At 47.8% G+C, this 57671-nt stretch carries 51 protein-coding genes and 1 tRNA gene (1 of these 52 running past the window's edge); 27 read left to right on the top strand and 25 right to left on the bottom strand.

Translation table 11 applies throughout. The features are described from left to right. A tRNA-Ile gene (locus H3H32_RS23900) sits at nt 1-74 on the bottom strand. Between the two features lie 143 nt (nt 75-217). Here H3H32_RS23900 and H3H32_RS23895 point away from each other — a divergent pair. The 5 genes from H3H32_RS23895 to H3H32_RS23875 all read left to right on the top strand — a co-directional run bounded on the left by H3H32_RS23895 (nt 218) and on the right by H3H32_RS23875 (nt 5803). Next, a complete protein-coding gene (locus H3H32_RS23895; RefSeq protein ID WP_182458115.1) occupies nt 218-1477 on the top strand; it encodes an HD domain-containing protein in 1260 nt (419 codons plus the stop codon). Nucleotides 1478-1649: 172 nt separating this feature from the next. Beyond that, nucleotides 1650-2678, top strand: coding sequence for a UDP-3-O-(3-hydroxymyristoyl)glucosamine N-acyltransferase (lpxD, locus tag H3H32_RS23890; RefSeq protein WP_182458114.1), 1029 nt, complete (start codon nt 1650-1652; stop codon nt 2676-2678). Nucleotides 2679-2778: 100 nt separating this feature from the next. Further along, the gene (locus tag H3H32_RS23885; protein ID WP_182458113.1) at nt 2779-4173 is read left to right on the top strand and encodes a bifunctional UDP-3-O-[3-hydroxymyristoyl] N-acetylglucosamine deacetylase/3-hydroxyacyl-ACP dehydratase; all 1395 of its coding nucleotides are present in this window, start codon (nt 2779-2781) and stop codon (nt 4171-4173) included. 92 nt (nt 4174-4265) lie between these two features. After that, entirely contained in the window at nt 4266-5063 is a 798-nt protein-coding gene (lpxA, locus tag H3H32_RS23880; protein ID WP_182458112.1) for an acyl-ACP--UDP-N-acetylglucosamine O-acyltransferase, read from the top strand. A gap of 107 nt (nt 5064-5170) precedes the next feature. Further along, entirely contained in the window at nt 5171-5803 is a 633-nt protein-coding gene (locus H3H32_RS23875; protein ID WP_182458111.1) for an ABC transporter ATP-binding protein, read from the top strand. Nucleotides 5804-5829: 26 nt separating this feature from the next. Here the strand turns inward: H3H32_RS23875 and H3H32_RS23870 are convergent, their stop codons facing one another. After that, nucleotides 5830-6948: a hybrid sensor histidine kinase/response regulator gene (locus tag H3H32_RS23870; RefSeq protein ID WP_182458110.1), complete on the bottom strand. Its 1119-nt coding sequence runs from the start codon at nt 6946-6948 to the stop codon at nt 5830-5832. A 403-nt stretch (nt 6949-7351) separates the two neighbouring features. Between H3H32_RS23870 and H3H32_RS23865 the strand changes: the two genes are divergently transcribed. After that, nucleotides 7352-8233: a helix-turn-helix domain-containing protein gene (locus tag H3H32_RS23865; RefSeq protein ID WP_182458109.1), complete on the top strand. Its 882-nt coding sequence runs from the start codon at nt 7352-7354 to the stop codon at nt 8231-8233. A 62-nt stretch (nt 8234-8295) separates the two neighbouring features. Further along, on the top strand, nt 8296-9018 hold the full coding sequence (locus H3H32_RS23860) for a siderophore-interacting protein (RefSeq protein WP_182458108.1): 723 nt from the start codon (nt 8296-8298) through the stop codon (nt 9016-9018). 101 nt (nt 9019-9119) lie between these two features. Here the strand turns inward: H3H32_RS23860 and H3H32_RS23855 are convergent, their stop codons facing one another. Beyond that, nucleotides 9120-10121, bottom strand: coding sequence for a type I glyceraldehyde-3-phosphate dehydrogenase (locus tag H3H32_RS23855; RefSeq protein WP_182458107.1), 1002 nt, complete (start codon nt 10119-10121; stop codon nt 9120-9122). A 326-nt stretch (nt 10122-10447) separates the two neighbouring features. Here H3H32_RS23855 and H3H32_RS23850 point away from each other — a divergent pair, with 326 nt between their 5' ends. The 5 genes from H3H32_RS23850 to H3H32_RS23830 all read left to right on the top strand — a co-directional run bounded on the left by H3H32_RS23850 (nt 10448) and on the right by H3H32_RS23830 (nt 14072). Then, the gene (locus tag H3H32_RS23850; RefSeq protein ID WP_182458106.1) at nt 10448-10780 is read left to right on the top strand and encodes a hypothetical protein; all 333 of its coding nucleotides are present in this window, start codon (nt 10448-10450) and stop codon (nt 10778-10780) included. Between the two features lie 19 nt (nt 10781-10799). Further along, on the top strand, nt 10800-11591 hold the full coding sequence (locus tag H3H32_RS23845; RefSeq protein ID WP_182458105.1) for a polysaccharide deacetylase family protein: 792 nt from the start codon (nt 10800-10802) through the stop codon (nt 11589-11591). Nucleotides 11592-11849: 258 nt separating this feature from the next. After that, nucleotides 11850-12098 carry a hypothetical protein gene (locus tag H3H32_RS23840; RefSeq protein ID WP_182458104.1) on the top strand — a complete coding sequence of 83 codons (249 nt, stop codon included), beginning with the start codon at nt 11850-11852 and terminating at the stop codon, nt 12096-12098. A gap of 57 nt (nt 12099-12155) precedes the next feature. Next, on the top strand, nt 12156-12746 hold the full coding sequence (locus tag H3H32_RS23835) for a Crp/Fnr family transcriptional regulator (RefSeq protein ID WP_182458103.1): 591 nt from the start codon (nt 12156-12158) through the stop codon (nt 12744-12746). 357 nt (nt 12747-13103) lie between these two features. Next, on the top strand, nt 13104-14072 hold the full coding sequence (locus tag H3H32_RS23830) for a zinc-binding alcohol dehydrogenase family protein (RefSeq protein ID WP_182458102.1): 969 nt from the start codon (nt 13104-13106) through the stop codon (nt 14070-14072). Nucleotides 14073-14375: 303 nt separating this feature from the next. Here H3H32_RS23830 and H3H32_RS23825 read toward each other — a convergent pair whose 3' ends face one another. Next, the gene (locus H3H32_RS23825; protein ID WP_182458101.1) at nt 14376-15116 is read right to left on the bottom strand and encodes a LytR/AlgR family response regulator transcription factor; all 741 of its coding nucleotides are present in this window, start codon (nt 15114-15116) and stop codon (nt 14376-14378) included. Nucleotides 15117-15394: 278 nt separating this feature from the next. Between H3H32_RS23825 and H3H32_RS23820 the strand changes: the two genes are divergently transcribed. The 4 genes from H3H32_RS23820 to H3H32_RS23805 all read left to right on the top strand — a co-directional run bounded on the left by H3H32_RS23820 (nt 15395) and on the right by H3H32_RS23805 (nt 20915). Continuing rightward, entirely contained in the window at nt 15395-15841 is a 447-nt protein-coding gene (locus H3H32_RS23820) for a T9SS type A sorting domain-containing protein (protein ID WP_182458100.1), read from the top strand. 388 nt (nt 15842-16229) lie between these two features. Next, complete coding sequence (locus H3H32_RS23815) at nt 16230-18338, top strand: tetratricopeptide repeat-containing sensor histidine kinase (RefSeq protein WP_182458099.1); 2109 nt, start codon at nt 16230-16232, stop codon at nt 18336-18338. Nucleotides 18339-18372: 34 nt separating this feature from the next. Then, nucleotides 18373-18846 carry a T9SS type A sorting domain-containing protein gene (locus H3H32_RS23810; RefSeq protein ID WP_182458098.1) on the top strand — a complete coding sequence of 158 codons (474 nt, stop codon included), beginning with the start codon at nt 18373-18375 and terminating at the stop codon, nt 18844-18846. Nucleotides 18847-18863: 17 nt separating this feature from the next. Beyond that, nucleotides 18864-20915, top strand: a complete 2052-nt coding sequence (locus H3H32_RS23805; RefSeq protein WP_182458097.1) for a DUF8740 domain-containing protein — start codon at nt 18864-18866, stop codon at nt 20913-20915. Between the two features lie 35 nt (nt 20916-20950). On the opposite strand, the gene H3H32_RS23800 is transcribed toward H3H32_RS23805, so the two are convergent. Both H3H32_RS23800 and H3H32_RS23795 read right to left on the bottom strand, forming a co-directional pair. Continuing rightward, nucleotides 20951-22591 (bottom strand): tail fiber domain-containing protein, encoded by a 1641-nt coding sequence (locus H3H32_RS23800; protein WP_182458096.1) that lies wholly within the window; start codon nt 22589-22591, stop codon nt 20951-20953. Nucleotides 22592-22663: 72 nt separating this feature from the next. Then, complete coding sequence (locus H3H32_RS23795; protein WP_182458095.1) at nt 22664-23446, bottom strand: class I SAM-dependent methyltransferase; 783 nt, start codon at nt 23444-23446, stop codon at nt 22664-22666. Between the two features lie 237 nt (nt 23447-23683). Here H3H32_RS23795 and H3H32_RS23790 point away from each other — a divergent pair, with 237 nt between their 5' ends. The 3 genes from H3H32_RS23790 to H3H32_RS23780 all read left to right on the top strand — a co-directional run bounded on the left by H3H32_RS23790 (nt 23684) and on the right by H3H32_RS23780 (nt 26762). Beyond that, nucleotides 23684-25090, top strand: a complete 1407-nt coding sequence (locus H3H32_RS23790; RefSeq protein WP_182458094.1) for a beta strand repeat-containing protein — start codon at nt 23684-23686, stop codon at nt 25088-25090. A 126-nt stretch (nt 25091-25216) separates the two neighbouring features. Continuing rightward, nucleotides 25217-25372, top strand: a complete 156-nt coding sequence (locus H3H32_RS23785) for a hypothetical protein (RefSeq protein WP_182458093.1) — start codon at nt 25217-25219, stop codon at nt 25370-25372. 97 nt (nt 25373-25469) lie between these two features. Further along, nucleotides 25470-26762 carry a hypothetical protein gene (locus H3H32_RS23780; RefSeq protein WP_182458092.1) on the top strand — a complete coding sequence of 431 codons (1293 nt, stop codon included), beginning with the start codon at nt 25470-25472 and terminating at the stop codon, nt 26760-26762. 110 nt (nt 26763-26872) lie between these two features. On the opposite strand, the gene H3H32_RS23775 is transcribed toward H3H32_RS23780, so the two are convergent. From H3H32_RS23775 to H3H32_RS23765, 3 genes are all read right to left on the bottom strand, one after another. After that, nucleotides 26873-27919, bottom strand: coding sequence for an SDR family NAD(P)-dependent oxidoreductase (locus H3H32_RS23775; protein WP_182458091.1), 1047 nt, complete (start codon nt 27917-27919; stop codon nt 26873-26875). A 26-nt stretch (nt 27920-27945) separates the two neighbouring features. Beyond that, entirely contained in the window at nt 27946-29103 is a 1158-nt protein-coding gene (locus H3H32_RS23770) for a zinc-dependent alcohol dehydrogenase (RefSeq protein WP_182458090.1), read from the bottom strand. A 127-nt stretch (nt 29104-29230) separates the two neighbouring features. Next, entirely contained in the window at nt 29231-30256 is a 1026-nt protein-coding gene (locus H3H32_RS23765) for an SDR family NAD(P)-dependent oxidoreductase (protein ID WP_182458089.1), read from the bottom strand. A 245-nt stretch (nt 30257-30501) separates the two neighbouring features. On the opposite strand from H3H32_RS23765, the gene H3H32_RS23760 reads away from it, so the two are divergent. After that, the gene (locus H3H32_RS23760) at nt 30502-31509 is read left to right on the top strand and encodes an SDR family oxidoreductase (RefSeq protein ID WP_182458088.1); all 1008 of its coding nucleotides are present in this window, start codon (nt 30502-30504) and stop codon (nt 31507-31509) included. 144 nt (nt 31510-31653) lie between these two features. Here H3H32_RS23760 and H3H32_RS23755 read toward each other — a convergent pair whose 3' ends face one another. Then, nucleotides 31654-32070, bottom strand: a complete 417-nt coding sequence (locus tag H3H32_RS23755; protein WP_182458087.1) for a response regulator — start codon at nt 32068-32070, stop codon at nt 31654-31656. A gap of 236 nt (nt 32071-32306) precedes the next feature. Further along, on the bottom strand, nt 32307-34595 hold the full coding sequence (locus tag H3H32_RS23750) for a mechanosensitive ion channel family protein (protein ID WP_240543475.1): 2289 nt from the start codon (nt 34593-34595) through the stop codon (nt 32307-32309). A 188-nt stretch (nt 34596-34783) separates the two neighbouring features. Between H3H32_RS23750 and H3H32_RS23745 the strand changes: the two genes are divergently transcribed. From H3H32_RS23745 to H3H32_RS23735, 3 genes are all read left to right on the top strand, one after another. Continuing rightward, on the top strand, nt 34784-35065 hold the full coding sequence (locus H3H32_RS23745; protein ID WP_182458085.1) for a hypothetical protein: 282 nt from the start codon (nt 34784-34786) through the stop codon (nt 35063-35065). 372 nt (nt 35066-35437) lie between these two features. Continuing rightward, nucleotides 35438-36244, top strand: coding sequence for an alpha/beta fold hydrolase (locus H3H32_RS23740; RefSeq protein WP_182458084.1), 807 nt, complete (start codon nt 35438-35440; stop codon nt 36242-36244). Nucleotides 36245-36249: 5 nt separating this feature from the next. After that, nucleotides 36250-37428: an ATP-binding protein gene (locus tag H3H32_RS23735; protein WP_182458083.1), complete on the top strand. Its 1179-nt coding sequence runs from the start codon at nt 36250-36252 to the stop codon at nt 37426-37428. Between the two features lie 218 nt (nt 37429-37646). On the opposite strand, the gene H3H32_RS23730 is transcribed toward H3H32_RS23735, so the two are convergent. The 12 genes from H3H32_RS23730 to H3H32_RS23675 all read right to left on the bottom strand — a co-directional run bounded on the left by H3H32_RS23730 (nt 37647) and on the right by H3H32_RS23675 (nt 50050). Beyond that, nucleotides 37647-38489: a hypothetical protein gene (locus H3H32_RS23730; protein WP_182458082.1), complete on the bottom strand. Its 843-nt coding sequence runs from the start codon at nt 38487-38489 to the stop codon at nt 37647-37649. 201 nt (nt 38490-38690) lie between these two features. After that, nucleotides 38691-39587, bottom strand: a complete 897-nt coding sequence (locus H3H32_RS23725) for a family 43 glycosylhydrolase (RefSeq protein WP_240543474.1) — start codon at nt 39585-39587, stop codon at nt 38691-38693. 10 nt (nt 39588-39597) lie between these two features. Beyond that, nucleotides 39598-40992, bottom strand: coding sequence for a glucuronyl esterase domain-containing protein (locus H3H32_RS23720; RefSeq protein WP_182458081.1), 1395 nt, complete (start codon nt 40990-40992; stop codon nt 39598-39600). 46 nt (nt 40993-41038) lie between these two features. Continuing rightward, complete coding sequence (locus tag H3H32_RS23715) at nt 41039-42997, bottom strand: sialate O-acetylesterase (RefSeq protein WP_182458080.1); 1959 nt, start codon at nt 42995-42997, stop codon at nt 41039-41041. 15 nt (nt 42998-43012) lie between these two features. After that, nucleotides 43013-44041 carry a LacI family DNA-binding transcriptional regulator gene (locus tag H3H32_RS23710; RefSeq protein WP_182458079.1) on the bottom strand — a complete coding sequence of 343 codons (1029 nt, stop codon included), beginning with the start codon at nt 44039-44041 and terminating at the stop codon, nt 43013-43015. 473 nt (nt 44042-44514) lie between these two features. Next, nucleotides 44515-45849: an argininosuccinate lyase gene (gene argH, locus H3H32_RS23705; protein ID WP_182458078.1), complete on the bottom strand. Its 1335-nt coding sequence runs from the start codon at nt 45847-45849 to the stop codon at nt 44515-44517. Nucleotides 45850-45972: 123 nt separating this feature from the next. Beyond that, nucleotides 45973-46305: a low molecular weight protein tyrosine phosphatase family protein gene (locus H3H32_RS23700; protein WP_182458077.1), complete on the bottom strand. Its 333-nt coding sequence runs from the start codon at nt 46303-46305 to the stop codon at nt 45973-45975. Between the two features lie 87 nt (nt 46306-46392). Then, nucleotides 46393-46803, bottom strand: a complete 411-nt coding sequence (gene yiaA, locus H3H32_RS23695; protein ID WP_182458076.1) for an inner membrane protein YiaA — start codon at nt 46801-46803, stop codon at nt 46393-46395. Nucleotides 46804-46806: 3 nt separating this feature from the next. Then, on the bottom strand, nt 46807-47502 hold the full coding sequence (locus tag H3H32_RS23690) for a TIGR02117 family protein (protein ID WP_182458075.1): 696 nt from the start codon (nt 47500-47502) through the stop codon (nt 46807-46809). A gap of 130 nt (nt 47503-47632) precedes the next feature. Continuing rightward, complete coding sequence (locus H3H32_RS23685) at nt 47633-48874, bottom strand: MDR family MFS transporter (protein WP_182464462.1); 1242 nt, start codon at nt 48872-48874, stop codon at nt 47633-47635. A 43-nt stretch (nt 48875-48917) separates the two neighbouring features. After that, nucleotides 48918-49529 (bottom strand): hypothetical protein, encoded by a 612-nt coding sequence (locus H3H32_RS23680; RefSeq protein WP_182458074.1) that lies wholly within the window; start codon nt 49527-49529, stop codon nt 48918-48920. Nucleotides 49530-49606: 77 nt separating this feature from the next. Next, a complete protein-coding gene (locus H3H32_RS23675; protein WP_182458073.1) occupies nt 49607-50050 on the bottom strand; it encodes a DMT family transporter in 444 nt (147 codons plus the stop codon). 132 nt (nt 50051-50182) lie between these two features. On the opposite strand from H3H32_RS23675, the gene H3H32_RS23670 reads away from it, so the two are divergent. The 4 genes from H3H32_RS23670 (at nt 50183) to H3H32_RS23655 (ending at nt 56119) form a co-directional block, all read left to right on the top strand. Beyond that, nucleotides 50183-51175, top strand: a complete 993-nt coding sequence (locus tag H3H32_RS23670) for a GRP family sugar transporter (protein WP_182458072.1) — start codon at nt 50183-50185, stop codon at nt 51173-51175. 547 nt (nt 51176-51722) lie between these two features. Further along, nucleotides 51723-53585, top strand: coding sequence for an outer membrane protein assembly factor BamB family protein (locus H3H32_RS23665; RefSeq protein WP_182458071.1), 1863 nt, complete (start codon nt 51723-51725; stop codon nt 53583-53585). A 101-nt stretch (nt 53586-53686) separates the two neighbouring features. After that, complete coding sequence (locus tag H3H32_RS23660) at nt 53687-55153, top strand: sulfatase family protein (RefSeq protein ID WP_182458070.1); 1467 nt, start codon at nt 53687-53689, stop codon at nt 55151-55153. Nucleotides 55154-55516: 363 nt separating this feature from the next. Then, a complete protein-coding gene (locus H3H32_RS23655) occupies nt 55517-56119 on the top strand; it encodes an outer membrane beta-barrel protein (RefSeq protein WP_182458069.1) in 603 nt (200 codons plus the stop codon). Between the two features lie 90 nt (nt 56120-56209). Here the strand turns inward: H3H32_RS23655 and H3H32_RS23650 are convergent, their stop codons facing one another. Further along, complete coding sequence (locus tag H3H32_RS23650; protein ID WP_182458068.1) at nt 56210-57412, bottom strand: hypothetical protein; 1203 nt, start codon at nt 57410-57412, stop codon at nt 56210-56212. Nucleotides 57413-57481: 69 nt separating this feature from the next. Beyond that, nucleotides 57482-57671 carry the final stretch of an ADP-ribosylglycohydrolase family protein gene (locus H3H32_RS23645; RefSeq protein ID WP_182458067.1) on the bottom strand. The gene runs 1361 nt beyond the window's last position, so 190 of the gene's 1551 nt are visible here — the last part of the coding sequence; its start codon lies off the right edge, out of view — the gene reads right to left on this strand; its stop codon occupies nt 57482-57484.

Here is a 57671-nt window from a genome sequence, read left to right as displayed (position 1 = left end):
TGGGCCAGGTAGGGCTCGAACCTACGACTTACTGATTATGAGTCAGGCACTCTAACCAACTGAGTTACAAGCCCGTTGCCGATTGATTGCTCAGTTCAGCGGTGCAAATTTAGGAATTATTTTGACAGAATTGCAGAATTAACGGGTTTTTCGATGTGTAGTGCAGTAATTCGTATCGATAACCCTGCTGTAATCCCGTCAGCACTATCTTTGCTTAATGGCAACGCCGAACAAGAAGAAAATTCTGAATGACCCCGTTTATGGGTTCATTACCATTCCATCTGAGTTGCTCTTCGATTTAGTGGAGCATCCTTACTTTCAGCGTCTCCGACGAATTAAACAGCTGGGTTTATCGGAATACGTCTATCCAGGCGCATTGCACACCCGCTTTCACCACGCATTGGGCGCTATGCACCTGATGGGCCAGGCGATGAGCACGCTACAAAGCAAAGGACACACAATTACCAACGAAGAATGTGAGTCTGCCCAGATCGCCATTCTGCTGCACGACATTGGACACGGTCCGTTTTCGCATGTATTGGAGTGTTGTTTGCTAGACAACGTACCGCACGAGCATATTTCATTGATGCTCATGCACGACCTCAACCAACAGTTTGGCGGTGCGTTGTCCTTGGCGATAAAAATGTTTGAAGGAACCTACGAACGGCCATTTTTCCATCAACTCATTTCGAGTCAGTTGGACATGGATCGGATGGATTATCTCAACCGGGATGGCTACTATACGGGTGTTGCCGAAGGAGCCATTGGGGCTGAACGTATTATTAAAATGCTTGATCTCGCTGATGATCAACTCGTGGTAGAGGCCAAAGGAATCCTAAGTGTCGAAAATTTTCTGAATGCCCGTCGATTGATGTATTGGCAGGTTTATCTGCACAAAACGTCGATTTGCTGTGAATCGATGCTGATCCAGATTCTGCGTCGGGCGCGATTTTTGAGTCGGCAGGGCAGCGGAGAGCCGGTCTTTGCGTCGGAGCCCTTCCGATTGTTTCTCTGCGAAAGTGTCTCCCTGACTGATTTTCAGACGAACCGAAAATACCTTGATGCGTTTACGAAACTGGACGATTTCGACGTTTGGACCTGTATTAAACAAGGTGCTTCACATTCCGATCCGGTTCTGTCTAGGCTTTGTCAAATGTTGCTCGACCGGCGGTTATTTAAAATTATGCTATCGACCGACCCATTTTCGGGGGAATTGTTAACACAGCTCGAAAAGCAGTTACGAGACACTGGCATGCCCACCGACTGGCTTTCGTATTTTCTGGTAGAAGGTCAGGCAACCAATGCCGCTTATTTGCCCTCAGGAGATCGAATTGCGATTAAACTCAAATCAGGGAAAGTCATTGACATTGCCGATGCATCAGACCTGTCGAACATTCAAGTCCTGACCAATATCGTTCGCCGATACTACGTTTGCTGGGCCAGGAATTTAGTAATCGACAAAACGGAAGACGAATAGAAGTAGTACAATACGTTAACTTATGGTACCTGGATACCTATTTTCACGTATGCAGCTAATTTCATCGTATTCACTTACCTAACAAATTGCGGAAAAGTGCAATTTGTTAGCTACCTTAGCGGCCTTATTTCCCGTGAATAACGGGTGTTTTGCGACGGCAGTCATAAAATATATGAAGTTTACAGTCAAGCAGATTGCTACACTGCTGGGGGGCGAAGTTACCGGGAATGATACACTGGAAATCACCGGCTTAGCTAAAATTGAAGAAGGGAAAACAGGCGATATTTCGTTTCTGTCCAACCTCAAATACGAGCCGCATTTGTACACTACCCAGGTGTCAGCTGTGATTGTTGATCGCTCATTTGAGCCTAAAAAGCCGGTTTCGCCTGCTTTAATCTTTGTAGAAAATTCCTACTCTGCATTTACCCGCTTGCTTGAAGAATACCACAAGCAATTAATTTTTGCTCGGGTAGGTATAGAACAACCCTCCTATATTGGCGATAATTGCCAGGTTGGGGAGCAGATTTACCGGGGGGCGTTTTCGTACATTGGCCGAGGGTGTCAGATTGGCAAAAACGTTAAAATATATCCGCAGGCCTATATTGGTAACAATGTATGCATTGGCGATAATACGATTATCCATCCAGGTGCCCGTGTACTGGACAATAGCATCATTGGGCAATATTGTGTTGTTCACCCCAACGCTGTAATTGGTAGCGAAGGCTTCGGTTTTGCGCCACAACCCGATGGTACGTACAAAACAATTCCGCAATTAGGCAACGTTATCCTGGAAGACTTCGTAAATATAGGTTCTGGCACCACAGTAGATTGTGCTACCCTGGGATCGACAATTATCCGGAAAGGGGCGAAGCTAGATAACCTGATCCAAATTGCTCATAACGTCGAAATTGGCAAAAACACCGTGATTGCTGCGCAATCGGGTGTGTCGGGATCAACAAAACTTGGTGATAATTGCGTTATTGCCGGGCAAGTTGGCTTTGCCGGACACCTGACAATCGCCAATGGCACAAAAGTCGGAGCGCAGTCGGGTGTAGGAAAAAGCATTGAAGAAGAAGGTACCGCTATTAATAGTTCGCCTGCTTTCGGTTTGAAGGAAAGTATGCGGTCTTTAGCCGTTTTTCGGCGATTACCGGAGCTGGATCAACGTATAACGAAATTGGAGAAGAAACAAGAAAAATAGTTTATGGCTACGGTTTACAGTTTACAGTTGGCTGACGCGTCAGTGCTTTCTGCCTCAGCCAACTGTAAACTGTAAACCGTAAACCATAAGCTGCAAACGAATGAATACCAAACAACAGACTATTCAAAAATCCATTTCGGTATCGGGGGTAGGTCTCCATACGGGTGTTCAGGCAACGATGACGTTTTTGCCTGCGCCAACGAATCACGGGTATAAATTCCAGCGAATCGATCTGCCAGGGCAACCTATTGTGGATGCCGATGTGGATAACGTTGTGGATCTCTCGCGTGGAACAACCATTGAGCAAAGCGGGGCCCGGGTTCATACGGTAGAACACACGCTAGCTGCTCTGGTTGGATTACAATTGGATAACGTCCTGATCCAACTGGATGGGCCCGAGCCGCCGATTATGGATGGTTCTTCTATTCAATTTATTGAAGCGCTGCGTTCGGCTGGTATTGAAGAGCAGAATGCTACACGCAACTACTTCGAGGTTAGTGAATACGTTCATTACCGCCTTCCCGAAAAAGATATCGAACTGGCCGCCTTGCCCCTAAATGACTATCGGATAACGGTAATGGTCGATTATAATTCACGGGTTATCAATAGCCAGCATGCTTATCTGAATGACATTAGTCAGTTTCCTGAGCAGATTGCCAATTGCCGCACGTTTGTGTTTTTGCATGAGCTGGAGGCACTCTATAAACAAAACCTCATTAAAGGCGGTGATCTAACGAATGCCATTGTGATTGTTGATCGCGATGTGCAGGACGGCGAGCTGGATTACCTGGCCGATTTGCTTCACAAGCCAAAGGTGAGCGTTAACAAGCAGGACGGCATTCTGAATAACACCAAGCTGCACTACCCGAACGAAATGGCTCGCCATAAACTACTCGACGTAGTGGGTGATCTGGCGCTGATTGGCCGTCCTATAAAAGCGCAGATTCTGGCGGCTCGTCCTGGTCATGCAGCTAACGTGGCATTCGCCAAAAAAATTAAGAAGCTTATCCAGAAAAATGCGGTCAATCAGGTGCCGCAATACGATCCGATGCAGCCACCGGTGCTGGATATCAATCGTATTTCGCAGTTGCTGCCTCACCGTTATCCCTTCCAGATGATTGACAAAATCATCGCGCTGGATGAGAATAGCGTGGTGGGAATCAAGAACGTGACCATGAACGAGCCTTTCTTTCCTGGCCACTTCCCTGGCAATCCGGTTATGCCGGGTGTCATGCAACTTGAAGCTATGGCCCAAACGGGTGGTATTCTGGTACTTAGCACAGTTCCCGATCCAGAAAACTATTGGCCATTTTTGGTCGGAATCGAGAATTGCCGATTCCGTCGCAACGTTTTACCTGGAGATACCGTAATCTTTAGATGTGAGTTTACCTCGCCCATGAAACGCGGTATCGTAAAAATGCAGGGCCGCGGCTACGTTGCAAACCAACTGGTATGCGAAGCTGATATGATTGCCAGTCTGGTCAAGAAAAAATGATGAATTATGAATGATGACTGATAATGGGCGTAATCGCATGCCCGTACTTTTCGTTCATCATTCATAATTCATAATTCATCATTCAAAGAAGTATGATTCAACCGTTAGCATATATTCACTCCGAAGCGAAAATTGCGCAGAACGTAGTGATTGAACCATTCGCCATTATTCATAAAGATGTTGAGATTGGCGAGGGGACATGGATTGGCTCACACGCGGTTATTAACGAAGGTGCTCGTATTGGACGAAACTGTAAAATTTATCCTGGCGCTGTTATTTCATCAACTCCGCAGGATTTAAAGTTTAATAACGAATACACCCGGACGTTTATCGGCGACAATACAACTATTCGGGAATACGCTACCATTAGCCGGGGAACCGAAGAACACTGGAAAACCCAAATCGGCTCGAATTGCCTGATTATGGCCTATGCGCACGTAGCGCACGATTGCCGGATTGGTAATAATTGTATTATCACTAACAATGTGCAAATGGCAGGTCATGTGCACATGGGCAACTGGGCAATTATTGGTGGCTCAAGTTCAGTCTTACAATTTACCCGTATCGGCGCGCATGCGTTCATCTCGGGTGGATCGCTGGTTCGGAAAGACGTACCCCCATTCTCAAAAGCCGCCCGCGAGCCGTTAACCTACGCAGGGATTAACTCGGTAGGAATTCGCCGACGGGGCTATACGAACGAACAGATTAATCAGATCCAGGAAATCTACCGCTATATCTATCTACGCGGTTTAAACAATGCCGACGCATTGGCTCAGATTGAACTGGAATTACCTGCCTCCGACGAGCGCGATGAAATTGTAAATTTCGTTCGTTCATCAGAACGAGGTATCATGAAAGGCCCGACCTCTCACGGAGGAGCTGAAAGCTAGGCAATAATGACTGTAAAATGGATAATGAATAACGGGTAATGATTCCAAAAGGGCCATTACCCGTTATTTATTATCCATTTTACAGTATACTTTCTCTGTTGTCCATTATGAAAATAATTGCTGAGCAGTTAGGTAAGAAATACCGGAAAGAGTGGATTTTCCGGCGTGTTGAGCTAACCCTCACCGCCGGAACAAGCTACACATTCATCGGACCAAACGGTAGCGGAAAATCGACGCTTCTTCAACTGCTGGCAGGAAGTCTACCCATTACAGAAGGGAAATTGACGTACCAACTTCAGGGCTCTACTGTTGAACCCGACGATTGGTTTCGACACATAAGTATAGCCGCCCCCTATCTGGAATTGGTGGAGGAGTTAACCCTGGATGAACTGTTGACGTTTCACCAGACCTTTAAGCCGTTCAAGGCTGGTCTAACGCCTGCTGTTATTGCCGATCAACTGTTACTTTCTCATGCCCGGCATAAAGAAATCAAGTATTTTTCGTCGGGGATGAAACAGCGGGTTAAGCTCGGGCTGGCGTTTTTCTCTGATTCACCAGTTGTCATTCTTGATGAGCCTACCTCAAACCTCGATCGTCAGGGTACAGATTGGTATCTGCAGCAGGTTCAACAACTAATTGCCCCTTCGAACCAATCACCCCAACTACTACTGATTGGCTCTAACCAGCCTGAGGAGTACGACTTTTGCCCTAATGTGATTGATATAACCCAATGGAAGTGAGGTATCTTGCTTCGCAAGGTTAGCCTTTACGTTGTAGCTGGTTCTGCATTGATTACTCTTGGTATCCAGATAATTACGCTTGTTTCGCCCTCCGGTGAGGTTTCAACCGTTAGTCGTCCCTGGTTCAGTTCCAGAATCTTTTTGACAATGGCCAGCCCCAGGCCAAATCCCTGCTGCTCGTATTGCTTTCGGTCGAATTGTTTATAGGGTGCAATTTGATCGCAGTACTCTGCTTTGAAAGGTTGCCCTTTATTGGTAAACGTTAAGCGATAATTGTCCCCCTCATGGATACCCGTAAGCAAAACTGTCTTTCCCGAAGCAGAAAATTTAAACGCATTATCGATTAACTCACTTAAACAGATTCCCAGGTTTTTCTCCGAAATCCGGAGTTGAGCGTTTTCTATTTGAAGTTGATAGCTAAGCTCCCGATCCTGCCTATACGCAACAGCCTGCACGCTGTCGTCGACCAGCTTTTCTGTGATGGGGGCGCTCTCTGTAGAGAAATAATCAAAATTAGCTTGCGAAGAATCGACATGCTGCAACATATCCATTAGCTGAATATTATCCAGTGATCGTTTCAATCGTAGGCCACTTATCTTGATCATCCCAACCATCGATACGACTTCGTCGTCGCTAAATTGCTGATAATCATCGATCAACAAGGATGAAAATCCAATGACACCCGAAAGGGCTGTATTATATTCGTGAGCGGTTACGGAGGCTAATATATGTCGATATTTATCTATCTCTAGTTTGAGGTCGCCTTTTCGCAAAGCCTCTCGTTTTAAACGGCTGTTAACCGTTTGTAGCAGGTCATCGTGAGTGAATGGTTTTGTCAGACAATCGTCGGCCCCTTGATTCATGCCCCGACGCACATCGGCAACGTTCGTTTGGGTAGCGAGCAATATAAACGGAACGGTAGAGGTCAATCGATTGGTACGGACTGCTTCGAGCACCTGATATCCATCAACGCCGGGCATCGTCATGCTACACAAAATCAGATCAGGTACCTGAAGCAACGTTTGGTCAATTCCTGCACGGCCATCCGCTACTGTGGTTACCTGAAACCCTTGTGAGGTCAGCAGTTCTTCTACACTTTTCCGTATCTGACTGTCATCTTCAATAAGTAAGATTTGAATTGGCATGTTTATAAATAGACACAGGTAAACGCGGCAGAATGCCTTCCTCTTAAGCTTCCATTCGTTTAAAGCAATAACGATTACGTGGGTACAAGTTCTTAAATGACAATGAAATAGTTGGCCTATTTTGTTAAATAATTACTAGTATTATCTCTTTAACGTTACCACATATCCTATTTTGCAAAAATCATAAAATAATCATTTAGTCAATATTGACAACTTAATATTACTTTTCAAACAAAAACTTAGCCAATTGTTAGCAAAATCAAAAAAAGTGCGCTGGCAGCTCTATTCCCGACTTAAATTAATCTGGTAGCTACCTTTAAGTACAATAACAAATTCGCATTCAATAAATAAAGATAGTTTGCCCGGCAATACATGCAAGTACATCCAAACGCACATTTAAACTTTGGCAAAAAAACAAACTATTCCCGTTTTCAATCAGCATAAAGAGGCAAAGGCTGGCTTTTTTATAAAATCGATGCGCGAGTCGATCGATAATGTGGAGCACGATGTGGTCAACGCCCACCGCGATGAGACGTATATGCTTTTTGTCCTGAAAAGCGGCTTCTGCCGGGAGTTGATTGATTTCGAGGAACATACATTTAGCGGTCCCTCATTCTGTATGATCCACCCAGAGCAAGTGCATGGTTTACTGGAACATCGGGACATGGATGGCTGGGTAATTTCATTTGATTCGGGCCTGCTTACGCAGGAAACGAGCCATTTAACCAGGTTGATTAACTTTTCGAATAGTTCGGAGCAGAAAGCGGGAGCACTGAACATGATTTACGAACTAACCGATTTGATCTGGCGTCAATTTCGTTCCGATGGTAACACAACGCATCAGTTGCTTACGTTTCGCTATCTACTGAACGCGCTGATTACGGCCATTGTCGACCTCAATCAACCGAATAACACCCTGCCTGAATCCGTTGAAAGTCGATCTGATGAGATTACGGGGGCTTTTCGGCAGTTACTCAATACGAATTTCGTTCACTGGAAACGTCCGGCGCAGTATGCGCAGGCACTTCACCTCTCTGTCAATCACCTGAACGATACGGTTCAGGGAAAAACGGGTTTCACTGTGTCCTACTGGATTCAACATCAGACGATGCTTGAAGCTCGACGGCTGTTGTACCATACGCAGCAGACGGTGAAAGAAGTGGCTCATCAGCTTGGCTTCGACGACCAGCACTATTTTTCGCGTAGTTTTCGAAAGGTTACCGGGCAAACGCCTATTTCGTTTCGGCAATCATTCCGGGATTTGTCCACCAAAAGCCCTCGTTAAGCCATTCTTTGCGGGTTTTATACCCTGTTTCTTTGTAGTCGAATCATTTTCTGCTGCACATAATGGGCGTACTGGATAATCTTGTCAAACGGTTTTCTCGAAAAGCCGTTTTGATCGATAAGCAACAACTTACTGAACATACATTTCACCTGAAAATTCAAGGGGATGACTTGAAAAATTTGCCGTATACACCGGGCGAGCACCTACGCGTGCTGGTTGGGTTAGATAAAGGCACGTCCATGCAGGATAAAGTCAGAACCTATTCCGTATGGCAGTATGACCCAGCCAACGCTAGTATGGATTTAGCTGTTTGCACATATTCGACAGGGATTGGGGCCCGTTGGGTTCGCGAAATTGCGCTAGGCGATATGCTGTACTTTAGTGGGCCGAAAGGCAAGTTCACCGTCGATCAATCGGGCGATTATTATGTATTTGTTGGCGACCCTTCGGCCCTGGCTCATTTGTATGAGATCAATCGCCATCTGGAGCCATCAAAACCCGTTATCAGCTTCATCTATGGCGATACCATGTCCGATCTATTTCCCGATCTGACTGGCGAAAAACCATTTACTTTTTACCAGTTGTCACAAAATCCAGCTTCAGCTGTCATAGAAAAGCTGGATGCCCAACTAAACAACAAATCGGGCAAAGGAATTCTATACGTAGGGGGCGACGGGCGGTTATGTGTCGCCCTAAACAAGCATTTCCGAAACGAACTCCATTGGGAGAGTCGGCAGATTAAAACCAAACCATTCTGGCTACCCAACAAAACGGGGCTGGAGTAGGGAAGGCTTTATATAAGCTGTACGGGCTTATTGGATTAATCAAATGATGCCATTGAGACAGGTTTGTAAACCTATCCCAATGGCATCATTTGATTTATTCGTTAGATCCGTTCGGCCAGGAACGCGGCTACTTCGGCCAGGCGATTCGAAAAGCCCCACTCGTTATCGTACCAGGCTGCTACCGATAAGAGATTGCCTTCTTTGGCCGTCAGCGGTAAGTCGATAATGGATGAGTGTGGATCGGCAACAATTCGTGAGGATGCCCATTCTCCTTCCAGAACATCCATAACACCCTTCAGAGGGCCTTCGCTGGCTGCCTTGCGGAATGCATCGTTCACCTCCTGTACCGTGCAATCTTTTTCGGTAATCAGGTTTAACTCTGCAATGCTACCAGTTCGGGTAGGTACGCGGTAGGCTTTACCGGTTATCTTAAGGTCTTTCCAGATGAACTGCAACGCCCGAGCGGCACCCGACGACGAAGGAATGATATTTTCGGCAGCGGCCCACGAATCGCGACGGTCTTTCATAGGCTGATCGGTCAGAGACTGGGTATTGGTGTACGAATGGACGGTTGAAAACAGCCCGTATTGGATACCGAAGTTTTCCAGAATAACCTTCACCACAGAGGCCAGCGCATTGGTGGTACAGCTACCCATGCTAACGATATGATGATTAGCCGGATCGAACGTATCCAGGTTAATACCTTTCAACAGTACGGCATCGCAATCGGCCAGTGATTTGCTGGGGGCACTAATCAGCACATACTTAGCACCCCGATCGATATGAACTTGAGCGCCAGCGCGGGTAGTAGCCCGACCTGTACAGTCGACGACAAGGTCAACGCCCAGTGCTGCCCAATCGGGTACTTCTTTCGATGAGTTTATATATGGAATCGTTCGGTCGCCTACGACTAACTTGCCTTCACTTCCCGAAACTGGTTCCGGCCAGCGCCCGTAGTTCGTATCTACGGAAAATAGGGCTGCCAATGTAGGCTCGTCCCGAATGTCGGCTATTGCAACCGGAACAAATAATTTATTTTCTAAACCAACGCGAAGAAACTGCCGTCCAATCCGGCCGAATCCATATAAAGCAATCGTTGCCATATAAATAAAGCGTTTATGAGATTATTGGTACAGAATAATGAGATGTGACTCTCATAAGAAGAAGCCTAAAATAACAGCTATAGTTCTCTGAATTCGCTTATTTTAATATAGATATGTCGTGTATCATAAACGCTGATTGACTAGTTGTATCGGGCATTTTGATTGCTAGTACTTAGTAGAAAAAGGATATGATCTCTTTATCATTCAACACCTCTTCCTTCCATGAGTAAGCGCGTATTTCTATCCACAATTCTTCTCCGTGCGTTTTTTTGTAGTGTTTGGGCGCTTGCTCAATCGCTGGTTAGTTGGCCTCATTTGCAGAAACAATGGTCAACTGGGATGTTGACCATTGCCGGAACCCCGTTTCTAATCCACATGATTTCAATAACGATGGCCATTTAGAGGCCGTTTTAATTGGAAATTTCCACCCCAACGAAGTCTATATGGGCCGCGAAGATGTACTGGTAGGCGTTGTGTTGTTAGGTGATGGGCGAGGTCATTTCAAACCACTAAGTCCCGTCGAAAGTGGCTTATTGATTCGGGGAGATGCGCGGTCGTCGGTACTGATGAGCAGTAAAAACAAAGAAATGATGCTTGTAACAGCAGTGAATTCACAGGGCTCGCGGTTCAATAAATGCCTTTCGTCAATAAGAAAATGATTGTTTTTTAACACCCACTATGCGAAAACTAGCCTTACTAACCTTATTGATTCTTTCGCCCGTTCTACTATACGCCCAGAACGAATGGAACGGGAAGAAATGCGCCATAGCACTTACCTACGACGATGCGTTGCTGGTACACCTCGACAATGTTGTTCCCGTTCTGGACTCATTCGGGCTGAAAGGCACATTCTATTTGTCGGGCTATTTCCCTGGTTTTGCCAACCACATAACTCGGTGGAAATCGGTGGCCACTAACGGTCATGAGTTAGCCAATCATACCCTGTTTCATCCGTGTATAGGCAATACCCCCGGCCGCGAATGGGTAAAGCCAGCCAATGATCTGAGCAAGTATACGGTGCAGCGAATGACGGATGAAATGAGGATGACCAACATCCTACTCAAAACGCTCGATGGGCAAAGCGCCCGCACGTTTGCCTACCCGTGTGGCGATACCAAAATTGGTGATGTTGATTATTACAAAACCGTAGAAGGCGATTTTGTAGCTGCGCGAGGCACTAAAAGCGAGATGAAGAAAATCACCGAAATCAATTTGGCCGATATCGGTGCTTACGGTATCAATGGCCAGTCGGGCGAGCAGATGATTGAGTTGGTTAAGAAGGCGCAGGCCAGTAATTCGCTGCTGGTTTTCCTGTTTCATGGCGTGGGTGGTGGCCATTCACTAAATGTCGCGTTGGCCGAGCATAGCAAGTTGATCCATTACTTAAAGCAGAACGCAGCGGATATCTGGGTTGCGCCTTTTATCGATGTGGCTCAATATGTCAAGACTCAGCAATCGAAACAGAAGTAGGATAGCACGAACGTAGATGTTCACGCTATATCAGGTCATGAAAATTAAGCTCCTTAATCTGCCTTACGCTTAACGGCGTTGCGCTGCGTGTATTCATTCAGCAAACAGAACCGTCTCCACAAAGCAACTATGCCGTTAAGCAACTGACCAAGGCTCTTCTTGCCCGAAAATACACTGCTGGCACAGAGGTGAGTTCTGCCAATTACACGATTCAACTAGCGCCGATTACGCCCAAATTAGGGGCAGAGTCGTACGCTCTTGATCGGAAGAGTAACCGGATCATTATTAGTAGGGGAGATGCTCATGGTTGATTTACGGGGTACTCGCATTGGTAGAAGATTTGCAGAATGGCGTTTCGCTGAAAGCCATCACTCGCGCAACGAAAAGCCACATTTACCATTACGCGCTATTAAGGTCGATTTGCCCTGGGATACCTACCAATATAGCGACGCTCTCGATCTGCATGTCGAGAGCGCAGAAAAAGCTGAGCCGAATCTGGTAAAGTGACAGTTGAGCAAGTCTTTAGCCCTAAATTAGTAGCTAGTTTAGAGCTAAAGCCCCTTTATGACCCAACCCTTGTTGCTTCAGCCACTCATCAGCCACTTTGAGCGTTTTCTTCCTTTTGACGAAAACGAAAAACAATTACTAGAAGGGCGAGTGACGGAGCGTCGGATACGGCGCCGACAAGCGATTTTGCAGGAAGGGTTTCCTTGTAAACACTATTCGTTTGTTGTCGAAGGGTGCTTGCGGATGTTTGCCGTTGATCAGAAAGGTGTTGAGCATACAATTCAATTTGCTGCTGAGAATGAGTGGATTGCTGATATTGGGAGCTTTCATTCTGGAAGAGCCAGCAAGTTATTCATCGAAGCCATCGAACCCTCTGTAGTGTTACAAATCGAACAAAAAGACCTATATTTCCTCTACGACAGTATTCCGAAGCTCGACCGGATTTTTAAAGTCATTATTGAAGACAAGTACGTTGAGTTACAGAATCGGGTGTTGCAAAACATCAGCTCGACAGCACAGGAACGTTACCTGGCCTTTCTGGAGCAGTATCCTACGCTAAGTCAGCGGCTTCCAAATACGCAGATTGCTTCTTATCTGGGGATTACCCCCGAATTTTTGAGCAAAATCAGGAAAAATATTGCTTCCTGACAAACGTAGAATTTTCGTTTAGCGTCGTGCCACGGTTTAATTCTGGACCATAACTACCGTGGCACGGCCCTAAACGAAAATCCTAAATCTTAAACTAGTTTAAGCCTATTTCTTAAGTTAGTTCATTGGTGCAGCCAGCCTCCTTGCCACAACTTTGCCTTGTCAATTTAACTCGTCTGACAATGAAAGTTAGCGCCCTATACGCAATCCTATGACTTGTTTTAGGGGCTGTCCCGTTTGTATGTAGCCACAATCCGAAAGGGGGGGGCGGGCCTTTTTTATGCAGACGAATCCTTTAGCAAACCGTTTTTCGGATAAACAAAGCTGAATTAAACCTGCTTATTTCTTCATTAACTTATGAAAGCCGCCGTTATATATCGCCCCGGTTCACCGGAGGAATTTATTCTTGAAGAACGTCCGGTGCCTACTCCCGGCGATGGTCAGGTACTGGTCAAAGTGAAAGCGTTTGGCCTGAATCGCTCAGAGCTCATGACGCGTAAAGGTTTTTCGCCCGGAGTTCAATTTCCACGTGTGCTGGGCATCGAGTGCGTTGGTGAAGTTGAAAACGACCCTTCTGGCGAGTATGCACGGGGGCAGTCGGTTATGGCCTTGATGGGAGGGATGGGGCGTGACTTCGACGGGAGTTATGCCGAGTACACGGTGTTGCCTAAGCGGTTGCTTCATTCATTTCAGAGTACGTTGCCCTGGGAGGTGTTGGGCGCCATTCCTGAAATGTTTCAGACGGCTTATGGCTCGCTGTATCCGGCTCTGGGCATTCAGCCCGGCGAAAGCCTTTTGATACGAGGAGGGACGTCGTCTGTGGGCATGCTGGCCGCTCAATTGGCTAACGTGGCGGGTCTAACTGTGTTAAGTACTACACGAAACCCACAGAAAGAGAGTTTATTACGGGATAATGGAGCTTCCCATGTGTTGATCGATACGGGTAAGCTAAGTGAATCGGTTCGAGCCATTTTTCCGCAGGGCGTCGATAAAGTATTGGAACTGGTCGGTACGTCTACCCTGCATGACTCGCTAAGTTGCCTCAAACCCGGTGGTACGGGCTGCATGAGTGGAATGTTGGCGGAAAACTGGACGATTCCCGCTTTTGCTCCAATGGAATTTATTCCCCCTACAGTCCGACTTACTACCTACGACAGTGGCCAGATCAGTAGCCCGACAGCCGTTTTCCAGGATTTCATCCGTCAGGTTGAAGCGGGCCAAGTGAAATTGGCAATCAGCCAGACGTTTACGTTAGATCAAATCGTAGCGGCACATCAATTTATGGACAGTAATCAGAGTGTGGGCAAACTTGTTGTATTACCTTAACGAATGCTCTTTATACCCCTGTTGTGGAGGGTCGATGGTTCAGCATCCGAGCATACTACCACTAGCCTGATGGACGCATCTTGAAGTCTCATTCGGCCAGAGTTGCGCTCGACTTACGTCGGGCTGTTGACGTGGGCATTTAGGAGAGAAAATAGTCTTATAAACTCAGGCATATCATTAATAGGAATACTTTGGTTTGTGAGATAAAAATCGGAGAATGAGTAAAAAGTGAATTAGCTCAAATGGTAGAAGTTCGGCAATCGTTTATAAAGGCCAACAAAATCAGGTTGGCTCCCTACACCATTACCTGTTCGATACACCTAGTGTCCGCTCGACATCCTTCTGATAGAGTTTTCCGATGGGTAGTTCCTGGCCATCTATTTCGACATGGCGGGGCGTATAGCTGGTGATCGCCGAAACCGCCACGATAAATGATCGATGTATCCGCACAAACTGGTTGGCAGGCAACTGGGCTTCGAGTGAACTGATCGTTTGCTTAACCAGCAAGGGTTTGGCCGTACGGGTTATAATACGTACATAATCTTTCAGGCTTTCGACGTACAAAATCTCGTCTGGCTGCACTTTGATAAGCTTCCGGTCGGCGCGAAAAAACAACGAGTCTACGCCGACCGGGCGAATCGTTTCTTTAACGGGCTCTTGCTCGATGAGTCGGTGTTCGGCCACTTCTTCATTTGTCTTCATGACTTTACTGACCGCCCGCAGAAACCGATCGAACGGAATGGGTTTGAGCAGGTAATCCGCTACATCCAGGTCGAAGCCATCGAGGGCATATTCACGGTACGCTGTCGTGATAATTACCGTCGGGGGATTCCGCAGTGAACGCAGGAAGTCCGTTCCCAGCATCTTGGGCATGGTAATATCCAGAAACATCAGGTCAATGGGTTGCTGCTGTAACACCCGAAAGGCTTCCAGCGCATTTTCACAGCGGGCAACTACCGTTAGTCCATCAATGGATTCGATGTACATCTCCAGCACATCGAGCGCGGGCGGCTCGTCGTCCACCAGCAAACAACGTAGCGACATTGTGTTTTTCAGTTTGGGCTCTTTGCCAGGAAACAGGCAAGCTAAGATAGCATTTCTGTCTATACTATGCCCACCTAAAGCTGACCCATTGAGGAAGCGGTATCGGCAAACGTCATTTGTCGCCGATGAATTGAACTCAGAATCGGTTTTGGGCTATCCGCCGACTGGCCCGTGTCCCCGGTCGAATAAGCTCGCAGAGGGTGTTTGAAGGGCTATACCTTTGGAGCAGGCTTACAGAAAGTAGCCCCTTTCAATCATATTTTAAACATACTAATGTCATGAAAACCAATAACATCTCTGCATTCCGCCTGGCGCTGGCCGTCCTTATTTTCACCACACTCGCTACAACCCGCTTACACGCTCAAATCAATACGAACTATGTTGAGGGGACAACTAACCAGCCATCCCTTCGAACAGCCATCTGGCCGGTTGTCAACAGTTCATCGGTGCGGATCAACTTCGTTCATCAGGGACGGGGAGCCGTACACATTCGCCTTTACGACAGCCAGGGCAAAGTGCTGTATGATCAGTACGAATCTAGCCGAACCTTCGCGGGTAACTATGATCTGAAAGAGCTAGCGGCCGGCTATTACATCTTTGACCTGGAATCGGCCGATACGCATGTCAGCCAGGAAATTTCCCTGAATAATCCCCAACCGGAACCTAAGCGTGTCGTCTTCCTCAACGTCGCCAAAACCGATAACCACTTCATAACTGTCAAGTAAGACTATTTCCTAACATCTTGTTTCACCAACCTTATTTTCCTTAAAACGATGAAAAAGCGAACATACCTCCAGCTCAACGAACGGCTTACGGAGTTGTTAATGCATCCTCGGCAGCAACTGGTTTTATGCCAGCCGACTCCATGAATTGCGGGCTCCGTCGGCGACAAACCGTGTTCGTCGCCGACGAATGCCATTCTATAGGCTGAAAAAAACAGCCTGTCGACAATGTCAGCAACGGGCCTTGTATAATTGTAATTTTAGCAACCGATTGAACCAGTCGTAGCTGTCAACGCTATGGCACGATGTTCTGAAACGTAACTTTAAGTCATTCGTTGTCAAGAGGTTTTAGTACTGACTATTTATTGGTGAGCAATCAACCCCATTTGCTATGAGACGCCATTCTATTCTTCTTTTCCTGCTATTGCCATTTGTTGCTTATAGTGCTGGCGAGTTGAATCCCGATAGTCTGCGCCGGGTGTTGCCCTCGCTGACCGGCACCAAGCGGGCCGATGTGCTCAACCAACTGAGTGAGCACTATTTGTGGATCAATGTCGATTCGGCCGGGTATTTCGCGGAGCAGGCCCTCAGTCTGTCCAGAGCGCTCGGTTATTCAGATGGTATTGATCTGGCTGACTTTAATAGAGGAACCGTAGTGATGCGAGCCGGTAAATACCAGGAGGCCGAACCACTGCTTCGGCAAGCCATTGACAAACTGCGACACAGAGACCCCTATCATGCAGGCTGGGCGATGTGTTATCTGGGCGATGATTTACTAAAAATGGCTAACTATCAGGAAAGTATTAAGTACCTGAATGCATCGCTGCCCCTACTCCGAACGTATCCGGGGGGCGATCCCGGCAAGTCGCTCACATTCCTAGGATTAGCCTATGGTGCCATTGGCGATTACGAAACAGGGCTCGACAAAGCCAAACAGAGTTATATTGAACGGCTAAAGATGGGCGATAAGCTCGCTTTGGGATGGTCCTACTTTAATCTAGCCCTGTTATATAACAATGTCAATGATTTCCAGGCGGCTGTTGATCATCTGCATCTAGCCGAACGTGCCTTCAAAACTGGCTTCGAGCCCGATTTTGTGTATGCTAGCTTAGCGAGGTCGTTTAAACGCATGAACCGCTCCGACTCAGCCAATTTTTACCTCGATAAGGCTATCAAACTGGCTCCCCAAAGCCAGAGCACCCGCACGGCTATTGGCCATTTCGCCCTGGTTGATGGTCAATACGAAAAAGCCATTGCGCTATTCAAACCCGATTTAGCGAAAGCCCGTATCTCGAATAGTGTAGAGAATATCATGGCCTATTTAGGGTATCTAGCCAGTGCCTATCAGGGTAAGAATGATTATCAGCAGGCTGTTCCGTATGCTCAGGAACTGTACGAGATGGCCCGAAAGACCGGCGCACGGCCGCGTTTGCGTGATGCGAGTGAGTTACTCTGGAAAAGCTATGACCACCTCGGCGAGACCAAGCAGGCGTATCGATACCTGATGGAATACAGTGCGCTGCGCGAAACATTGTTGACTAATCAGTTCAAAGCCAACCTGTTTTCATTTAAAGGCCAGATTGACATTGACCAGAAGCAGGCGCGTATCGAACTGCTTAATAAGGAGAAAATTATCATCAGTCAGCAGTTGAGACAGGAGTCGCTGGAGAAATGGCTGCTAGTGGTGGGCCTGGTTGTGGTGAGTCTACTCGCCCTGATCGGCTACCGGGCAATCCGGCTGTCGCGTCAGAATGCGCTCCTGGAAGCCCAACAGCTAAACGATCGGTTGCAGCTGGAACAGCTGGAACACCAGCATCAACAAGATGAACTGCGTCGACGTGCTGAGCAACTTGAGATAAAGGCTTTACGCGCCCAGATGAACCCTCACTTTATTTTCAACTGCCTCAACTCGATCAACCGATATATTCTGGTCAACGACCGGATGGCGGCTTCTAACTATTTAACCACGTTCTCTACCCTGATCCGGATGGTGCTCGAAAACTCGGAGCAGTCGCTGATCACCCTCGCTGAAGAACTGGAAATGCTCACGCTTTATCTCGAACTCGAACGGCTGCGTTTCAAGAATGCCTTCAACTTCAGTATCACGTTTATTAACACCGTTGATACCAATACGATTCGGGTGCCGCCATTGCTGTTACAGCCCTTCGCCGAAAACGCCATCTGGCACGGGTTAATGCATAAAGACGGGCCGGGCAACATCGACATTGCCTTCCGACTGGATGAATCCATGCTGTACTGTATCATCACCGACGACGGTGTGGGACGGCAACAGGCTGGAACGCTGAAAATGAAACCAGCCGGAAGCCGCAAATCGCTGGGAATGCAACTTACCGCCGACCGACTCGCGCTGCTAAGCTCCCCGAATCAGACCGATACTTTTTTCGACATCGAAGACCTTGTTGATGAACAGGGTGTGGCCAAAGGCACGAAAGTGCTACTGAAAATACCACACCAGAAGCTGGCCATAAGCGATAACTGATTCCCCACAACAGCTTTTTGCTTCTATTGGTGTTATGCGTAATCTGTTTTCCTACCTATTACTCAGTGGTTTCGGCTGCTTGAGTATCGCCCAGGCCCAAACCCTGACTCCTCAAACCATTGCCTCGGCAGGAGGCTTTCTGCAGCAGGGCAACAATAGCCTGTCGTTCACCATCGGGCAATCTGTCGCTACCGCCCTGTCAACCGGGTCAGGGTCAGTTAGTCAGGGGTTTCAGCAGGCCGCAGCTGCGCGGATTATTACAGCCCTCGAACCCGTACCGAGCCTACTGGTCCGGGTATTTCCGAATCCGACTCGCCAATATCTGTACATCGATTGCCCACCCGCACGCCTGACGCTGATTGATATACTGGGTCGCCCCTGTTGGCAGGGCCGCAGCGACGGTAAACCACTACAGGTCGATGTGCAGACTTTTGCCACCGGTGTGTACTTGCTTCAGGTGCTGACCGAGGATACTGTTCAGACTATACGCTTAGTGCTTCAACCCTGATTGATTTGTAAGTAGCCATGAAAACCTCTATTCTGTTTGCTCTTTGCGGGCTGCTATCCCTGACCGTGCGTGCCCAGGTACCGCAGGGCTTTTCCTATCAGGCCGTAGCCCGCACCGCTACCGGTGACTTACTGGCAAATAAGCCCATCAGTGTGCGACTCTCCATCCTCGACGGCTTGACCACTGGCACGGCGCAGTATGTTGAAACCCAGAACGTAACCACCAATGGCTTCGGACTATTTAGCCTGACCGTTGGTGGAGGAACACCGACGAAAGGCACGATAAGCAGTGTTAACTGGGGAAGTGGATCTAAGTTTCTGGGCGTGGAGGTAGCTTTCGATGGTACAACTAATTACCAGAATCTTGGGGCAACGCAGTTACTGAGTGTGCCGTTTGCACTTTACGCGGCCAACGGAGGTACGCCTGGTCCTCAAGGTGTAAAAGGCGATAAAGGGGACAAGGGTGATAAAGGCGACACAGGAGCCACTGGTTCAGTAGGATCAACCGGGGTTGCTGGACCGCAAGGTAGCAAAGGTGACAAGGGGGATAAGGGCGACAAAGGCGATACAGGAACTATTGGTCCCCAGGGACAGATAGGTCCCGCTGGCCCACAAGGAACAAAAGGCGATAAGGGTGACAAAGGGGACAAGGGTGATGCCGGTAGTGGGGTTTATACAGCAGGTAATGGTATCACCATTACTGGTAACGCCATTGCTGCCAAAGACGATTCACCAACCAACGAGATCCAGTCGCTGTCGTTAAGTGGACAAACGCTGAGTCTCTCCAATGGGGGCGGCACTGTGACGTTGCCCAGTAGCGGTGGTCCCTGGTTTGCGAATGGCACGAGTATTTCTACAAGCTCTAATGGATTTGGGAAGGGAGGGGTGCCGAACTATGCGGTAGCAATGGGAAATGGATCAACCGCCACCGGTAATTCTTCGACAGCAATGGGAAACGGTACGTATGCTTTAGGAGAAAATACAACCACAATGGGAACTGGGACAAAAGCTTCTGAGGCTGGCGCAACAGCGATGGGTAGCTACAATCAGGATGTAACAAATGCGCTGCTCATGATTGGTAATGGTAGCGGTGGTGCAGCCCGAAGCAACGCCCTGACCGTTTTAAAAAGTGGTTATGTAGGCATTGGTACAACAACTCCGTTAGCCCCACTCCACATAGCTAATGATGAAGCTGTACACGCTGGCAGTACCACTTATTTCGGCACTGGCGGGGCAACATTAAAACTAGACAACGGTACAACTATACCTATATTGACTAGCTTAACTTCATACTCAAGACGAATGGGGCTGTTGGTTGAGGCCGACATTGTATCCGAGTATAACATTGTATCAGCCAGAAACGTCATTTCTTCCGATGCTCGCATCAAAACCATACTTGGCCTTACCAATTCTCAGCAAGATTTGCAGACACTTTGTCGCTTGGCCATTACCAACTATACCTACAAAGATGCGGTGCGGCTAGGTAATACACCTCAGAAAAAAGTGATCGCCCAGCAGGTCGAGTCAGTTTATCCACAGGCCGTTCAGCAGCGGACTAATTTCGTCCCTGACCTTTATACCTTAGCCAGAGTACAGGCTACTCCTGCCGAACTGACGCTGACCTTGCCTATGGCGCACTCACTGCATGTGGGCGAGACGGTCAAACTGATTGATGCGCAAAGAGGTGATCTGGTCGAGATTGTTACGCGGGTAATTGACCCTCAGACTTTTGTTGTATCAGCGAAGCAGACCGGAGCGGTTGAGAAGTTGTTCGTATATGGGCGGCAGGTGAGTGATTTTCGGGTAGTAGACTACGAAGCCCTGTCGGTGCTCAACATTAGTGCAACGCAGGCTCTGGAAGCGCAAATGCAGAAGTTGCAGGCCGAGAATGCCCAACTGCAAGCGAATGAAAAAAACATGCTCAGTAGACTTCAGATTCTTGCCTCCCGTTTGAACCAGTTGGAAGGTAACATGCACGGATCCTATTATGCAACTCGTCGCCAAGTCCACCGCCAAACGTATGCCGTAAAAACGGCACCAACTCCGATTAAACCCCTGGCAATCAGATAAAGTAGTAGCGAGGTTTTCGATGAACAGAGTACTGCTTATCGGCGTGCTACCCGACGGCGAGGAACAAGCACAGCTTCGAGGGCATCCAGGCGGGCGTTTGCCTGCCGAACATCTTGCTCGGCCTGTTGCAGACGGGCCTCCTGCTGCGCTAAACGGGCTTTAAGAGCCTCGTTCTCACGGATAAGGGCCTGCACTCCTGCAAAGGTTACGCCCGCAAAATCGTGGCTATAAATGAGTGTGTCGCAGCCCACCTGCCCCAACCCGTCGTGCCCGAAGGCGGCATAGAAATCCTGCGCCATTGGACCGTAATGCCGAATCTGAGTCTGACCTTTGTAGTTCCAGGTAGTCAGGCGCATAGCGTTGATCTTCTGTAGCAGGTCGGTATGGTTAATGGGTCGGAAGCGTTCTTTCTTGGTCGAGTCGGAAATAGAAGCCCAGGAGTTCTGGCCCTGACCGATCTGTACCCCCGTTCGCGAACCGGAACCTGTGTTCCTATCCCCACAGGTAAGCAAAAAATAGCCGTTGAGAAAGCGGCCCACAAACTGGTCAGTAACGCCACTGGCGGTAACTCCCTGACCCAGTGGGTCCGAATCACCAATCATAAAAGCACCTGTTTTGCTGTTGGTGTTCATACGATAGCCCAACACAGTGGAATAAGCCCCGCTGGCCGTGTTGTTATTACCCAACGCAGCGGAATAAGCCCCACTGGTCGTGTTGTTATTTCCCAGCGCAGTGGAATTATCCCCACTAGCCGTGTTTTTATACCCTAACACACCTGCAGTAACCCCACTGGCCGTATTTTGTGATCCTAATACGGCTGAGACAAGCCCACTAACCGAGTTTTGTGACCCTAATCCTATTGCGTATTGAGCCACAAAATTTGCACTTCCGATAGCTATTGCCCCTAAACTGGTAGCACTATTATTTTGTCCCAGTGCCATTGAATAATCACCACCAGCGATGCTTTGATTTCCCATTGCCGTTGAATAATCGCCACTCGCCGTACTATTATATCCAAACGCGCTTGACGCATTACCACTCGCTCTATTATTATATCCTGCCTTAAAAGAATAACTTTTGGTGTCAAACTGCATTGCACTGCCAAAGGCAATGGGCGTGGGAGAAGTGACTATTTCCGAATTCAGTGCTCGCCAGCGCAGCCGAAAACCCCGCCCAACATTGGCGTCCGAGTCGGTTCTGAATTTGATAGTTACATAACCACCCGTTATGATCAGGCGGGCTGGGGAGCTATTGCCCGAAAACCGCTGTTCATAGAGCGTATTGTCTGTTATCGATACATAATCATCGGTCAACTCTGTGTCTAAATCCTCAAACACCAATTCGATACCGACCCCCGTCACACTTATAGCCTGGGTACACGTATAACTCACACTAGCGGAATAGTTGGCGTCGCCGGACGGATCTTTAAGAATTCCCGCTTGTGCCGTCAATGCAGCTGGATTGCTAACACAACTTAGGATATTAACACTTGCATTCGGGTCGGTGCTGGTGAGCACATACTTCTGCTGGACCAGAAAGCCGTTGCGAGTATACACTTCCAGATCCTGCGTGGGCGACACGCCAGCAGGCGCGTTAATGCCGAACTGGGCGTAACTGGCTGTTGCGAGAGTCAGGAGAAGACCTGATAAGGCCAGGGCAACGATGATTCGGTTCATCAGCATAACGGTTTTATCGGCAATAGAACATCAGAAACGTAGTGGCTGGGAGTGGATAACATAAAGCTAAATCTATTTTGTTGCCTCCAGTATATAAAACGTGTTCCCCATTCGATATCCCCCTAATTCGGTCCTGAAGGGAGCAATGGCGTTGGTAACGGCCTCGGCAGCCGCTTCGTATGAGGTGTTCCCGATAGCCCGCTGGGCCGGACCCGCCGATAGCAAGCCTTTCAGAGCAGTATGCAGATCGGGATACACGAACGGGCAGGACACGCGCTGCCGCATACCAGGCTGGAAACCCGCATCGCCAACCAGTTTTTCTAATGCACCGTCTTCGGAGAGGGCAAATGGGCCGGGCGTACCGGGGGGCGGAGGTGGCATCAGGGCGCCCAGCGCTTTCAGATAAACAGCCGCTTGACATTCCTGCGCTTTACCCCAGATGGCAACCACCAGTTTACCAGTCGGTTTCAGTACGCGGTACGCTTCTTTCAACGCCTGCACCGGGCTGGCCGCATACTGAAACGAGTTGATGCCCGTAACCAGATCAAAACTATGGTCGGGGTAGGGCATTTCCTCCATGTCGCCCGTCGTGAAATGTCCATTGGGAGCTTTACGCTGGGCAATTGTGATGAGTTCAGCCGTGGCATCCAAACCCGATACGTTTAGGCCCTGCTGTAACGCCAGTTGGCAGAACAAACCTGATCCACAACCGACATCAAGCAATGCACGAGCTGGTATCTGACTAAAGTCATGCGCTATCTGCTCGAATACGGGTAACAAGGTTGTCTCCTGATAATCAGCCCAATCTTGAGCAGCTATACTCCAAAGTTGAGCCTGCATTTTCTGTGATCCCATGGTAATTAAGTGCTAAAGGCTACGTAAAAATAGGGGCCTTCAGCCTGAACAGCTAAGGCTAATCCGCTTTATCGACAGACAATTGATTTTGCCGACAAATGCCGTTTGTCGACGGTAAAGATTTTATGACGACCAACCTCGGCGACTGGTCGACTAATTAAGCATGAGACAAAATCAATGGCGAATTTTCTGATTGATGTCAGAAGTAGCTATTGAGCAAACACAAACGAACGGATCATGAAAATCATCTATTCACTCCTGGCGGGCTGTTTACTGACCAATTCGTTGCTGGCCCAGGGTAACTATGTAGCCAATACGGCCAGCGGCTCCTCAGCCGCTCCGTATAATACACTGGTGGGGGTACAGGCAGGAATAAATATCAACTCGTCGGGCCAGGCCAATGTGTTTACGGGCTACCAGGCAGGCTATTCCAATACCTCCGGTACGAATAATGTCTTTGTCGGTTTAGGGACCGGCTACAATAATACGACGGGCATTCAAAATGTGGCGGTGGGTCATCAGGCCGGGGTAGGATCAGGATCAACTAATAATAACAATGTATCGATTGGCTTTCAGGCTGGAATCGGTTCGGGTTCACTATCGGATGCGGTGAATATTGGCTATCTGACTGGGCGTAATAGTACAGCTCAAGGGAGTGTTTTTATTGGCGAAGGAAGTGGCCAGTCGAATACGACGGGTAGTTCCAACGCCTTTATGGGGTATCAGGCTGGTTACAAAAATACGGCGGGTTATAATGCCTTTATAGGGTATCAAGCGGGCTATTCCAATACGACGGGTGCTTACAACGCCTTTATGGGGTATCAGGCCGGACAAGCTAACACGACGGGTTATTCTAACGTCTTTGTAGGTGCCAGTGCCGGGGCTTCCACTACGACGGGTATTTACAATACTTTTATGGGTGGTGCAGCCGGGTACCACAATACGACGGGTGCTAACAACGTCTTTATGGGTATTAGTGCCGGGCTGTTCAATACGACGGGTTCCTACAACGCCTTTATGGGTAACGCGGCCGGGAATCGCAATGGTTCGGGCCAGCAGAATACGGCTATAGGGTCAAATGCCGGGTACTTTAACACTACCGGCTCTGGCAACGTGTCGATAGGCTCGGCCAGTAATACTACCAACACCAGAGGCAGTTTCAACGTAATGGTGGGCGATTCAGCAGGACTTAACAACACCGTATCGGGCAACACGTTCATTGGCTCTAAATCGGGACTCACCAGCACTACGGCCGTTCAGAATACCTATGTGGGTCATAAGGCGGGATACCAGACTACTATGGGTGCCAACAACACCTTTGTCGGCACGCGGGCAGGTTACAACAACACGGATGGCAGCGACAATGTGCAGATCGGCACTGATGCGGGGTCGAGCAATTCAACGGGGTACCGCAACCTATTTATCGGCAGTGGGTCGGATGCGCTGGTGGCCAATCTGCATAACGCTAGTGCCCTTGGCGCAGGGGCGATGGTTGGGTCAAGCAATTCCCTGATTCTAGGCAACGGAGTCAATGTGGGCATTGGCACGTCTACACCAATGAGCAAGTTGGAAGTAGTGGCGGATGAAGCGAATGTCAGTGGAATTCGGCTCACCCGACTAACCAGTCAAAGCAAAGCGACCTAGGCTACCGACCAGTTTCTGACCGTCAACGAACGTGGGGATATCATCAAAGCCCGGTATCAATTACGGATCAATGACCTGTCTGAGTGGAGCGATAAGGTATTTACGTCCGCCTACTTGCTCAAACCGTTGCCTGCCCTTGAAATCTACATCAAACAGACTGGTCATTTACCCGATGTGCCTTCGGCAGGGCAGGTAGCGAAGGAAGGCATTAGTCTGGTGAAAATGAATGCTACGCTGCTTCAGAAAATTGAAGAGTTGACCTTATACCTGCTAGCTCAATAAAAACAGATCCAGCATCTACAGGCCGAAAATCGACAAATCAGACGCCTGCTCAATCGACGGTAAACGTACTGATTGTCTTTATCAAATCCAGCTACCCATGACAACACGCTTTGTTTCCGCGGTCGCCAACTCGTGTTTGGCTATTTTCCTGCTCGGCCTGTATCCCATAACGGCCTGGTCGCAGGTTCCACCCGTTTCAACCAATGTTCTCAAGCACGGGACTACATTAGCCCCCACCTTTGTCGACCAGGATCAGGATGGTATCGACGACAACCTGGAGCACCAGTTACTGGAGCGATTCAGGCCGTTTTATCTGTTTTCCAACGATGGCGGTGATGAAAATTTTCGCCCGGCCGATGCGCTCTGGTACCTGAACCAGTCGGCACTGCTCGCGAGTGGTGATGAAGATAGTAAAACCATTGTGCCGAGAGAGCAGCTTGCTGCAGGTATTTTGGCCGTGAATGATAAGTTCGGGTCATCCGACATCCTGAAAAACAGGGCCTTGACGAACTATCATATCAACCCACTGGGTAAAGTAAATGGTGTCGATAATCCTGGTCGACATGGAAATACCTGGGATGTGGTACTGGGCAATAAAAACGTGGGGCTGTACGGCCATGTAACCCCGGTTAAGCTAACCGACCCGTTTGGTTATGATTTCCACCACAGCTATGGTGGCGATGCGCAGGGCCTACCGTATTACAAGATCGAATACTGGCAACTGTTTGGTTATAATAGTGCCAACAAACCATTCGACATCGGCGATCATGAAGGCGACTGGACATCGGTTCAGCTAATTTATGATCCCCGAAATAAGCAGATTGTCAGCGTGTTTCACTTTGCCCACGGCATCCTGTTTCGCTTTGATATGACTCCGCAAAACGTGGCGAAGGTAGGCGCGATTGCAGACGTATCATTCGGCATTTACAGAGAGTTTCAGGGAGTTAATTACAGCACGGCTTCGCTTGATCTGGCCCATTTAGGCTCGAAAGCTGATATCGTACGAAACGAGGATCAGATTGCGAAGGCGCAGAACAACCTTGTCCGGCTTTTTCGGGACCCGCAGACGACCGAGTTCACCCATCCGGCTGTCTATATCGAAAATGGTACCCACGAATTTTTCCCGAGCGAAAACTGGAAGTTTTTCGGTGCGCCGAATCACAACGGCAAGAGCTATCATTATTTAACGGCCACCCCACCGAATCTGGGTGAAGTAGAACACCCACTCAGTGAATTTCCGGGGGCCAACATTGTATTGCGGTATAACGGATACTGGGGAGCATATAGCAAAGACAACAGCCCACCTCAAGGCCCAGCTCTGCACCAGAATTGGTTGTGGCCCGCCACCAGTTCAATCCGTTGGCTACTCCCCGCTGAGTTAGGTTTTTGAAGGTAGTCCTATCGAACATAATCCATAAAAAGAAACGCTAGCCAATCAGGTAGAAACTCTCCTGGTTAACAGTCAGCAAATGGCTGTTTAACCAGGAGAATATAAAGTACTTAGGCGATTGTCTCTTCCAGGTTGGCCTTCGCCCACTTGTACGATCCTTTAACGGAATCCGCAACATTGTCCAGTGCCTCTTTCGCCGAGCGGGCGGCTTTATCTGCCTTATACCGATACTTCATTTTATCGTAAGCGCTTGGTAAGTAAGCCTGTTGTTTCCGAGATAATAGCCAAAGGCCACTTACAACGGCTAATCCTACCGCTATCGCAATAGCCGTTGATTGCTTTTGCTGCTGCTCATCCTCATCCTTGGGCATCATGTCTTTTCGGGTTTGAGCGGCCAGAAATGGATCAGGCAGCACATGACCTGCTGCCACACGCGCCTTGTTTACCCAGCCCGCCACAACATGATCATCTCCGCGCAGTAAGGCTTCGTAGCCTGCTTTCGCGACCTCGGCGGGATTAGCCGTTTTCTGCGGATCGGCTCCTTTTGTATGATCGGCACCAGCCGTTTTAAAGAAATTGGTGTTGGTAGCCCCAGGCATCAGCACTGTTATAGTCACCTCCGTGTCTTCAAGCTCGTTTCGAATGGCTTCAGCAAACGATTTTATGAACGCCTTGGTTGCCCCGTAGACCGCCATCATTGGATTCGGAATGACCGAAACCTCCGAGCCAAGCATTAGAATTTTACCGTTATTCCGGGCCACCATATCTTTCAAATACAGCTTAGTCAGGTGCATCAGCGCAACGGCATTAACCTGAACTACACTCAATTCTTTTTGTAAATCAGTTTCGGTCGCAAACTTGCCATACTCGCCAAAACCAGCATCGTTGACTAAAATATCAATCTGCTGTCCCTTCTTGGTAGTCTCTTTATAGATTTCTTCGGGCGCTTTGGGGTTTGCCAGATCCTTAATGAGGAGGGTTGAATTCGTGCCGTACTGGTTATATAAATTGTTGGCCAATTGTTGCAGGCTGTCCTGATCACGACCGACCAGCACGAGCTTATAACCATCCTTCGCAAAAAGTCGGGTTAATTCTCGGCCAATGCCACTGGATGCCCCGGTGATCAGGACCGTTTTTTCGTTGTTCTGAGTTTCCATCGTTGAGTTTTTGTTTAATTACTTCCTTAGGGTTTCAAAATCACTTTGGTACAGTCATCTTCTTTTTTCTTGAAGATGTCGTAGGCGCGTGAGATATCAGCCAATGGCAAAACATGCGAGACTATATCATCCAGTACGACTTTGCCTTGCACGACTAAATCAAGTAAATGATCGATGTTTTTGTGGACAAAGGACTGGCCTGTCCGGATCGTTACGCCTTTGTCGAATACACGACCGATTGGGAAGTTATCGGAAGGCGTCCCGTACACGCCAACAACTGATACAATACCGCCCCGACGAACGGCCTGAAAACACTGTTCCAATACACTGGTCGTTCCTTTTTCCAGGTTAATGACGGCTTTAGCTTTGTCGAGCAATGACCGCTCTGCTTCCATACCGACGGCATCTACACAAAGGTCTGCCCCGCGTCCTTCAGTCATGCTCCGAATGGCCTCAATCACATCAACTTCGTGGGGGTTCAGTGTTTCAACGTTGTTGACACGCCTGGCCCGCTCCAATCGGTAATTAAGCGGATCAATGGCAATTACGCGACCAGCCCCCTGCAGCCAGGCCGACTTCTGAGCCATCAGCCCAACCGGTCCCGAGCCGAAAATAGCGACGGTTTCACCTCCTTTTAGGGCACCCCATTCGATTGCACTCCAGCCCGTCGGGAAAATGTCCGACAGGAAAAGTACCTGCTCATCTTTAAGTTCTGCGGGTACATGACGTAGGCCATAGTCGGCATAGGGAACGCGCACATACTGAGCCTGACCACCGTTATAGCCACCATACAGGTCGGAATAGCCAAATAGCCCTCCACCTTTTTCGGTGAGTAACCCACCATCCGGACCATAGTATTCAGGGTTCGAGTTTTCGCAGTGCATTTCCAGATGATGGTTGCAGAAGTAACATTTCCCGCAGGCGATAGTAAAGGGCACAACTACCCGATCTCCTTTTTTGAGATTAGACACTTCTGAACCGACCTCTTCAACGATGCCCATAAACTCGTGACCGAGTACTTCATTGCGAAACTGGGGCAGAAAACCGTCATAAATGTGAAGGTCTGAGCCACAGATGGCTGTTGAGGTAATGCGCAGAACAACATCCCGAGATTGCTCGATTTTGGGGTCATCCATTGTTTCGTAACGGATGTCGCCCACTTTGTGAAAAACGGCTGCTTTCATAATGTACTGGAAAAGATACGTTGAGTCGACTATTCGAATACAACCTCCAACGTTGCCAGCCTGAGTAGGTTTTTCAAAAACTAGGTAATGGGGCGATCAGCCAGAAAATGCTGGCAATTCAAAAATATTATCCCATCTCGTTGTTTGCTTCGGCCGCTTCGTTGGTCAGGTAAGTCAACATAGAGTCTGATAACCTGGTCTCACTATCTTTCCCCAATTTCTGTTGATTGCCAATGCCACCTGGATTGGGTAACAACATATTGGCAAATCCAAGAGTATCCGTGATTAAGCCCGGTGCTATGCCGTGCAAAGCCGTCGCTAGTTTTGCCGGGAGGGTAATAATGCGTTCGGCCTCACCCACCCGACAGGCATCCAGAATTTGACGCGCACAATCGTCAGCCGCAATGGTGAACAGAGGGATTGAGTCGCTTAACTTAAAAACGGTATACTCTTTTTCGTTCTGGCCTTTGAATATAGCATTGCGTGGACTCCCGGTTCGGATCAGGCCGGGACAGATGGTTGTCACATAAATACCGTCTTTCAGGAGTTCGGAGCGAAGTCCTTCTGAATACCCGACAAACGCAAATTTGCTGACAGAATAGGGCGACAGGTGCGGTACGGCTACTTTGCCCCCAAAAGATGTAATATTTACAATACGCCCAAACTGGCGTGCTTTCATGCCTGGAAGTACCGTATTGATGGTGTGAAAAGCCGACCAGAAGTTCGTTTCCATTGCCTCCCGAAAGTCTTCTTCTGTCGTATTCGCTAGCGGGCTGACAACGATATTGCCCGCATTATTGACCAGTACATCGACAGGGCCAACTACTTGCTCTACTGTATTTAGGAACGCCTGTACCTGTTCTTTGTCTGAGATATCACATACGTAGGTGAAAATATCAGTACCTCGCCGACGAAGATCGTCTTTAGCGCGGTCTAATTCGGCCTGGTCGCGGGCACAGATGGCTACGTTAGCTCCGGCGCTGGCAAACTGACGAGTTAAAACAAGTCCCAGCCCACGTGATCCACCCGTGATAACGACAGTTTTATCATGGAAATCAATCGCTCGTTTTCTATCTAAAAAGGCTTTTGTGGCTACAAAAGCCCCCAACCCCGCCAGAGACCACCATAGTCCCTTATTCGTTGCTGCATTCATAGTCAGGTGTTGTTTGGTAACGCTTGCTGCTCAACCAGCCAGGGTAACTGATTGTTGTAGGCAGTTAGAAAGCGGAATTTGGTTTGGCGCTCGATTCAATAGGTGAGTCAATGGCAGTTACGCTTATGGTCACGAAAAAGTTGATTTCGACTAACTGGCTGGACTGTTACCTTACTTTTGACAACCTATTTTTTATACATGGGTTAGTTTACCAAGTAGTACTCAACGGAAAACAGAATACGATTATGAATGATGTAAATCAACTTAGCCGACGACAGGCAATTCACGGATTAGGGTCTGGCCTTGCCACGGCGATGGCTGCGCCAGTTGTAGCGGCACCCGACGTTCAGTCGTCTAAAATACCAGAGTCGGTAGCTTTAGTAGATCCCACGACAAAGTATCCTAAACCTCCCTTTAAAGAGCAACCTCAGCCCTGGCCGGGCCTAGCCAGTAAAATGGACCCACGGCCTGATCACGGCGAAACAAGCTATAAAGGATCAGGTCGGTTAAAAGGCCGTAAAGCCTTAATTACCGGCGGAGATTCGGGGATGGGTAGGGCCGCTGCCATTGCCTATGCCCGCGAAGGGGCTGATGTGGCCATTAACTACCTGCCCGCCGAGGAATCTGACGCTAAAGAAGTGATCGACTTAATCAAGAAAGAAGGTCGTAAAGCAATTGCCATTCCGGGTGATATTCGGGATGAAGCTTTTTGCAAACGTCTGGTCGAGGAAGCGGTGAAAGGCTTGGGGGGATTAGATATTCTGGTAAGTAATGCCGCCAGACAACAAAGTCGGGAGTCGATTCTTGATGTTTCTTCGGAGGACTTCGATGCAACGATGAAAACGAACATTTACGCGCCCTTTTGGATTATCAAAGCTGCGTTACCCCACTTGCCGCCCGGATCGGCCATCATTGGTACGACCTCGGAGCAGGCGTATGATCCTTCCCCCAATTTATATGACTATGCCCAAACCAAAGCGGCAACAATGAATTATGTGAAGTCACTCGCCAAGCAGCTAGGGCCAAAAGGAATTCGAGTCAATGGTGTTGCGCCTGGACCCATCTGGACACCTTTGCAACCGAGTGGAGGAGCTACGCAGGAAAAAGTAAAAACATTTGGGGGTGATACGCCACTTGGACGGCCCGGACAACCAGCTGAATTGGCGTCCATCTACGTTCAACTAGCTGCCAGTGATGCTAGCTATGCCACTGGTCAAGTATATGGTGCTGCTGGTGGTAAAGGCCAGCCCTAAACAATAGATGCCTTGCTAAAGTGTATAAAAGCCCCTTCCTTCGGGTTGGAGCTTTTGTATAGCTACTGATTGAACTATAAATCAGTAGCTATACATCTTCAGTTGTAAGCTTATTTTACACGACAAAAAGCTGATACAAATACATTACTTGTGCGGAAAAACACAGTACTGCCAGTAACCAAGAATCCAGTAGAGCTGCTCTTTAGCTGCCTGATAACCAACGGCCTTCTGGAAAAAACCCTGAATCGTATCCTTGTATACATTTTCTACGATTGGTAGGGATGCATCGGTGCTTAAATAGATAAAGGGAATCGCTTTTTGGCTGAGTGTGTCGTGTTCGGAAATAAGCTTGCGGAGTTCTATGCCAGACATAATCGGCATATTTACATCACAAAGAATCAGAAAGGGTATTTCATCGGTAGTTGTCAGATAATCCAGCACTTGCTGACCATTACTGAAATAGTGAACTGGATTTTCTACCTCTAGCTCCTGAAAGATGCGCTGGAGAAGAAACTGATCATCTTCATCGTCTTCGACAATGATAATTGGCCCTGAATTCATAAATGTTAAGTTCGTCAAATAGACTATGATTGCTTGGTCGTTGTAGGGCAGAGAGCCACCGGTTAAACTAATAGAATCTCTTTTAGTTAAGAAAAAAATACCCAAGTAAGTGAAGCTACCGGCCTGATGCGCAGTAAAGCCTCTTTGGATGATATCGACAGCACTTTTATTGAGCGAAAAGAAGAAACTGGTGCTTTTCCTAATTTAGATTCTAGAGATTCTTTTGATTCTAGCGATCACAGCAATTGAATATTGGCAGCTTTAAACGCTTTTAGCAATCGCTCCAGAAGTTGGCTTTTCAGCGCCGTCTCGGTATAAATGCTGTTGATCCAGACCTGCACTTTTAGTTCTATGGTATCTGGTCCAATAGCGGTAATAAATAGTTCTGGTGTCCTATTTTTCAACGCTCCATCCAACTGACTAACTTCTTCTCTCAGCAGTTCGCGAATGGTGTGCAGGTCCGTCTCGGCATTTACTTTCAGGGTGATTTCTGTTTTCAGGTAGGTATCGTTTGATGTCCAGTTAACGATCCGATTAGCGATTAAATCGCCGTTTGGGATGATGACTTCAGAACCCTGGGCCGTTAGCATCTTGCTGGATCGAATACCAATCTCCCGTATGCGCCCTTTTTTATCGGCAAGTTCCACATAATCACCGATCTGAAACGGTTTCTCGAAGATCAGAATGATGCCTGAGACAAAATTGCTGACAATGTTCTGCATCCCTAAACCAATACCCACACTGAGCGCTCCTAACACGACCGTAAACTTATCGATGGATATCCCCGAAGCCGCAATGGCGAGCAAGACTCCAGCAATAATGATGACCAACCGTATTAAAGCCAATATGGAACTTAGGGGTTCAACAACATCATCGGTCGTGGGTAGCTGGCTTTCTCCAAACAGCAAACCGATTCTTTTTTGCAGTAAGCTGGACAGATAAATAATCGCTGAAAAAGACAGTACATTACTCAGCGTAAAGCTAATACTGCCAAACCAACGAGGTTTTGTCAGGAGTTTGTAGGCCAGATTGAACAGGCTATCGGCCACACCCAGGTTTGTAAAAAATACGAGCAGCCATAGGATGATCGCCACAAAGATCAACCCTTTTTTAAATGACCGTTGGGTATGATTTACATTCACTCGCGAAAAAATTCCTCCTGCGCAGGCGCTTATTGTTATTTGCAAGGCTAAGGCTTCCAGAACCAATTCAATAAAAACACTTAGCCCTGTTAGTTGAATAAGGCCGATAACAGCCGAGATACTAAGAGTTTTCGCTAAACTAATTCGGCCAAAAATATTTAATAAAATAGCCAGCCCCTGGAGTAGCAAATACAATTTTATGACTGGTCGGGTAAATCGATACATGCGTGCCTGACGTGGGAATCGGTTGGCAAAGACAAGACCCAGGTACAAAAAGCCAGCGTTCAGGCCAATTAACCCTAGTCTTATAAACAACGAATCGCTTACTACTGCATTGGTTAGACTTAACAGGATATAGAAAACACCGGCCAGTAACCATAGCCACCTATCCTGGCTGGAGAATCGCTTCCATAAATGAATGGTGAGTACCAGATACAGCAGAAATTGAGCGATTTCGATATAAATGGATGGTGATTGGGGCTCGAAAAGAGGAGTCAGATTCAGTAATACAAGCAGAGAGCCCACAATGGGGACAGGACGTAGGTGCTTAAAATGCAGTTCACCGATCTTTGTTCGTAGCGTAGGCTTACGCGCTGTTTTGTAATTGGTAAATACCCAGACAAAAAATAAACCGGTTAGTAGTACCAACAGAAAGAGATTATCCCATGAGGAGGCAAAAAAGTAGTTGAGGATTCGATTTTGCCCTTCATAACTTGCCTTCATAGCAGCCGGTAGGGTACGATCTGGCAAGGAGGTTGGCGCTTCCCATAAATAGGAGGCCTCTTTTTGAAATGCACTTTCCGTCGATTTCTGCACTCGTTCATTAATGGTCGTCTGCAGATTGCTTATCCTGAGCGAGGTGCCCGATACATCGGCCAGCAATCGACTTACGGTATCCAGCCGGGCACTAGTTCGCTTACCCGCATCCTGTAATTGTAGTTTGAGACTCGTTAACTGATCGGCATAGAATTTTTTCTCTGTCGTATCATTACCCGCTACAATCAATAGAGAATCAGTACTTAAGGCCAGCACCTGATCGAGCAGGCTCTGAATGTCATTATTTGATTTGGAGAGCGTCGTTCGCCAGGTAGTTAGTTTTGCCTGTGCATCGTTCAGAATCAGGCTGTAGTTTGTCAGGCTTTTGGCGTCGCTAACGTTCTTGGTCGCTTTCAGATCAACCGAAACAGGGGCAATAGTCGCTTTTACATCAGCCAGGCCAGCCCGTATGCGCGTAATGCCATATCCTTTTTTACTAGCTGCCTTAATCTCTGTAATTATCGATTGTGCCTTTTGTATTTTGAATAACAGCGTATCCGGAATGCTTTGGCCAGTACCCTTCGTTCGGATGGTATCCTGTGCCACAATGTCAACTAGAGGTGTCATCAGCAAGAGGCTCACCAGTAGTACGCTAAAATTTACTTTTCTAATCATCTATCGATCAGTTTAGCAGACTGAAATAATACCTACGGAGTAGCCAAATCGGATTGATAGCCTACGCGTCAGTAACGGCTAAATCAGCTTGACTACGCCACAAGTCTTTTATAAGAGACAGAATAAAACCTGTTTGGGTTTTGAAATTTATCAAACTGGCCCGCAAGAAGAAGACCTGGAGTAGGCATAGTTGGGGGTTAGGCTATTCTGCGGCTGGCCGGTATTGCCGCCTACTTCTGTCGACTGCGCTTGTTACGCACAAGGCGTCAATTGCCCCCATTATTCCATCTTCTCCTCAAAGCCAATACCATTATCCGAAACCTGGATCAGGCAATACGTTTTTACCTGCCGGGCGGGCTTCACCAAAGAAGGTAAGTCTTCACTGCTCCCCACCACAAAAACATGGGAAATTAGAAATGTAGTAAAATTCCAGCAGCCGCTCGTAAATTGACGGACTAGTACTTGTCCAATTTAGATTCTAGAGATTCTCGGGTTCGCCCGCGCGGTTTATTCTAATTGATCGTTTAGGTTTTGATTATCAGCAGAATGACATCAATAGAATCCGCTAGAATCAACCGCACGGGAGAACCCGAAAATCTACTTTGGTGAAGCACTAGTAATATAGTCGGAAATTAACGGTTTCATTTCGAGGGTAACTTTCTATCCATAATGAGTTGATTCATGGACAGATGACTGATTCAAGTTATTTAATCCATAGGAGTGGATTAGATTAAGTATCTTTGAGTAAAAGCGCCTGGTAGTCGGGTAAGGCTTGTATTAGGTAAACCGTAACAATGACCCCCACGATTAGGAACCGCTATAATATAACTGTTACTGGTAACGGTACTCAGCCGATTTTATTTGCCCATGGCTTTGGCTGTGACCAGACTATGTGGCGCTACGTGGCGCCCGCCTTTGAAGCCCACTATCAGGTCATTCGATTTGATTATATCGGTCATGGGAAGGCTTCTTTAGGTGCCTATAACCGTGAACGCTACGCTAGTCTGCAAGGTTACGCCCAGGATGTACTCGATATCTGTCACGATCTGGACCTGAACGAGGTGATTTTTGTAGGCCATTCGGTCAGCAGTATGATTGGCTTGTTAGCCTCTATTCAGGAGCCAAACCGTTTCGAGCGACTGATTATGGTGAGCCCTTCTCCCCATTATATCAATGAGGAAGACTATACCGGAGGTTTTGAGCGAGTCGATATTGAGGAATTGCTGGACACGATGGATAGTAATTTTTTTGGCTGGGCCACCGTCATGGGTCCTGCTATTATGGCCAATGCAGAACGGCCCGAATTAGGCCGGGAACTCACCCAAAGCTTTTGTGCTACGGACCAACAAGTGGCTCAACAATTTGCCAGGGTAACGTTTCTGGGCGACAACCGGCTGGACTTAGTGAAGGTAGGGCGACCAACTTTGATTATTCAGTCGATTGCCGATGATATTGCGCCCGTTGCTGTGGGCGAATATATGGCGCAACATATGCCCCAGAGCACTCTTCGGGTGATTGAGGTCCAGGGGCACTCTCCTCACTTAAGTGACCCGACTGAGACCATCGCGGCTATCCAGCATTACCTGCAAACTGCTAACTAACTGCTATGCAGGAGATAGCGATGCTGATTCCGGGTGGTCTGATAACCCTGAATACCGAGAACGAGATTATTTACCTGAATCCCTTTGCTGACCAGTTACTAGGCTACGGGCCGGGTGCCCTGGTAGGGAAACAGATGGATGTTGTATTAACCCGGGCGAGTCGGATCTACTTTCAAACCCACCTGTACCCCTTAATTGCCCTGGGTAAACTCGCTAATGAACTCTATCTGACCCTACAAACCCAGTCTGGAGTGCGCATTCCAGTATTGCTCAATGCCATTCGGCATGAGGATGCATTGGGAGTAGGCTTCACATACCTGTGTCTGATGCCGGTTTATCAGCGTCGGCAATACGAGCAGGAGCTGCTGGCCAGTAAACAGGCCGCCGAACAGGCGCTGCTTCGTACAGATGAGTTAATGGCTCTCCAGCAACTGGAACAGCATCAGGCAGAGATGGACCGCCAGGTGACTAACCTGAAGCAACGGAATGATGAGCTGGAGCAATTCGGTCGCATTATCGCTCATGACTTACAGGAGCCGTTGCGCAAGATCAATCTATTGGCCAGCGCACTAAATCAGGAAGATACAAATCGGTTGAGTAGTCTTGGTCAGCGAGGGCTAAAAGGCATTGTCAGAGCTAGTACTCGCTTGCGCCAGCTCATTCATGATTTGCAGATATACTTCACCTTTGAGCCGAGCCGATCAACGGATGAATCGGTCGATTTAACGGAGTTAATGGAGCAAGCGGTGGCGACGTATAGCTCAACAGGTATTCGGTTCGAGATAGCCAGTTTACCAACAATTGTGGGGAATCGAGCTGAGTTGCTGAGTTTATTTGGTCATCTATTAGACAATGCGGTGAAGTTTCGTCAGTTGGGCCGATCATCGGTGGTGGCCATCAGCGGTAGTGTGGTAAGTCAGAATCGGTACCAGACCACGCCTGATAAGTATCAGTACATCGAGTATGCCCGAATCCTGGTGAGCGATAACGGGATTGGGTTTAACAATCAGTATCGGGAGGAGGTCTTTGGCATTTTAAAGAAACTAGACCCGCACACGCCAGGGATTGGGTTAGGGCTATCATTAGCCAAAAAGATTGTAGAACGTCACCATGGGATTATCCGTGCCGATTCGAGGGAAGGCCAGGGCACGACGATTACCCTCTTATTTCCGTTGATATCCTAATCGTACCTTTTCTTACTCGTTCGGGATGAGCAGATGATTGGTCAAATCGCCACTAATTGAACAAGTATCTCTAGTACTCTTCCAATTTAGATTCTAGCGATTCTCGGGTTCGCCCACGCGGTTGATTCTAATTGATGGTTTAGCTATTGATTATCAGTAGAATGTCCACAATAGAACCCGATAGAATCAATAGAATCTATTTTGGTAAAGTACTAGTTTCACCTGTTGGGAATGCGGTTAGCTAGATTTAACAAATTAAGCGCCATGAGATAAGGCATGATAAAGGGGAAAGCAGGAATCGACACTAAATAAGTGGCAATTATCAGCGGGTCAAAAGAAAACGAGGGTAGTATACTCAGGAAAGCACCGACCAGACTGAAAAACACATAGAGCCGACAAGCTCTGGACTCGAACCAGCTTGCCGATTGTAGGGCTAATCCAAAAGCCGCTGTAGCCAAATACAAAAGGGCCACTTCCACTCCACTAATCCAAGTAAACAGGGCGCGCATGGACAAGTACCAATCGGGCCTTTTCGCCACCGAAGCGGCTGAAAAGTTGGTGAACGATTCTCCTAAAAAGCTACCCCAATAGGCCATGTTGAGGATGAATAAAGGCAGAGCGATGCCCAACGCCAGTATACCAAGTAACCAATAGGACTGCTCACCGCTCTGGCGGAGTTTATTCGCCAGCAAGGCCAATCCAACCGTGATCAGAATCCCTCCGGCTATCAGCAGTGCATAGCGGATCTGTTGTTCGGTAGCCGTGTTCACCCAGTCGGGAATAGAAGTGGGTGGAGGGCCCATGCCTGCGAAAAGGGTAAAACCTATCCAGGGAATAATCACCAATAGGGCAATGGTACCGAGTTGCCGTTGCTCAGGATCGGGATTGGTGAAGCAATTCTTTCCCAGGCCCCAGATAGCGAAGGCCATCAGTGCCGCATGGGCTATCCAGATGAGTAAATAGAGTTGGGGTTTGCTGTGTCCAAGGCCAAGGGCTACTCCAGCGGCTAAAAAAGGGACAAGGGTAAGGTATAACCGGCTAATGGCTTGTTGATTGGTCATAACGAATTGAGGTGTCAAATCCTGCTACTTTAGTGGGCCAATCTACAAGGTACTCGGTAAACTAATCTGAGCAACGTTTTCTTAGTAATGAGGCTGTTTAAGCTTTGGTTTTTGGATTGATTTTTCGCAGGAAAATGACCGAGAAAGCGATAAAATGTAAGCTCATTCAATTTTTCACCGCACAGGCGGCCCTGTGAAAATTCAAATCGCACTAATAGGGCTTTGAATCGGACCGCCAAAGCGGCCATCAATCCAGGCGTTGGCATGCTCAATTACAGAATGCTCTTTATAAAGTTCTTCATCAACTATATGTTCGCCACCTTGATAGAGTTCCTCCGACTCTACCGCCCCACTACGTGGATTGGGTTTAACATTGGCAATGATCTCTTCTTTAGCACAGGCCAAGCGAAAACTGGCTGAGTCAAAGCCAAAGGATTCCTCTTGAAAGCTCATTCGAACGACTTTGGCACTCAAGGCAGGCTGGTTGTCTTTTTTTAGGTCCGTACTCAGGCTTTTGTCATACTTTCCCGTGTGCCAGCGCTGAAGTTGACCACCCCAAATTCCACCGAAATACATATACGTTTTACCATCAGTATCGGTAAATACAGCCGGATCGATGCTGTAGCTGCCGGGAATAGGAGCGGGCTCGGCTTTAAAAGGACCTGTTGGCGATTTGCTGGTAGCCACACCGATTCGGAAAACATCCTCCTTGTCCTTCACCGGGAAGTAGAGGTAATAGGTGCCATTTTTATAGGCGGCATCGGGCGCCCACATCTGCCGACCTGCCCAGGGCACCTCCTTGATGTCCAGCGCCACGCCGTGATCGATCACCTTTCCGTTGATGTTATCCATCGAAAAGACGTGGTAATCCCGCATGTTGAAGTGACCCCCTTCGTCATCCTGTGGCACGTTGGCTTCGATGTCGTGCGACGGGTAGATGTAAATCTTACCGTTAAATACATGGGCCGATGGGTCAGCCGTATAGATGTCGGTAACGAGTGGTTTAGGCTTAGTAGGGGCCGTTTGGCAAACCCCGATTTCAGCGCTGAGACAAAGCAAACTCAGGGCGGAAAGGGTGAATTTAGTTGAGATAAACATAGGGCGGGGGTTATTTTAAATAGCGATCAGCATAAATCAAAAAAGTCGGCCAGTTTGGGCCTGTCGTATGGCCACCACTGTGTTGGCGGAAGGCGATGTCACCATCGACTAGAGCCGTTTCGATGGGCGGAAATTCCATAGTCCCCAGGTCTTTCTTGCCCAGAAGTTTGTAAACCGGACCCGCGTAAGCACCGCCCAAAAACATCCCCTTGGCATCGACCCAATTGCCTTCAACTTTAGGCGAACCAGAGCTGATAAACACCGGACGGGGTGCGCACAGGGCAACCAGTTCGTGCGCATCGACGGGTAAATCATTGGGTGTTAATGGCCCCGCGTATTTAATGAAATTGCCTGCCATCCAATGGTATTCGGCCGAAGACGCCACATTCTCAACCTGCTCACCGAATTTACGCCGATGAATCTTAACACCCCCTTCGCCCGATGAACCGACAAACGCAATGGCCAAACGGGGCTCATACGCCATCGTCACGATGGTTGCTTTTCCGTATCGCGACAGTCCTTCTATGCCTACTTTTTTCGCATTTACAGCTTTGTCGGTTTCGAAATAGTCCAGTGCCCGACTGGCACCCCAGGCCCACGCTCGTAACGCACCCCAATCGTTGGGTTTGCGCGTTTGTCCTTTGTTGACTAATCCAATGATGCCTTTGGTTAACCCAGCTCCGTTGTCGGCCTGATAGCTCGTGGGATACAGAATTGCATAGCCCCAGCCTTTGGCCAATAACTGTTGCTGCCAGGTGGGTTCAGGCTTAGCCGCTTGTGTTGCCGAACCTGACGTTGTCGTTGTTGAAACAGGCATGCGAAATCCTGGTGGGAATCGGAATTCGTAGCTCATCATAACCGGAACACTGCTCGTCGCGTTAGCTGGAGTCGAAAGCGTCAGCTCGATATCCACATTTATCGACGGATAGGTCGAGTTATCCACATGTCCAACCAGATTTTTGGTGATAACTGGGAAATCGCCGTTCATCTCGCGGGTTTCACTGACCACTTTCCAGGTGACGTTGGGTACGTTCTTCGGAACACGGCCATACATCTCCCTATCAAAGTCTTCCACAATTTCGGGCCGACGTTTATTCCACCATTGTTTGGCGGTGGTTACCTTCTTCCCATTTTTCAAGATCAACGGATCGGGCAGACTCGTGTAAGGTGTAGCCTGCGATTCATCGACATTAGCCGCATTGGGTGCGCTCGGATTGCCCGATGGACCGGGACGTAATGAGCTAATGTTCAACTGTGCGAGCATCTTGGCATGATCGGCTGCCGATTCCTTTTGAATAATTGCCTGAGCAGCCATAAAGGCTCGTCTTGCCGAATCGGGTTCCTGAGCGAAAGTGCTCAGACTTATCAGGGCATAAACGATCAGAAGAAAGGCTGTCTTTTTCATGAGAGAAAAATTTGATAGCTGAGGGAGTAGTAAGGTTCGAGGCAGGCTAAAAATCGGTTGTAAAGGGCGATGCCGGCAGACCCTCCTTATTGTATAAATTGGCACCTTCGGGATTGTCAGCCCAGGCGTAACGTACTACAGTTGGTTCCGCAATCTGATCGTTCCAGACAACTACCTGATTGCCTTTTAGTCGAGCGTTAGCCCAAACAAAACGCTTGTCAGGACCGGCAATGGCAAACTGCTTTAACGCGCCCCCGCCTTTGGCCAGCAAGCCGCTTCCGACGTTAGAAAACGTGAGGATGATTTTATTCCCCTCCCGTTTCATCGACTGATAGAGAGGACCTGAGTAAACGACCTTCGTGTCGCTATAAGCCAATTTCTCGGCTGCTAAGGCAAGTCGTTTGCCAACGGTTTCTTTGTTCAATGGGTGAATGTCATTCCACTCACCCGCATCGGTAATGACGGCCATTGCCGTATTCGAAACCGAGAGCGTTTTGCGCTGAGCTTCCCGTAATTCGGCCCATTGACTCTCAACAGGTTGGGCGTTTGCCGGTAAGTAATTGGCTAACTGGACATAGAGAAATGGAAAATTGCCCGAAGTGGCTCCCGTCTGCTGCCAGTTGCGTCGCCAATCGGCAATTAAAGCCGGAAGGAGTTGGGTATAGTCGGAAGGGTGGGCTGTATTGGCCTCCCCCTGATACCAGAGAGCACCTTTGATTGTATAATGCACCAGCGGGGCAATCATCCCATTGAATAAACCACCGGGCTTGTACTGAAAAAAGGTCGTGCCGGGTAGGGGAGGCATCGTGGCACCCACCTGATACTGCCAGTTCCCTTTGAGGTCAATCGTCTGGCCGTCGGCAATGAGTTCGTAGCGTTTATCGGGGATGAAACCGCCTTTCCCGTTTGTATTGATCACTCGAACAACCAGCGTGTTTTTGCCCGCTTTGAGCAAATTAGCGGGTAGGTCGTAGCGCCGGGGTGGGTATTGGTAGCCAATGGTTCCAGCAAATACGCCGTTTATAAATACCGAATCGGCATCCACAATCCGGCCCAGAAATAATTTGGCGGGTTTATTCGTCATGCTGGCGGGTACATCGATTTCCTTTCGAAACCAGACGACCCCATTGCCCGGTGGCACACCCGCATCTTCCCAGAAACCCGGCAGTTGCATACTCGGCCAGTTCGATGCATCGTAAGCAGGATTAGCCCAGTTTTTTTCGCCTTGCCAGCCTTTATCCCGCTGGCGTAATTGGGTGTACCAGGCCCGAATGGCCGTCTGTTCGCTTTGCTGAATTCCCTTTACATAGGTGCTGTCTTTCACTTTTTCGGCCATCGCCAACTGTTCTGGAAAGGCTTTTAGAGCTTCTGCACTCAACCAGGCTTCCGCCGGAGTCCCACCAACGCTGGCGTTGATCAACCCGATAGGTACGTGGTATTTTTCGTACAGGTCTTTCGCGAAAAAGTAGGCGACGGCCGAAAAGCGCATCACGTTCTGGGGGCTAGCCGATTCCCATCGACCCGGTAATACATCCTCCAAGGGACCCTGAAAGTTGTAGCGCATGGGAACAAAAAAGTGCCGAATAGCCGGATAATTTGCCTGCGCAATTTCCGTGGCGTATCGTTCTTTAACCCGTTCCATCGGCAACACCATGTTCGATTGTCCTGAACAGAGCCAGACATCGCCAAAGAGTACATCATTCAGTGTCAGTTCATTACTGGCCTTAATTTGTATCTGATACGGTCCTCCGGCTTTCATGGGGGGCAATTGCAACTTCCATTTGCCATCCTGCCCGGTTATAGCCGTGCTGGTTTTGCTGTTAAGGGTTACGCTTACCGATTCGCCAGCTTTTGCCCAGCCCCATAGCGTGGCCGGTACATCCCGTTGCAACACCATTCCATCGCTAACCAAACGAGGAAGTTTGACTTGCCCAAAAGCTAGTTGACTGGCAAGTAGTAGGCCCAGATAGAGGATTGACAATCGATGTAGAACGTACGGTTTCATAGCCGGAACGAAACGTCAGGAAAGTTTAGGACGTTGGGATGACTCTCTGATAATCAGGTCGTAATTCAGTAGGATAGTGTTCGTAGCACTCAGTCGCAATAAACCATTCAGATGATTGATCAGGCTTTGTGCTGCGATTTCACCCATTTCCTGACCAGGGTAATGGATGGTTGTCAGGTTTGGGTCGATTACCAGCGAAACGGGGTCATTATTGAAACCAACTACGGCAATATCGTTGGGGACAGAAAAACCACTTTGTTTTAACGCACCTATGCAACTGACCGCGCAGAAATCGCTGGATATAAACAAACCGTCGGGCGGATTGGGCATTCGTTTGATGTAGGCAGCAACGTCAAGACCATCCTGACGGGTCAGATTGGTAACTCGTTCCAGCTCATCGCCACTCGGCAAGCCATGTTCGAGCAGCGCCAGTTTATAGCCCTTGAGTCTATCGGCATACACATTCCGCTTAAGACTACCCGAAACGTGCATGATCCGTTTACAGCCCTGCTGAATTAAATGAGTGGTCGCATCGTAACCCGCCTTCAGGTTATCAATAATGATGTTGGTGCAGTTTTTTTGTTGGACAACTCGGTCAAACAGAATGAGCGGGATGCCTTTTTTGAAAAAGGGGTTGAAGTGGTCGAGGTTCTCCGTATCTGATGCCAGCGATACCAGTAACCCATCCACCCGACTATCGAACATCGTTTTGGCATTCGTCACCTCTTTCTTTACCGATTCGAGCGACTGGCTGATAATCAGATTGTAACTGCTTTCGTTCACGACTTTCTCCATCCCCGCCAGCACCGTCGACATAAAGGAGCTATCCAGACGAGGGACAATAACGCCAATGGTATTCGTCCGTTGCCGTCGCAGATTACTGGCAAACAGGTTAGAACGATACCCCATTTCCAGGGCTTTACTGGTGATTAGCGTTTTGGTATTGCTATTGATGGCAGGATGATCGTTCAGCGCCCGACTCACCGTTGCTGGAGAGAGTTGCAACTGTTTCGCGATATCGTAGATAGTTACTTCCTTCTGCATGAGTTACGGTAGAATCGCGAGTGATTCTTCTGCAATCGGTTGATTTTATTGAAACAGCTACGTTAATTCTCTACGAATGTTGGAAGGGTGAAGGTGTAAAGAGCTTGATACTTCTAGAAATCCCCTTTAAAATCACCATAAAACCATTCGTTATTGCAATAATACAAAAAATATAAGATTAACTTATTGTTAGACGCTATTGCAATGTAACCGATTGCTTTTTGAGTTTAGGAGATAGAAATTCTATAGATGTACCATCGATATTCGTTTTGGGTAATGATACAGGAAGTGTTGATAGGTTTGTACAACGGAGTGCTACTCCGTTGAGCTGCCAGGCTAATTAGGGTAGTGAGTTGGCCTTCGGCCCAACGGAGTAGCACTCCGTTGTACAAACCCATCGGGGTCAGACAGTAAAAGTCAAAAAAAGCTCTCCGCTTGGTAGAGGAGAGCTTTTTCTATCAGTCACTTGTCTATCAAGCTAACAATTCCTTGATGGCAGACTGGGCTTTATCCGCCCCAAAACCGGCTAGGGCTTTTTCCATCGTTTGCTGAATCAAATCAGTACCCAGATTGCCAATGCTGCCTTCATGCGTATGATGTAATACACGGGGAGGGTGGTAGGTATGGTCGGCAATCTCTTTACCAACAATTCGGTAGGCTTCGCGGAAGGGAACGCCTTGTAATACCAACTCATTTACCCGCTCAACACTGAACAGCAGATCGTATTTGGGATCATTCAGCAGATTGGGCTTCACCTGAATGTGTTCGAGCATGAAATCGGTGATGTCCAGACAATCCAGAATTTCGTCGAAGGCAGGCATCAGAATTTCTTTTAGCAACTGCATATCGCGGTGATAGCCCGATGGTAAATTGCTCATTACGAGCGTTACTTCCATCGGCAGGGCTTTCATGCGGTTGGTCTTGGCGCGTAGGAGTTCGGCAACGTCCGGGTTTTTCTTATGTGGCATAATGCTACTTCCCGTTGTTAGGGCGTCGGGCAGCGTAAGAAAACCGAAGTTCTGGCTGTTGTAGAGGCAGATATCCATTGCCATCCGCGAGATCGTAGCGGCTACGGCAGCTAGCGCGGTTAGTGCCGTTTGCTCGGTTTTACCCCGGCTCATTTGGGCATAAACCACATTGACGTGCATACCTTCAAATCCGAGCAATTCCGTTGTAAGCGAGCGATTTAGCGGGAATGATGAGCCATAACCTGCTCCTGAACCAAGCGGATTTCGATTGGCAAGTCGGTAGGCTGTTTGAAGGGTCAGCATATCATCGGCGAGGGCTTCAGCATAAGCGCCAAACCATAACCCGAACGACGATGGCATGGCAATTTGCAGGTGTGTATAGCCCGGCAGTAGATCATCTTTGTGTTGTTCTGACCGACTCACTAAGCGGTCGAACACGCGCTGAACGCTCTCGGCCACTTGCCAGAGTCGGTCGCGGGTGAAGAGTTTCATATCGACCAACACCTGATCGTTGCGTGACCGACCCGAGTGAATTTTCTTGCCCGTATCGCCTAATGCCCTGGTGAGCATTAGTTCTACCTGCGAGTGTACGTCTTCAACACCCTCTTCGATAACAAACTGCCCGTCTTCAATTTGCTGGTAGATTTTCTTCAATTCAACCGTCAGCTGACTTAATTCCTCACTGGTTAGCAGGTTAATGGTCTCGAGCATCTGCGCATGAGCGAGGTTGCCCAACACGTCGAACGGAGCGAGGTAAAGATCCATTTCACGGTCGCGCCCGACGGTGAAGCGTTCAATTTGATCGGCGGTCGTAACGCCTTCTTTTTGCCAGAGTTTCAAAGCGAAAGTGCGAAAGAGTGAAAGAGCGAAAGCTAAATCCGCTCATTAACGCCTGCAAAGGTCGTAAAGAAAGTCGATTAGGGTTATATCAACAGTCGAACAAGTTGACTCTGTAGTTGAATGTTATTCGCCAGCGCCTTTCAAGTAGGGAGAAACCGACTGTTGAAGAATGTCGATTAACTCGGGGTCCATAAAGAGGTAATGGTCTGGAATATCCAGAACGATAATCTGTCTGTCTTCGATTTCTACAGAAAAGCGTTCAAGCAATCGTTGCTTGTGTCGTTTTTCCATAACGAAAATTAGATCGGCCCATTGGATGAGCTTAGCCGTCACCTTAATCCGCGCAGACGATGATGTTCCTGCCGATCTGACTTGATGGTTTTGGTGATTTTTGTACAGTGTTTCAGCCGTTGGACTGCGCCACTGATTCCGGCTACAAACGAAAAGTATGTTCACAATAACGTTTTACAAAAGTAGGTGCCATCACTGAGCGGAACGAGCGAACCGTAATGTGATTCAATACGACACCCGTCAAATAGAAAGTTAATTCGTAGGGCCATCTTTTCTATCAATAGCCTGACTATCACGGGTGTTTTTCTGAACAGCTATTGCACCAAATAAACCCAATAGAAAAGCAAAGGCGTAAAACCCTTTTTCGCTTGGTAAGAGAGTTGCATTCCACAGACCAACAATTAATAGTGTGATTGATAAAATTGTTGAAAACCAGCTAAGACCGTAGTATATGTCTGTTACTGGTATTCCTTCTAATCGGTCCCTAACACTTTTTTGTACTGATACTACCGAGAAAAGGCCATACATCAATACTGTAAAATAGTAGCCTTTTTCATCGAGAAGCATTTCAGACCTCCAAAGTCCAACTAAGTACCCTGCCATACCTACTCCTAGAGCAACCCAGGAAGCTCCAATAAATGCAGCGGATGGTTTTTGATTCATGATTTATTTATGTTGATTGTATTGATAAAAAATACCCGTGTCAAAAGGTGTCCATAGGCAAGCTAATTGCTCACAGCTTTTTAGTCCATTGTTTGCCCATGTATTGCATGTATGGAATAAACTGTAACTGCCAGTCGCTTCATAAAAGGTATCATTGATACCATAATTAGCATGCGATTTTATGTTAATCAGATGTCCGTTTGCATCTAAACGAAAACTGCTTTTTATGTAATGGATAAGTTTTATGTATTGCTCTTTCGATAGCTTAATTTTTACGCAATCTTTACCTTCTATCATAGTTGTATAGAAAGTTGCGTGAATGGCTGTGGAGCCTAATGCAAAAGCTGCTTTGAATGCTGTACTGAATTTTAAATCTGCCCAGGTAGGCGTTTCAAGATAAAATCCTTTATCGCCCCAGCCTAAAGCAACATATTGGAATAAAGTGTCTTTGCTGACTGTATTCTCAAATTTTATCTCATCACTCCAATCAATTTGATTATTTTTAATTGGCATTACGAGGTCTGTATGCACTCCATTTGTAAGAATATAAATTGATACATCATTTGTACCTGAATCCTTCTTATTGACACTAACTCTTGAAAATAAATAAGCTGAAAGTAAATATGTACTGATTAAAATCGTAACTATTAATAGTAAAGCTCCAATAGATTTTAGTAGCCTATAAACACTTTTTAACATAGTGCCATGATCTTTTAAGAAGATATGTTTTGTTGAATTTGGGAGGACGTCGAGGTATGGGCTGCAAGATTGAAAATATATCCCGTAAAGTCAAAATATAATAAAAAATGACTACTTGCATGTATTTTTATTATTGATATGTTAGCCTTCTACCCAGCCACCAAAACCCACCTGCCGATACTAGGCTAATAGCCGCCAGAGCTAACCAGTGTGTTGAGAAACCAAAATTGGTCACCATCACTGACCCAAAGGCTGGAGCAGTAGTCTGAGCAAGCGCGCCACCCATTGAATATAAGGCTAAGTATTGACCTCGGGTTGCCGGACTGGATCGTTCAACGGTGAACGACTGGATAAAGGGCATAGCCATCATTTCGCTAAGCGTACCCAAAAGGATAAATAACAGGGCGACTTGTAAGCCGGAGAGCAGACCATTGGTGGGTATTGTCAGTGCGACGTACGAAATCGAAGTCAGGATAACGCCCGCGATAATCAGTTTAATTTTCGACCGTTTCTGCTGCTCAAGGCTATACACTAACGCCATTTCAACAACCACAATGATGATACCGTTGAGCGCCATTAAGCCGCCAATCAGACGCTCGCTCATGCGGAAGACTTCTTTCAAAAACAGCGGCACAATTGAAAATAGCTGCATGAATACCATAAAATACAGCGCAGCGCAGACAACGAAACCAACGAATACGGTATCGCGGTAAGGCGATTGACTGATTGAATCGGTGTCCGTCGCGCGTGTTGGCTCCAATTGAGGGTTGGTCTTATCGCGAATTTCCGGAACGGGCAAATACAGCCATAATACCAGACTGGCTACCAGACAGGTTAATCCATCGGCCCAGAAAAGGAGGCTGTAATTGATACTGGCTAACCAGCCACCCAGGCCGCCACCAACTGCCCAGCCGAGATTGATGGCCAGTCGGTTAAGGGAAAATGCACGCGTACGGGTTTCCGGGTCCGAATAGTGGGCAATAGCGGCCTGATTGGCGGGTCGGAACGCATCGCCAAACAACGTGAAAACGAATACACTGCCGCAGAGCGCGTAAAAATTTGTAACAAATTGAAGCAACACTAAAGCCATGCCGCCAAACATCAGGCTGACTAGCTGGATGTAGTAAAAGCCAAATCGATCGGTTAGGCGCCCACCGAGGAAAGTACCAACAAAGGCTCCGGCACCATAAATGGCCATCACAATGCCTGTATTTGTGACCGAAAAGTGGAGATATTGGGTGAGATAAAGCGTCATAAACGGCAAGACCATCGTGCCGCAACGATTAATGAGCATGACTCCTGCCAGCAGCCATACCGATGGCGACAAGCCCCGGTAAGCCCGTTGATAAAGATGAAGCGTTTGCTGAATCATGACCGCAAGGTACGACGAAACAGCCTGTTCGACGCTTGTATGTTTACCGTATGGTTCGTCTGCGAGCGTCTGCATCTTCGCCCGGTTTGACAAAGATTTTTGGATCGGTAATGAGTGGTCGGTGCTCTTCGAGGAACGCCTTGAGGAGTCGGATTTCTTCCAACTGCTTGTCGATTGGATGCGTTAAAGGATAACTCTCAACGTAAACATCACTAAAATCGGTGATTACGTACTCCATGAGTTTTATGCCTTTCCGCTTGAGTGCGTGGAGGTACAAATTCTGATGGTTGTGCACAAAACGACCCGGTTGGTAGGAAGCCGTTGTTTTCAGATCCACCGCCTTGAATTTACCGATCAAATCGACGTACCCGTAAAATAGCACATCCTCAATTTCCAACTGGCAATATACCTGCGTCTCGACAATGGGGCGGGGGAGAAGCTTACGTACTTTTTTGACAATCTCGGGGTCGAATCGCTCTTCATTTGTGCCTTTGACGATAGCTTCTTCAAACGAGATACCCCGCTCCTGAGCCGCCGTAGTTGGTGTTGGAACCCGGTTAATTGAATCGATCAACTCCTGAATCGACAGGTGCCCGCCGTTTAAATAACGGGAGAACACGTTGAGTAGCGAGGGATAGAAGCGGTAGTTTATCATTGGTTTACGGTATTCGGTTTATGGTATTCGATATGTAGTGATGAATCACCGTAAACTACAAACCGAATACCATAAACTTAGTTTTTCACCACCAGCAACACGCCTGCGATAATCAGCCCGACACCAAGCAAACGCCAGCTGTTGGCGGGGTGAATTGAAAAGCCCATCAATCCGTAATGATCCAGTATAAGGGCGGCTACTAATTGTCCGGCTACGCTCAAACTTACCATATTGGCGGTTCCTATTTTCTGGACGCTAACGATAACGGTGATCATGTAAATCGCGCCCATAATACCTCCTGTCCATTTCCACCAGCTTATCTGTTTGATGGTTTCAAATGGAGGTATTGATCCACCTGTAGCCAGAAACATCAATACCAGCACCATAAAGCCGGAACCGAATGAAACGATGGCCGCTAGAATAGGATTGCTCATCGCCTGTCGCAAATTGGCATTAACGCCAGCCTGAACTGTAATGGCCAGGCCCACAATAAACGCAAGTACTAAATAGATGTAGTTCATGATTACAAAGGTAGGCAACGGGAACCCGCAACCTCACGCTTTATCCTGATTTTCAAGAGTGTGTATATTTTGTTAAAATGTATTACATTTCGTAGCTTGCCGATTATCCTTGCCTAAACTCTTCAATCTTATATGTTTATCATTACCTACTATCCCGTAGCTGTTGTTGTCTGCTTTCTGACAATGCTTTGCTGGGGTTCCTGGGCCAATACGCAGAAACTGGCTACCCAATCAGTACCTACTACTATTTTCTATCGCGATTACACGTACGGTATTTTATTGTTGAGTCTGGTTTTGGCCTTCACATTTGGTAGTATTGGCGAAGCCGGACGGTCGTTTCTACCAGATATTAAACAGGGTGATACGCAAAGTCTGTTATATGCCCTGATAGGTGGCTTCGTTTTTAATATCGCTAATATCCTTATCGTTGTCGGTATTGAACTGGCCGGTTTGTCCGTCGCTATGCCCGTTGGGATTGGACTGGCTCTCATTTTGGGAGTTATTGTCAATTACGGATCGTCGCCTGTAAGCAGTGTAGGTCTGTTAGCGGGGGGCGTTTTTGCCATATTTCTGGCAGTCGTGTTTAGTGCGTTGGCTTACCGGGCTAAAGCCACCACCGATTCGTCGGTCAGTATGCAGGGGTTGGTCATCACCTTGGTGGGTGGGTTCCTGATGAGTTTCTTCTTTTATTTCGTGGCTAAATCCATGACAACGGATTTTAGTAATCCGGCACCGGGACTGCTCACCCCCTACACAGCCTTAGTCTTGTTCGCCATTGGGGTGGTTGTCAGTACCCCATTATTCATTCCCGTATTGCGTCGATTTGCGAGTAAACCTGCCGACGGCGAGATCTTCTATAGCGACGTAAGTCGACGTAACCACCGGATCGGGATGCTAGGTGGTATGGTATGGTGTTTGGGCATGGCGTCGAGTTTATTGGCTTCGGGCGCAGCTGGCTATGCTATCAGTTATGGATTGGGCCAGGGAGCCACGATCATTGCTGTGCTGTGGGGTGTTTTTATCTGGCAGGAATTTCTCGGAGCGCCCGCTCTGTCAAACCGCTATCTGATGCTCATGGGCTTGTGTTATGTGCTGGGTTTAGTGCTAATTATTTCGGCCAAGTAGCGTTCGTTATCAGGAACATCGTATAATAGTCGATTGCGTATCCTCGATCTTTGTCCTCGCCTATCTTTTGAGGATGTTCGAAACTCCGTTAGGAGTGGCCTGTTAATAGAAAACAATGTATCAGCTATAACCCTAAGCGCCGTAGGTGCGACCGATATGGACAGAATTAGGTCGCACCTACGGCGCTTATAGCCCTTAATAAGCGAGAATAACTATTGACAGGACGCCCTCATAGGGCTGATTGGACTATGCCAGAAACCTCGTTAAGCTGATGGACTATCCGTTAGGTTTTAAGAAACCTAACGTGTCAGTTTTGAGAAACTGACACCACCACAGCCAGCCAAATCCTTAGTCATCAGGCTAGGGTGTTCTCCCGAGGATATACAGCTAACTCTTGGATTACCTTCTCGCCGACGTCAGTTCATCCCGCTCAATCTAAACTTTATCCTATCAATTCAAGGGTTTATCAAAAAAAAAGAACCTCGGCTGCTGCATGCAATTTACTTTTACTACTAGTAAGACACTGATTATAGACCAGTTATAGCGTATGCATCCTATCTGTCAATTGGGTCAATCTGTTCAGGTTAGGTCATGGACATTGGCCGTCGTGTTTCTGTTACTTTCCATGGTGGGATTTGCTCAGAAACTAGACTATTCTGTAGCCGCCGAAGGTCAGAAATTGTACATGGCCACCTGCAATAATTGCCACAAGGCCGAAGCTGGGGTAGGTGCTCCAGGCTATTTCATTTTAGCTCAGATGCCGCCAAGGGCCATTCTGGCTGCTCTGGAAACGGGTAAAATGCGCGAGCAAGCCAAAGAACTAACCACGGATCAGCGGAAAGCCATTGCCCAATGGTTGGCAAGTAAATCCTTAAAAGATAACCCTATACCTCAGGAAGCCTATGGGCAATTTACCCTTCCTTCAACGAAAAGTGGATTGATACATCACTCGGGTTGGGGTGGTAATCTGGAAGGAACCGGTTATCGGTCGGCACAGCAGGCGGGTATTTCGCCCGAAACCGTTGGACGTCTGAAACTAAAATGGGCTTTTGCTTTTCCGGATGTGAGTCAGGTGAGGAGTAAACCCGCTATTGTGGGCGACTGGTTGATTATTGGTACGCACTTTGGCGAGGTGTACAGCATTCATAAACAGACCGGGAAAATTGGCTGGCGTTTTCTGGCGAAAGCGGCCGTTCGGGGAGCCATTTCGGTGGTGCAGAACAACGAAGGAATACGCGCTTTTTTTGCCGACAACAATACAAATGCGTATGCCATTGATGTAAAAACTGGAAACTTACTCTGGGAGAGCAAAGCCGGGAAACATCCTCAATCGGGTAATACCGGTTCGGTGGCCGTTTACGACAATATAGTGTATGTTCCGTTGACGTCTAACGAGGTTGTCTCGGTTTTGGATCCGACTTATCCGTGCTGTTCGTCGTCGGGTGAAATTGTCGCGTTGGATGCTCGTTCGGGTAAAGAAATCTGGCGGCATCGGGTCATTGCGGAGGAAGCGAAGGAAGTAGGCAAAAAGAAGAATGGAGCACCGTTTTATGGTCCATCGGGAGCGATTGTCTGGAGCAGCCCCACCATCGACACAAAGCGCGGCCTGCTTTATTTCGGTACGGGTGAGAATTACACCAGTCCCGCTACAACGACCAGCGATGCTATTCAGGCATTGAATCTGAAAACCGGGAAGCTAGTCTGGTCGTTTCAGTCGACCAAAGATGATACCTGGAATCTGGCCTGTCCTGGAAACCCCAACTGCCCCGAAAAAGTAGGCCCTGATTTTGATTTCGGTATGGCGCCTATCCTGACCAAATTACCATCAGGAAAAGAAATCCTGTTGGTTGGGCAAAAAGCCGGGATTGTTTACGGCCTATCTCCCGATAACGGGAAAGTCATTTGGCAAACCCGGATTGGGCGAGGTGGGGCGCTGGGGGGCATTCACTGGGGCATGGCAACGGATGGAAGATACGTGTATGCCGCCAATGCCGACAATAAGTTTGGCATAAACCCCAAAATCGATTCACTGATCAAGCCGGAACCGGGCCTGTTTGCGCTGGATGCCACAACAGGAAAGATTATCTGGAAAACGGTCGCACCAGCCTGCGAAGGCAAGAAAGGCTGCATTGAAGCCAACTCGGCTGCGCCAACGGTCATTCCCGGACTGGTATTTGCTGGAGCACTGGATGGCCATATCCGTGCTTATTCGACAACGGATGGTAAAGTTTTGTGGGACTACGATACGGTAAAGGAGTATCAGGCCGTGAATGGGATTGCAGGAAAAGGGGGATCAATTGACGGGTCGGCGCCGGTTGTGGCCGATGGGATGGTATTCGTCAATTCCGGTTATGGCCTCTTTGGCGAACTCCCCGGAAATGTTTTGCTGGCTTTCGAAATCGAAAAGTAAGTTTCGGGAGCATAGGCGTATAAGCAGGTGGGTTCACGAATGTAGATTTTGATTTAGGTACGTATATTTCGGGCTATTTTTGAGGAAACGATCGCCTGATTATGAAATATGTCTTTTGCCTGACGGGTTTGCTCTCGCTGCTCGCACTTAGTCTTTTTTCGTTCAAAAAAGAAACCGCAGTACGACCGAACATCCTGTTTATTCTGGCCGATGACTGGAGCTACCCCTATGCGAGTATATACGGCGATAAAACAATCAAGACACCTAACCTCGATAAACTAGCCCAACATGGCACCGTTTTTACGAATGCCTATTGCGCTTCACCTTCCTGTACTCCTTCGCGGGCGGCTATGCTTACAGGCCGATACCCGCATAATCTCGGCGAAGGGGTAAACCTGTGTGGCCGACTCGATTATAGTATTCCCACTTACGTTCAACTGCTCGAAAAAGAAGGCTATTCGGTGGCGTTTGACCGGAAGGGTTGGGCACCGGGCGATTATATGAAAATGGGTTATACCCAAAATCCGGCGGGCGATTCGGCTAAGCTAGGATTCGGGCCATTTCTGGATAAGCTGCCCAAAGGAAAACCTTTCTTTTTCTGGTTTGGTACCAACGATCCTCACCGCCCTTTCGATTTGGGAAATGGTAAGAAAGCCGGAATCGATCCGTCAAAAATTCACCTGCCTAAATTCCTGCCCGACGTGCCCGAAGTTAGAGGTGACGTCGCCGATTATCTGTCGGAAGTAGAGCGGCTCGATCGTGAGATTGGCGATTTACTGAAGAAACTGGAAACTTCGGGCCAATTGGAGAACACCATCATTGTGGTGGCTTCTGACAACGGGATGCCGTTTCCGCATGCCAAAGCAAATCTGTATGATTACGGAACCCGAGTGCCGCTCCTGATTAGCCGTTTTTCTAAGCCGCTAAACCAACCGAAACGCAACGATTCGTTTGTCAACCTGATCGATTTGATGCCTACTTTTCTGGATTGGGGTGGGATCAAACAACGTCCTGTCGTTGATGGCATTAGTTTATTGCCCGTATTGAATGGGCAAAAAACAGTTCATCGGTCCGAAGTTTTTCTGGAACGTGAGCGCCATTGTCTGTGCCGTGCTGAGTTGGATTCGGGTGCAGGCTATCCCATGCGCGCTATCCGCACCAAAGAGTATCTGTACATCCGTAACTTCCGACCCAATCGCATGCCCGCTGGCGATGAAACCATTCCGAATACGCCGTCTATTTTTGGCGATGTGGATGGTGGCCCCACCAAAATATACATGATGGATCACCGGAACGACCCTGCTATAAAGCCTCTGTTTGTCATGGGTTTTGAAAAACGCCCCGCAGAAGAATTATATGTCCTGAAAGATGATCCGTACAACCTGCACAACAAGGTAAAGGATGCGGCCTTAGCGCAAACTAAAAACGCATTGCGGAAGCGCTTAGACAAATGGATGCAGGATGAAAATGACCCTCGCCAGAAAGGTGGTGGCGATCAGATCGACAAGTACGAGTCGACCACGCATGCCTGGATAACCCGCGACGGTATTATTTTCTGGGATAAATAAGGAGCGTTTTTGTCATTCTGACGAAGGAAGGATCTTAACGCATCTTCACTCGCAGGTAAGTAAATATTAAGGTTCTTCCTTCGTCAGAATGACAAAAAACGCTCCAAGGCAATAGTAAACGGATTCATAGTTTCCCGAACGGATTAAAGAAGCATTTAGAAATACAGGGCGCTACTGTAACCAATAGAAAACAAGTTAATATTGCGTTGAAATTTAGTGCTCAAGCTTTTCACTCGTTCTTTTGCAACGTAAACAGGCTTTTGGGTGTAAAGACTATAGACAACGGTTGTTGGGTCCTTTACAACGATGACGAACGTTTTGTACTCCTACCATCAATTGTCTACAAAAAACCATTTTCATCTTATGCGTAAGTTATTCTTACTTTTTCTCTTACAAATTTCCTTTGCCGGGTTTGCCCAAAAGAAACCATTTAAAGTGACTATTGCTGGCGGATTTTCAGATCCAACATACCGGGCACCCAAAACCGATTTCGCGAAAGCGGGCTTCGTTTATAGCCTTGAGCCGCAATACGAACTCGATAAGTTTATCAAAAACCTTGACCTCGGTTTTCGGCTTGAGCAGGCATTTGTTCAGCGCACGGAATACCTTGATAATAATCTTTCGTTTCCAACCCAAACGAAATCGATTATGTCAGGGGTGTTGACCGCTAATTACGTGGTCAATACGGGCTCTGCGCTTAAACCTTATATTGGAGCTGGGATCGGACTTTATTATGCTGAAAAAAGTACGCCCATTTATAATTCCATTTCGTATCCATTACCCGTCACGGCTAACCTGGGCGGAATGGGGAGACTTGGCATTAAGTATAAAATTTGGCATCTGGAAGCGGCCTACAACCTCGTTGGCGATACCAGTGTTAAGACCGCTACCTCCGGTCTGACCATGACAGCCGATAATTCGTACTTAACCGTAAAAGCGGGTCTTACGATTGCGGGCAACCGATAAAATGGTTTCTTTTTGACAGGATTTACAGGATAAAACAGGATTTAACCAACGTACAAATCCTGTTTTATCCAGTAAATCCTGTCAAAAAAATTATTTACTGTCCAATAACAACAGAAACATCTCGGCTGCGTGCCAGGCATGGGGAAAAGCCAGTTTCTGCTTCACAAATTCTTTATCCAATACAGTCAGGCCAGGATAGTGAGCTGAGCTAGATTGCTGTTCCCAGCTCAGCGGATAATCAAGGTTGCCAACTATAGCTCGTTTTTCGGAAACGCCAGATTGGTTATAGAAATGATCCTCGGCCCAGGCTAAATAAGGGCGATTGGCCGCTAAGCGTTCGTCGAATTTAGTGGGAGTGACAGCCTCAGTTGCCGAATTCCACCAACAGAGGGAAGCATAACTGTCGTATTGTTTTGGAAGGACATACGGATCAGGCAGCCCAAGCGATTTTAACCCATATTTGAGCCAATTGGTCTGGAAAACTGGGTGTTCGGCATTGTCCGTTTTACCGATGATGTACGTGTCCTTTTGAAAGTTCCTGACAGAATCCCGCACCATCTGCACCACGGGATGACTTTTATCGGCTACTAACGAGGTCAGAAATAAGACTTCGCCCAGATTATCTGTTTCCGGAATTCCGTGATTGTTGCGATCGAATGGATCACGAATCGCCATGATCCAATCGTTGATGAGCGAGAGATTATTGGTCTCCCGCATCACCATAGCCATTAATGCCGCATCACGATACCAGGGTTTAAGATAGACCAGAAAGTTGGGAGTCGGCCGCCCGTTGATCACATTGATAAGAACTTCCTGATGCAGCACCCGCAGTATTGGCCCGTACGGATGATCGGCAAAGTGGGGCAATAGCAATCGACTGCGAGTACCAGGAATAAGCCTGGGTCGTTTGCCTGTCTGTAAGAGCCACACACCCGTTTCATCTTCGCGAATCTGTATGGTTTGCCCATCGGCCAGCGTCAATTGCACCAGATATTCGGAGGGGACGATAATCTCCTCTTTCACATGCCATTGTTCTTCAATATTGCCCGTTAGTGCGTTCAGCAGCCGCCCTTTTCGGTAGATCAGTTTTAAGCGATCGCCCATGCCAAAAAGGAAAAACTTCAGATCGGGCAGTTCGCGACGATTTGGATAGTGCTGTCGGAGCTTAGCCAGATTTTGCTGATACGTCGTTAAGGCACCGGCAGGATCGGCATGAAGCGAAGGTGGAATCGGTTTCTGGGCCGAAGCTGACAGGGTCAGTAACAGAAGAAAAAAGAACCAATGGCGGGACATGAGGTGGCATAATGTATATTGTTTGTTTTATATGCCATATCTTGGAGATATGGCATATAAAACAAACAATCAATGGAGCTTTGAGGGAACTGGCTTATCGCTGTAAACGAGTAATTCACCCATGCGCACGATGTGTTCCGCATCCGGATTCAATACCTTTAGGCGTACGTTATGTTTGCCTTTAGGAAGCTGGTAACGCCAGAACAGTTCATGCCGACGGTGGGTAAAATCGACGGGTAGTTTGGCCGTTTCGATTTTC

Source organism: Spirosoma foliorum (genome assembly GCF_014117325.1).
GTDB lineage: Bacteria > Bacteroidota > Bacteroidia > Cytophagales > Spirosomataceae > Spirosoma > Spirosoma foliorum.
Note: the sequence above shows the minus strand (reverse complement) of the source record. Positions and strands in the feature narration are given on the sequence as shown.

Excerpts from the sequence above, each read along its gene's own strand:
- H3H32_RS23895 (WP_182458115.1), top strand. The coding sequence starts at position 218 with ATGGCAACGCCGAACAAGAAGAAAATTCTGAATGACCCCGTTTATGGG.
- lpxD (WP_182458114.1), top strand. The coding sequence starts at position 1,650 with ATGAAGTTTACAGTCAAGCAGATTGCTACACTGCTGGGGGGCGAAGTT.
- H3H32_RS23885 (WP_182458113.1), top strand. The coding sequence starts at position 2,779 with ATGAATACCAAACAACAGACTATTCAAAAATCCATTTCGGTATCGGGG.
- lpxA (WP_182458112.1), top strand. The coding sequence starts at position 4,266 with ATGATTCAACCGTTAGCATATATTCACTCCGAAGCGAAAATTGCGCAG.
- H3H32_RS23875 (WP_182458111.1), top strand. The coding sequence starts at position 5,171 with ATGAAAATAATTGCTGAGCAGTTAGGTAAGAAATACCGGAAAGAGTGG.
- H3H32_RS23870 (WP_182458110.1), bottom strand. The coding sequence starts at position 6,948 with ATGCCAATTCAAATCTTACTTATTGAAGATGACAGTCAGATACGGAAA.
- H3H32_RS23860 (WP_182458108.1), top strand. The coding sequence starts at position 8,296 with ATGGGCGTACTGGATAATCTTGTCAAACGGTTTTCTCGAAAAGCCGTT.
- H3H32_RS23855 (WP_182458107.1), bottom strand. The coding sequence starts at position 10,121 with ATGGCAACGATTGCTTTATATGGATTCGGCCGGATTGGACGGCAGTTT.
- H3H32_RS23850 (WP_182458106.1), top strand. The coding sequence starts at position 10,448 with ATGGTCAACTGGGATGTTGACCATTGCCGGAACCCCGTTTCTAATCCA.
- H3H32_RS23845 (WP_182458105.1), top strand. The coding sequence starts at position 10,800 with ATGCGAAAACTAGCCTTACTAACCTTATTGATTCTTTCGCCCGTTCTA.
- H3H32_RS23835 (WP_182458103.1), top strand. The coding sequence starts at position 12,156 with ATGACCCAACCCTTGTTGCTTCAGCCACTCATCAGCCACTTTGAGCGT.
- H3H32_RS23830 (WP_182458102.1), top strand. The coding sequence starts at position 13,104 with ATGAAAGCCGCCGTTATATATCGCCCCGGTTCACCGGAGGAATTTATT.
- H3H32_RS23825 (WP_182458101.1), bottom strand. The coding sequence starts at position 15,116 with ATGTCGCTACGTTGTTTGCTGGTGGACGACGAGCCGCCCGCGCTCGAT.
- H3H32_RS23820 (WP_182458100.1), top strand. The coding sequence starts at position 15,395 with ATGAAAACCAATAACATCTCTGCATTCCGCCTGGCGCTGGCCGTCCTT.
- H3H32_RS23815 (WP_182458099.1), top strand. The coding sequence starts at position 16,230 with ATGAGACGCCATTCTATTCTTCTTTTCCTGCTATTGCCATTTGTTGCT.
- H3H32_RS23810 (WP_182458098.1), top strand. The coding sequence starts at position 18,373 with ATGCGTAATCTGTTTTCCTACCTATTACTCAGTGGTTTCGGCTGCTTG.
- H3H32_RS23805 (WP_182458097.1), top strand. The coding sequence starts at position 18,864 with ATGAAAACCTCTATTCTGTTTGCTCTTTGCGGGCTGCTATCCCTGACC.
- H3H32_RS23800 (WP_182458096.1), bottom strand. The coding sequence starts at position 22,591 with ATGAACCGAATCATCGTTGCCCTGGCCTTATCAGGTCTTCTCCTGACT.
- H3H32_RS23795 (WP_182458095.1), bottom strand. The coding sequence starts at position 23,446 with ATGGGATCACAGAAAATGCAGGCTCAACTTTGGAGTATAGCTGCTCAA.
- H3H32_RS23790 (WP_182458094.1), top strand. The coding sequence starts at position 23,684 with ATGAAAATCATCTATTCACTCCTGGCGGGCTGTTTACTGACCAATTCG.
- H3H32_RS23780 (WP_182458092.1), top strand. The coding sequence starts at position 25,470 with ATGACAACACGCTTTGTTTCCGCGGTCGCCAACTCGTGTTTGGCTATT.
- H3H32_RS23775 (WP_182458091.1), bottom strand. The coding sequence starts at position 27,919 with ATGGAAACTCAGAACAACGAAAAAACGGTCCTGATCACCGGGGCATCC.
- H3H32_RS23770 (WP_182458090.1), bottom strand. The coding sequence starts at position 29,103 with ATGAAAGCAGCCGTTTTTCACAAAGTGGGCGACATCCGTTACGAAACA.
- H3H32_RS23765 (WP_182458089.1), bottom strand. The coding sequence starts at position 30,256 with ATGAATGCAGCAACGAATAAGGGACTATGGTGGTCTCTGGCGGGGTTG.
- H3H32_RS23760 (WP_182458088.1), top strand. The coding sequence starts at position 30,502 with ATGAATGATGTAAATCAACTTAGCCGACGACAGGCAATTCACGGATTA.
- H3H32_RS23755 (WP_182458087.1), bottom strand. The coding sequence starts at position 32,070 with ATGAATTCAGGGCCAATTATCATTGTCGAAGACGATGAAGATGATCAG.
- H3H32_RS23750 (WP_240543475.1), bottom strand. The coding sequence starts at position 34,595 with ATGACACCTCTAGTTGACATTGTGGCACAGGATACCATCCGAACGAAG.
- H3H32_RS23740 (WP_182458084.1), top strand. The coding sequence starts at position 35,438 with ATGACCCCCACGATTAGGAACCGCTATAATATAACTGTTACTGGTAAC.
- H3H32_RS23735 (WP_182458083.1), top strand. The coding sequence starts at position 36,250 with ATGCAGGAGATAGCGATGCTGATTCCGGGTGGTCTGATAACCCTGAAT.
- H3H32_RS23730 (WP_182458082.1), bottom strand. The coding sequence starts at position 38,489 with ATGACCAATCAACAAGCCATTAGCCGGTTATACCTTACCCTTGTCCCT.
- H3H32_RS23725 (WP_240543474.1), bottom strand. The coding sequence starts at position 39,587 with ATGTTTATCTCAACTAAATTCACCCTTTCCGCCCTGAGTTTGCTTTGT.
- H3H32_RS23720 (WP_182458081.1), bottom strand. The coding sequence starts at position 40,992 with ATGAAAAAGACAGCCTTTCTTCTGATCGTTTATGCCCTGATAAGTCTG.
- H3H32_RS23715 (WP_182458080.1), bottom strand. The coding sequence starts at position 42,997 with ATGAAACCGTACGTTCTACATCGATTGTCAATCCTCTATCTGGGCCTA.
- H3H32_RS23710 (WP_182458079.1), bottom strand. The coding sequence starts at position 44,041 with ATGCAGAAGGAAGTAACTATCTACGATATCGCGAAACAGTTGCAACTC.
- yiaA (WP_182458076.1), bottom strand. The coding sequence starts at position 46,803 with ATGAATCAAAAACCATCCGCTGCATTTATTGGAGCTTCCTGGGTTGCT.
- H3H32_RS23690 (WP_182458075.1), bottom strand. The coding sequence starts at position 47,502 with ATGTTAAAAAGTGTTTATAGGCTACTAAAATCTATTGGAGCTTTACTA.
- H3H32_RS23685 (WP_182464462.1), bottom strand. The coding sequence starts at position 48,874 with ATGATTCAGCAAACGCTTCATCTTTATCAACGGGCTTACCGGGGCTTG.
- H3H32_RS23680 (WP_182458074.1), bottom strand. The coding sequence starts at position 49,529 with ATGATAAACTACCGCTTCTATCCCTCGCTACTCAACGTGTTCTCCCGT.
- H3H32_RS23675 (WP_182458073.1), bottom strand. The coding sequence starts at position 50,050 with ATGAACTACATCTATTTAGTACTTGCGTTTATTGTGGGCCTGGCCATT.
- H3H32_RS23670 (WP_182458072.1), top strand. The coding sequence starts at position 50,183 with ATGTTTATCATTACCTACTATCCCGTAGCTGTTGTTGTCTGCTTTCTG.
- H3H32_RS23665 (WP_182458071.1), top strand. The coding sequence starts at position 51,723 with ATGCATCCTATCTGTCAATTGGGTCAATCTGTTCAGGTTAGGTCATGG.
- H3H32_RS23660 (WP_182458070.1), top strand. The coding sequence starts at position 53,687 with ATGAAATATGTCTTTTGCCTGACGGGTTTGCTCTCGCTGCTCGCACTT.
- H3H32_RS23655 (WP_182458069.1), top strand. The coding sequence starts at position 55,517 with ATGCGTAAGTTATTCTTACTTTTTCTCTTACAAATTTCCTTTGCCGGG.
- H3H32_RS23650 (WP_182458068.1), bottom strand. The coding sequence starts at position 57,412 with ATGTCCCGCCATTGGTTCTTTTTTCTTCTGTTACTGACCCTGTCAGCT.